At 48.7% G+C, this 57,479-nt stretch carries 54 protein-coding genes, 1 tRNA gene, 1 other RNA gene, 1 pseudogene and 1 riboswitch (1 of these 58 only partly in view); of the genes and pseudogenes, 22 read left to right on the plus strand and 35 right to left on the minus strand.

Annotation, left to right across the window (positions count from 1 at the left end; genetic code table 11):
- Window positions 1–1,304: the 5' portion of a DNA translocase FtsK gene (locus tag QUE64_RS06900; protein ID WP_286225090.1), read on the minus strand. Its footprint begins 1,003 nt before the window's first position; the window shows 1,304 of its 2,307 coding nt (coding positions 1–1,304); the start codon lies at window positions 1,302–1,304; the stop codon falls past the left edge of the window.
- Window positions 1,305–1,354: 50 nt separating this feature from the next.
- Here QUE64_RS06900 and trxB point away from each other — a divergent pair, with 50 nt between their 5' ends.
- Entirely contained in the window at window positions 1,355–2,308 is a 954-nt protein-coding gene (gene trxB / locus QUE64_RS06905; RefSeq protein ID WP_286225091.1) for a thioredoxin-disulfide reductase, read from the plus strand.
- Window positions 2,309–2,383: 75 nt separating this feature from the next.
- Here trxB and QUE64_RS06910 read toward each other — a convergent pair whose 3' ends face one another.
- Window positions 2,384–4,441, minus strand: coding sequence for a sodium-translocating pyrophosphatase (locus QUE64_RS06910; protein WP_286225092.1), 2,058 nt, complete (start codon window positions 4,439–4,441; stop codon window positions 2,384–2,386).
- Window positions 4,442–4,626: 185 nt separating this feature from the next.
- On the opposite strand from QUE64_RS06910, the gene ppa reads away from it, so the two are divergent.
- From ppa to QUE64_RS06925, 3 genes are all read left to right on the plus strand, one after another.
- The gene (ppa, locus tag QUE64_RS06915) at window positions 4,627–5,163 is read left to right on the plus strand and encodes an inorganic diphosphatase (RefSeq protein WP_286223346.1); all 537 of its coding nucleotides are present in this window, start codon (window positions 4,627–4,629) and stop codon (window positions 5,161–5,163) included.
- Between the two features lie 25 nt (window positions 5,164–5,188).
- Window positions 5,189–6,820, plus strand: coding sequence for an NAD+ synthase (locus QUE64_RS06920; RefSeq protein ID WP_286225093.1), 1,632 nt, complete (start codon window positions 5,189–5,191; stop codon window positions 6,818–6,820).
- 66 nt (window positions 6,821–6,886) lie between these two features.
- Window positions 6,887–7,225 carry a P-II family nitrogen regulator gene (locus QUE64_RS06925; RefSeq protein WP_286225094.1) on the plus strand — a complete coding sequence of 113 codons (339 nt, stop codon included), beginning with the start codon at window positions 6,887–6,889 and terminating at the stop codon, window positions 7,223–7,225.
- Here the strand turns inward: QUE64_RS06925 and QUE64_RS06930 are convergent.
- Window positions 7,222–8,184, minus strand: a complete 963-nt coding sequence (locus QUE64_RS06930) for a helix-turn-helix domain-containing protein (protein WP_286225095.1) — start codon at window positions 8,182–8,184, stop codon at window positions 7,222–7,224. The two genes, QUE64_RS06925 and QUE64_RS06930, sit on opposite strands and share 4 nt — an antisense overlap.
- Before the next feature lie 141 nt (window positions 8,185–8,325).
- Window positions 8,326–8,943, minus strand: a complete 618-nt coding sequence (locus QUE64_RS06935) for a response regulator transcription factor (protein ID WP_286225096.1) — start codon at window positions 8,941–8,943, stop codon at window positions 8,326–8,328.
- Window positions 8,944–9,079: 136 nt separating this feature from the next.
- Between QUE64_RS06935 and QUE64_RS06940 the strand changes: the two genes are divergently transcribed.
- Both QUE64_RS06940 and ilvD read left to right on the plus strand, forming a co-directional pair.
- Complete coding sequence (locus QUE64_RS06940; RefSeq protein ID WP_108508877.1) at window positions 9,080–9,244, plus strand: rubredoxin; 165 nt, start codon at window positions 9,080–9,082, stop codon at window positions 9,242–9,244.
- 46 nt (window positions 9,245–9,290) lie between these two features.
- Window positions 9,291–10,970, plus strand: coding sequence for a dihydroxy-acid dehydratase (gene ilvD / locus QUE64_RS06945; RefSeq protein WP_286226192.1), 1,680 nt, complete (start codon window positions 9,291–9,293; stop codon window positions 10,968–10,970).
- 66 nt (window positions 10,971–11,036) lie between these two features.
- Here ilvD and QUE64_RS06950 read toward each other — a convergent pair whose 3' ends face one another.
- The 8 genes from QUE64_RS06950 to QUE64_RS06985 form a co-directional block, all read right to left on the minus strand.
- Window positions 11,037–11,525, minus strand: coding sequence for a copper chaperone PCu(A)C (locus QUE64_RS06950; RefSeq protein WP_286225097.1), 489 nt, complete (start codon window positions 11,523–11,525; stop codon window positions 11,037–11,039).
- A 58-nt stretch (window positions 11,526–11,583) separates the two neighbouring features.
- Window positions 11,584–11,955, minus strand: a complete 372-nt coding sequence (locus QUE64_RS06955; protein ID WP_286225098.1) for a DUF2946 family protein — start codon at window positions 11,953–11,955, stop codon at window positions 11,584–11,586.
- 62 nt (window positions 11,956–12,017) lie between these two features.
- Window positions 12,018–13,514 (minus strand): tripartite tricarboxylate transporter permease, encoded by a 1,497-nt coding sequence (locus QUE64_RS06960; protein ID WP_286223354.1) that lies wholly within the window; start codon window positions 13,512–13,514, stop codon window positions 12,018–12,020.
- A gap of 43 nt (window positions 13,515–13,557) precedes the next feature.
- Window positions 13,558–14,073, minus strand: coding sequence for a tripartite tricarboxylate transporter TctB family protein (locus QUE64_RS06965; protein ID WP_286225099.1), 516 nt, complete (start codon window positions 14,071–14,073; stop codon window positions 13,558–13,560).
- Between the two features lie 82 nt (window positions 14,074–14,155).
- The gene (locus QUE64_RS06970) at window positions 14,156–15,166 is read right to left on the minus strand and encodes a Bug family tripartite tricarboxylate transporter substrate binding protein (protein WP_458574679.1); all 1,011 of its coding nucleotides are present in this window, start codon (window positions 15,164–15,166) and stop codon (window positions 14,156–14,158) included.
- A gap of 185 nt (window positions 15,167–15,351) precedes the next feature.
- Window positions 15,352–15,427 (minus strand) — tRNA-Thr (locus QUE64_RS06975).
- 51 nt (window positions 15,428–15,478) lie between these two features.
- Window positions 15,479–18,154: an aminopeptidase N gene (gene pepN / locus QUE64_RS06980; protein WP_286225100.1), complete on the minus strand. Its 2,676-nt coding sequence runs from the start codon at window positions 18,152–18,154 to the stop codon at window positions 15,479–15,481.
- A gap of 32 nt (window positions 18,155–18,186) precedes the next feature.
- Window positions 18,187–18,774 (minus strand): TMEM165/GDT1 family protein, encoded by a 588-nt coding sequence (locus tag QUE64_RS06985; RefSeq protein ID WP_286225101.1) that lies wholly within the window; start codon window positions 18,772–18,774, stop codon window positions 18,187–18,189.
- A gap of 113 nt (window positions 18,775–18,887) precedes the next feature.
- On the opposite strand from QUE64_RS06985, the gene QUE64_RS06990 reads away from it, so the two are divergent.
- Together QUE64_RS06990 and QUE64_RS06995 are read left to right on the plus strand one after the other, a co-directional pair.
- Window positions 18,888–20,225: a heterodisulfide reductase-related iron-sulfur binding cluster gene (locus QUE64_RS06990; RefSeq protein WP_286225102.1), complete on the plus strand. Its 1,338-nt coding sequence runs from the start codon at window positions 18,888–18,890 to the stop codon at window positions 20,223–20,225.
- Between the two features lie 3 nt (window positions 20,226–20,228).
- Window positions 20,229–20,834: a DUF3501 family protein gene (locus QUE64_RS06995; RefSeq protein WP_286225103.1), complete on the plus strand. Its 606-nt coding sequence runs from the start codon at window positions 20,229–20,231 to the stop codon at window positions 20,832–20,834.
- On the opposite strand, the gene ald is transcribed toward QUE64_RS06995, so the two are convergent.
- The 4 genes from ald to QUE64_RS07015 all read right to left on the minus strand — a co-directional run bounded on the left by ald (window position 20,814) and on the right by QUE64_RS07015 (window position 24,735).
- Complete coding sequence (gene ald, locus QUE64_RS07000) at window positions 20,814–21,956, minus strand: alanine dehydrogenase (RefSeq protein ID WP_286225104.1); 1,143 nt, start codon at window positions 21,954–21,956, stop codon at window positions 20,814–20,816. The genes QUE64_RS06995 and ald overlap by 21 nt on opposite strands.
- Window positions 21,953–23,353 (minus strand): amino acid permease, encoded by a 1,401-nt coding sequence (locus tag QUE64_RS07005; RefSeq protein ID WP_286225105.1) that lies wholly within the window; start codon window positions 23,351–23,353, stop codon window positions 21,953–21,955. Before QUE64_RS07005 ends, ald begins: the two co-directional genes overlap by 4 nt.
- Window positions 23,354–23,620: 267 nt before the next feature.
- Window positions 23,621–23,776 (minus strand): hypothetical protein, encoded by a 156-nt coding sequence (locus QUE64_RS07010; RefSeq protein WP_286223362.1) that lies wholly within the window; start codon window positions 23,774–23,776, stop codon window positions 23,621–23,623.
- Between the two features lie 179 nt (window positions 23,777–23,955).
- Window positions 23,956–24,735: a tRNA threonylcarbamoyladenosine dehydratase gene (locus QUE64_RS07015; protein WP_286225106.1), complete on the minus strand. Its 780-nt coding sequence runs from the start codon at window positions 24,733–24,735 to the stop codon at window positions 23,956–23,958.
- Window positions 24,736–24,757: 22 nt separating this feature from the next.
- Here QUE64_RS07015 and pdxH point away from each other — a divergent pair, with 22 nt between their 5' ends.
- On the plus strand, window positions 24,758–25,405 hold the full coding sequence (gene pdxH, locus QUE64_RS07020) for a pyridoxamine 5'-phosphate oxidase (RefSeq protein WP_286225107.1): 648 nt from the start codon (window positions 24,758–24,760) through the stop codon (window positions 25,403–25,405).
- A gap of 11 nt (window positions 25,406–25,416) precedes the next feature.
- On the opposite strand, the gene msrA is transcribed toward pdxH, so the two are convergent.
- Window positions 25,417–25,959: a peptide-methionine (S)-S-oxide reductase MsrA gene (msrA, locus tag QUE64_RS07025; protein ID WP_286225108.1), complete on the minus strand. Its 543-nt coding sequence runs from the start codon at window positions 25,957–25,959 to the stop codon at window positions 25,417–25,419.
- Between the two features lie 25 nt (window positions 25,960–25,984).
- Entirely contained in the window at window positions 25,985–26,656 is a 672-nt protein-coding gene (leuE, locus tag QUE64_RS07030) for a leucine efflux protein LeuE (RefSeq protein ID WP_286225109.1), read from the minus strand.
- A 192-nt stretch (window positions 26,657–26,848) separates the two neighbouring features.
- Between leuE and QUE64_RS07035 the strand changes: the two genes are divergently transcribed.
- Together QUE64_RS07035 and QUE64_RS07040 are read left to right on the plus strand one after the other, a co-directional pair.
- Window positions 26,849–28,171: a DEAD/DEAH box helicase gene (locus QUE64_RS07035; RefSeq protein ID WP_286225110.1), complete on the plus strand. Its 1,323-nt coding sequence runs from the start codon at window positions 26,849–26,851 to the stop codon at window positions 28,169–28,171.
- A gap of 12 nt (window positions 28,172–28,183) precedes the next feature.
- The gene (locus QUE64_RS07040; protein ID WP_286225111.1) at window positions 28,184–28,774 is read left to right on the plus strand and encodes a chorismate--pyruvate lyase family protein; all 591 of its coding nucleotides are present in this window, start codon (window positions 28,184–28,186) and stop codon (window positions 28,772–28,774) included.
- On the opposite strand, the gene QUE64_RS07045 is transcribed toward QUE64_RS07040, so the two are convergent.
- Both QUE64_RS07045 and hemC read right to left on the minus strand, forming a co-directional pair.
- A complete protein-coding gene (locus tag QUE64_RS07045) occupies window positions 28,722–29,561 on the minus strand; it encodes a uroporphyrinogen-III synthase (RefSeq protein WP_286225112.1) in 840 nt (279 codons plus the stop codon). The genes QUE64_RS07040 and QUE64_RS07045 overlap by 53 nt on opposite strands.
- Window positions 29,562–29,565: 4 nt before the next feature.
- A complete protein-coding gene (hemC, locus tag QUE64_RS07050; protein WP_286225113.1) occupies window positions 29,566–30,495 on the minus strand; it encodes a hydroxymethylbilane synthase in 930 nt (309 codons plus the stop codon).
- Window positions 30,496–30,548: 53 nt separating this feature from the next.
- Here hemC and argH point away from each other — a divergent pair, with 53 nt between their 5' ends.
- Window positions 30,549–31,976, plus strand: a complete 1,428-nt coding sequence (gene argH / locus QUE64_RS07055; protein WP_286225114.1) for an argininosuccinate lyase — start codon at window positions 30,549–30,551, stop codon at window positions 31,974–31,976.
- Between the two features lie 9 nt (window positions 31,977–31,985).
- Here the strand turns inward: argH and QUE64_RS07060 are convergent, their stop codons facing one another.
- The 3 genes from QUE64_RS07060 to QUE64_RS07070 are packed head-to-tail and all read right to left on the minus strand — an operon-like array spanning window position 31,986 to window position 35,708.
- Window positions 31,986–34,238 carry an arginine/lysine/ornithine decarboxylase gene (locus QUE64_RS07060; RefSeq protein ID WP_286225115.1) on the minus strand — a complete coding sequence of 751 codons (2,253 nt, stop codon included), beginning with the start codon at window positions 34,236–34,238 and terminating at the stop codon, window positions 31,986–31,988.
- Between the two features lie 6 nt (window positions 34,239–34,244).
- Entirely contained in the window at window positions 34,245–34,811 is a 567-nt protein-coding gene (gene dcd / locus QUE64_RS07065) for a dCTP deaminase (protein ID WP_286223373.1), read from the minus strand.
- Between the two features lie 48 nt (window positions 34,812–34,859).
- Window positions 34,860–35,708 (minus strand): formate dehydrogenase accessory sulfurtransferase FdhD, encoded by an 849-nt coding sequence (locus QUE64_RS07070; RefSeq protein ID WP_286225116.1) that lies wholly within the window; start codon window positions 35,706–35,708, stop codon window positions 34,860–34,862.
- Window positions 35,709–35,804: 96 nt separating this feature from the next.
- Here QUE64_RS07070 and metG point away from each other — a divergent pair, with 96 nt between their 5' ends.
- The 4 genes from metG (at window position 35,805) to panC (ending at window position 39,432) form a co-directional block, all read left to right on the plus strand.
- On the plus strand, window positions 35,805–37,463 hold the full coding sequence (metG, locus tag QUE64_RS07075; RefSeq protein ID WP_458574680.1) for a methionine--tRNA ligase: 1,659 nt from the start codon (window positions 35,805–35,807) through the stop codon (window positions 37,461–37,463).
- 67 nt (window positions 37,464–37,530) lie between these two features.
- Complete coding sequence (locus QUE64_RS07080) at window positions 37,531–37,719, plus strand: DUF3460 family protein (RefSeq protein ID WP_108508900.1); 189 nt, start codon at window positions 37,531–37,533, stop codon at window positions 37,717–37,719.
- A complete protein-coding gene (locus QUE64_RS07085; protein ID WP_458574702.1) occupies window positions 37,712–38,566 on the plus strand; it encodes a segregation and condensation protein A in 855 nt (284 codons plus the stop codon). The genes QUE64_RS07080 and QUE64_RS07085 overlap by 8 nt, the downstream gene beginning before the upstream one ends.
- Complete coding sequence (panC, locus tag QUE64_RS07090; RefSeq protein ID WP_286225117.1) at window positions 38,563–39,432, plus strand: pantoate--beta-alanine ligase; 870 nt, start codon at window positions 38,563–38,565, stop codon at window positions 39,430–39,432. Before QUE64_RS07085 ends, panC begins: the two co-directional genes overlap by 4 nt.
- A gap of 3 nt (window positions 39,433–39,435) precedes the next feature.
- Here panC and QUE64_RS07095 read toward each other — a convergent pair whose 3' ends face one another.
- From QUE64_RS07095 to QUE64_RS07120, 6 genes are all read right to left on the minus strand, one after another.
- Window positions 39,436–40,371, minus strand: a complete 936-nt coding sequence (locus QUE64_RS07095; protein WP_286223378.1) for a methionyl-tRNA formyltransferase — start codon at window positions 40,369–40,371, stop codon at window positions 39,436–39,438.
- Window positions 40,371–41,618 (minus strand): formyl-CoA transferase, encoded by a 1,248-nt coding sequence (gene frc, locus QUE64_RS07100; RefSeq protein ID WP_286225118.1) that lies wholly within the window; start codon window positions 41,616–41,618, stop codon window positions 40,371–40,373. The genes QUE64_RS07095 and frc (QUE64_RS07100) overlap by 1 nt, the downstream gene beginning before the upstream one ends.
- A 102-nt stretch (window positions 41,619–41,720) precedes the next feature.
- Complete coding sequence (locus QUE64_RS07105) at window positions 41,721–42,152, minus strand: PAS domain-containing protein (RefSeq protein ID WP_286226194.1); 432 nt, start codon at window positions 42,150–42,152, stop codon at window positions 41,721–41,723.
- Between the two features lie 62 nt (window positions 42,153–42,214).
- The gene (gene frc / locus QUE64_RS07110; RefSeq protein WP_286225119.1) at window positions 42,215–43,465 is read right to left on the minus strand and encodes a formyl-CoA transferase; all 1,251 of its coding nucleotides are present in this window, start codon (window positions 43,463–43,465) and stop codon (window positions 42,215–42,217) included.
- Window positions 43,466–43,502: 37 nt separating this feature from the next.
- Window positions 43,503–45,239, minus strand: coding sequence for an oxalyl-CoA decarboxylase (gene oxc, locus QUE64_RS07115; protein WP_286225120.1), 1,737 nt, complete (start codon window positions 45,237–45,239; stop codon window positions 43,503–43,505).
- A gap of 184 nt (window positions 45,240–45,423) precedes the next feature.
- Window positions 45,424–46,041, minus strand: a complete 618-nt coding sequence (locus QUE64_RS07120; protein WP_108508908.1) for a Crp/Fnr family transcriptional regulator — start codon at window positions 46,039–46,041, stop codon at window positions 45,424–45,426.
- A 75-nt stretch (window positions 46,042–46,116) separates the two neighbouring features.
- A riboswitch (cobalamin riboswitch) is annotated at window positions 46,117–46,320 on the plus strand.
- 126 nt (window positions 46,321–46,446) lie between these two features.
- Between QUE64_RS07120 and QUE64_RS07125 the strand changes: the two genes are divergently transcribed.
- The 6 genes and pseudogenes from QUE64_RS07125 to QUE64_RS07145 all read left to right on the plus strand — a co-directional run bounded on the left by QUE64_RS07125 (window position 46,447) and on the right by QUE64_RS07145 (window position 50,604).
- Entirely contained in the window at window positions 46,447–48,423 is a 1,977-nt protein-coding gene (locus QUE64_RS07125; RefSeq protein WP_286225121.1) for a TonB-dependent receptor domain-containing protein, read from the plus strand.
- Window positions 48,424–48,475: 52 nt separating this feature from the next.
- A complete protein-coding gene (locus QUE64_RS07130; RefSeq protein ID WP_286225122.1) occupies window positions 48,476–49,012 on the plus strand; it encodes a hypothetical protein in 537 nt (178 codons plus the stop codon).
- A gap of 19 nt (window positions 49,013–49,031) precedes the next feature.
- Window positions 49,032–49,271 (plus strand): hypothetical protein, encoded by a 240-nt coding sequence (locus tag QUE64_RS07135; protein ID WP_108508911.1) that lies wholly within the window; start codon window positions 49,032–49,034, stop codon window positions 49,269–49,271.
- Window positions 49,252–49,482, plus strand: a pseudogene (locus QUE64_RS09090) (cell division protein ZapA); the annotation flags it as partial. The gene QUE64_RS07135 and the pseudogene QUE64_RS09090, both read left to right, overlap by 20 nt.
- Before the next feature lie 84 nt (window positions 49,483–49,566).
- A non-coding RNA gene (ssrS, locus tag QUE64_RS07140) (6S RNA) lies at window positions 49,567–49,782 on the plus strand.
- Between the two features lie 3 nt (window positions 49,783–49,785).
- A complete protein-coding gene (locus QUE64_RS07145) occupies window positions 49,786–50,604 on the plus strand; it encodes a sulfite exporter TauE/SafE family protein (RefSeq protein ID WP_286223385.1) in 819 nt (272 codons plus the stop codon).
- Here the strand turns inward: QUE64_RS07145 and QUE64_RS07150 are convergent.
- From QUE64_RS07150 to QUE64_RS07175, 6 genes are all read right to left on the minus strand, one after another.
- Window positions 50,601–52,124: a malonate--CoA ligase gene (locus QUE64_RS07150; RefSeq protein ID WP_286223386.1), complete on the minus strand. Its 1,524-nt coding sequence runs from the start codon at window positions 52,122–52,124 to the stop codon at window positions 50,601–50,603. The two genes, QUE64_RS07145 and QUE64_RS07150, sit on opposite strands and share 4 nt — an antisense overlap.
- 27 nt (window positions 52,125–52,151) lie before the next feature.
- Entirely contained in the window at window positions 52,152–53,138 is a 987-nt protein-coding gene (locus tag QUE64_RS07155) for a Bug family tripartite tricarboxylate transporter substrate binding protein (protein ID WP_286225123.1), read from the minus strand.
- 114 nt (window positions 53,139–53,252) lie between these two features.
- On the minus strand, window positions 53,253–54,557 hold the full coding sequence (locus tag QUE64_RS07160; RefSeq protein ID WP_286225124.1) for a malonyl-CoA decarboxylase: 1,305 nt from the start codon (window positions 54,555–54,557) through the stop codon (window positions 53,253–53,255).
- A gap of 56 nt (window positions 54,558–54,613) precedes the next feature.
- Window positions 54,614–55,396, minus strand: coding sequence for a prolipoprotein diacylglyceryl transferase (lgt, locus tag QUE64_RS07165; protein ID WP_286223389.1), 783 nt, complete (start codon window positions 55,394–55,396; stop codon window positions 54,614–54,616).
- Window positions 55,396–55,866: a DNA polymerase III subunit chi gene (locus QUE64_RS07170; RefSeq protein ID WP_286225125.1), complete on the minus strand. Its 471-nt coding sequence runs from the start codon at window positions 55,864–55,866 to the stop codon at window positions 55,396–55,398. Before QUE64_RS07170 ends, lgt begins: the two co-directional genes overlap by 1 nt.
- Window positions 55,867–55,885: 19 nt before the next feature.
- On the minus strand, window positions 55,886–57,433 hold the full coding sequence (locus QUE64_RS07175; RefSeq protein WP_458574703.1) for a leucyl aminopeptidase: 1,548 nt from the start codon (window positions 57,431–57,433) through the stop codon (window positions 55,886–55,888).
- Window positions 57,434–57,479: the final 46 nt, after the last annotated feature.

Genomic DNA, 57,479 nt, shown 5'->3' on the forward strand with positions numbered 1-57,479 from the left:
CCTGTAGTACCTGCCACCAAGCAATGTGGCATCTTCACTAAATCAGCGACCATGGGGCTGCCCGCAATATCCTTACCCAAGGCTAGTGTGAGTAGAGAATGGTTGTCGTTATAGACCTGGGAACTCAAAATCTCCGAGAGGTAGACCGACTGTCGCGTTGGATTGGGTAACTCAAGCGCCATACAGGTCTTGCCGGGGATGGTCTCGACCACGCGCAAGCTCACGACACCCAAAGAACGTGATAGGTCGCGTGAGAGGTTCACAATTTGACTGCCCTTCACACCGACTGCAGGCTCGATCTCATAACGCGTCACAACCGGTCCTGGATAAGCAGCAATCACCTTAGCTTGCACCCCAAAATCATCGAGCTTGCGCTCAATCAAGCGGGAGGTGAACTCCAAGGTCTCAGCAGAAATTGTTTCTTTTGCCTCAGGAACGGGATCTAAGAGTGAGAGCGGCGGCAACTCCGAGTCCGGGATTTCGACAAAGAGTGGTTGCTGCTTCTCGCGCTCAACCCGCTCACTCTTCACAATCTTTAAGGGTTGATTAAAGATTTGTACCTTGGGTGCCACTTCTTCCCGAATCCGCACTTCCTCGACGTGCTCTTCACGCTCAACCGCAGCTTGCTCACCAATCTTTTGATCCTCTTGCTCCTCACGCTTCTCGCGCAAACGACGAATACCAAGTTCAATATATCGTCCCACTTGCTCAGAAAGCGTGAGCCACGAGAAATGCAAAAACAGAGAGAGGCCGGCTGCTAAGCCAAAGATCAGAATCAGAGTGGCGCCCGTAAAGCCAAACGCCATTTGCAGGGGATCCCCGATTACTTCGCCCAAGATACCGCCCGGGGGTCTGGGTAGCTCCCATTGCAAAGAATGCATCCGAATCGACTCTAGTCCCATGCTGCAGGTGAGGGTCAAGGCAAAACCCAACCAACGGGTCCAAAAGGATTCGGGTCTAGCCTCTGGATCAACCGGTAATGGCACACTCCAGAGCTCACGCCAACCTTGATAGACCCGCCGACCAAATAATACGACCCACCAAAATGCCGAAACCCCAAAAATGTAGAGCATCAAATCAGCGGTCCATGCGCCAATGCGACCACCAATATTTTTAGGAACCTCAAAACTAGCGTGCGACCAGGCTGGATCGGATTTAGTGTAGGTAATCAGAACCGCAAATAAGCCAAGGCAGATGGCAAGCATCAGCATCCAGCGTACTTCAGCAATTAAGCGAGACATCTTGCCAGTGCCGCCTTCGGGAGGCAGCGGGGTCTTAATTTGTGGGAGCGAGCTACGAGCCATGTTCACCTGATTGTAAACAAGCATTGGCCTTCAAACTCTATAATTTAGGGATGACGACAACTACTAAACACTCTAAAGTACTGATTCTGGGCTCGGGCCCAGCCGGCTACACCGCTGCGGTCTATGCAGCCCGCGCCAACCTCAAGCCCACCCTGATTACCGGGCTCGCGCAAGGCGGCCAGCTCATGACCACCACCGATGTGGAAAATTGGCCTGCTGACCCCAATGGCGTCCAAGGACCCGAGCTCATGGATCGCTTTCTAAAGCATGCCGAGCACTTTAATACCGAGATCATTTTTGATCACATCCATACGGCAGCCCTCACTGAAAAGCCGATTCGCTTAGTAGGTGACTCTGGCACTTACACCTGTGATGCACTCATCATCTCGACGGGAGCTTCCGCTCAATACCTTGGACTTCCAAGTGAGGAGGCATTCATGGGTCGGGGGGTTTCAGGGTGTGCAACCTGTGATGGCTTCTTTTACAAGGGTCAGGATGTGTGCGTAATTGGGGGTGGCAATACCGCCGTTGAGGAAGCGCTCTATCTGACGGGCATTGCTCGTAAGGTGACGGTGATCCATCGCCGCGATAAGTTCCGTGCAGAGCCGATTCTGAATGATCGCTTAATGGCAAAAGTAGCCGAAGGTAAGGTTGAACTCAAACTCAACGCCACCCTCGATGAAGTCTTGGGTGATGACAAGGGTGTGACGGGAGTTCGTATCAAAAAACAGGATGGCAGCACCGAAGAGATTGCGGTATCGGGTGCCTTCATTGCGATTGGTCACAAACCTAATACCGATTTGTTCGTAGGTCAACTTGACATGAACAATGGCTACATCAAAACGCACTCGGGCTTAGAGGGCAATGCCACTGCAACCAATATCCCTGGTGTCTTTGCAGCAGGTGACGTCCAAGATCACATCTATCGCCAGGCCATTACCAGTGCGGGCACGGGTTGTATGGCAGCATTGGATGCGCAACGTTATCTGGAAGGTCTCGAGTAATTGTTCTTGACTTAAGCCTGCTCCCTAAGCAAAACGCCCAGCAATGCTGGGCGTTTTAATTTGATCCGTTAAGACCTAACGAACCACAGGCAAGAGTGGCACGATTAAGAGTGCCACGATATTAATGATCTTAATGAGTGGGTTTACTGCTGGGCCCGCAGTATCTTTGTAGGGGTCACCTACGGTATCGCCAGTCACGGCAGCTTTGTGCGCTTCTGAACCTTTGCCACCATGGTTACCCTCTTCAATGTATTTCTTGGCATTATCCCAAGCACCGCCACCGGTACACATGGAGATTGCGACAAAGAGTCCCGTAATAATCGTGCCCATCAAGAGTCCGCCCAATGCTGCTGGTCCCAAGAATAGGCCGACTAGAATCGGAACCACTACTGGTAAGAGCGAAGGAATAATCATTTCCTTGATCGCTGCAGAAGTGAGCATGTCGACCGCTTTGCCGTACTCTGGCTTTGCAGTTCCTTCCATGATGCCGGGGATCTCCCTGAACTGACGGCGCACTTCCTCCACCACAGCTCCAGCGCAACGCCCTACTGCCTCCATCGCCATCGCTCCGAAGAGGTAAGGAATCAAGCCACCAATAAAGAGGCCGATGATGACCATATGGTTCGAAAGATCAAAGGTAACTTGCTGACCAATTGCTTCTAAAGCATGGGTGTAGTCGGCAAAGAGTACCAAGGATGCAAGACCGGCTGAGCCAATCGCATAGCCCTTGGTCACTGCCTTAGTAGTGTTGCCAACCGCATCCAATGGGTCGGTAATATCACGGACCGAATCCGGCAAACCTGCCATCTCGGCAATACCACCAGCATTGTCTGTAATTGGGCCATAGGCATCCAGAGCTACCACAATCCCTGCGAGTGAAAGCATGGCCGTTGCGGCTACAGCGATGCCATAAAGACCGGCTAAGTAATAGGCTGCAAAGATGGCGATACAGACGAAGATCACCGGGTAAGCTGTCGAGCGCATCGATACGCCTAAGCCTGCAATGATGTTCGTGCCATGACCTTTGGTGGAGGCTTCGGCAATATGCTTCACTGGTTTGTAATCGGTACCGGTGTAGTACTCGGTGATCCACACTAAACCTGCAGTGAGTAACAGACCCACAATCGATGAGCCAAATAAGCGCCACTGACTACCCGGAATTCCTAAAGCATCGTCTGGAATAATCCAGTTGGTCACAAAGTAAAAACCCACTAATGAAATTAATCCGGAGATGATCAAGCCTTTATACAAAGCGGGCATGACGTTTTTCATGCCGGGGCTTGCTTTAACAAACGAGCAGCCAATAATCGAGGCAATGATCGAAATACCGCCAAGGACTAACGGGTAGACCACTGCCGCAACGGGAGCATTCATCACCATTAGTGCGCCCAAGACCATGGTTGCAATTAAGGTCACCGCATAGGTCTCAAATAAGTCGGCGGCCATTCCTGCGCAATCACCCACGTTATCACCCACGTTATCGGCAATCACCGCCGGATTGCGCGGATCATCTTCTGGAATGCCTGCTTCGACTTTACCCACCAAGTCAGCGCCGACGTCGGCGCCCTTAGTAAAGATACCGCCGCCCAGACGTGCAAAGATTGAAATTAAGGAAGAACCGAATGCTAAACCAATTAGGGGGTGCAACACATCCGAGAGGTCTTGACCGTTATCCATCGATACCAGGAGCATGAAAAATACACCGACGCCCAAGAGTCCTAAACCAACCACGAGCATGCCGGTAATAGCGCCGCCTTTGAAGGCGACGTTCAAAGCTTGGTTCATGCCCTGAGTTGCTGCTTGCGCAGTACGCACATTTGCACGCACGGAGACGTTCATACCGATGAAGCCGCAAGCGCCCGATAACACGGCGCCGATCACAAAACCAATCGCAGTTGCTAAATCGAGAAAGACCGCCATCAGAATGGTTAGCACTACACCCACAATTGCAATCGTTTTATATTGGCGCGCGAGATAAGCAGCCGCACCCTGCTGAATCGCTTCGGCAATCTCAACCATCTTGGCATTGCCAGTGTCTTGTTTGAGAATCCACGTACGCATCACAAAGCCATAAACCACTGCGATGACGCCGCACGCTAAGGCAAAATACAGACCTACAGTCACATCACTCATGCTAAATCACTCCTACTTGGTTGAGGATTCAATTTAATTTTGATACGACAATCTTGCTATTCGCCTAAAGGCTTAAAATAGCAAGCCTGGCTTTCAAAAGTATCCAACAGATTTAGTGATTTGCCACTTTGCTAAGATCAGGGTATCTACTAAGCAGACCGATTTTTATTTAATTTGGAGTATGTATGAGTCTTGATAACGTCAGCCCAGGAAAACGGGTTCCCGAGAACTTTAACGTCATTATTGAAATCCCCATGAACGCCGACCCCATTAAATATGAGGTCGATAAGGAAACCGGGGCGATCTTCGTGGACCGCTTTATGGGCACCGCCATGCACTATCCCTGCAACTATGGTTACATTCCCAAGACCATTGCGGGCGACGGTGATCCAGTCGACGTCTTGGTAATTACACCCTTTCCATTGATTCCTGGCGTGGTGGTTAGCTGCCGTGCCCTAGGCGTCTTACAAATGAACGATGAAGCTGGTGACGATGCCAAGTTACTAGCCGTTCCTGAAGATCGCATTTTATCGATCTATAGCCATTGGGAGAGCTCCGAGGATATCAACCAGATGCGTTTGAATCAGATTCAGCATTTCTTTGAGCATTACAAAGATCTTGAGAAAGGCAAGTGGGTCAAGGTCAAAGGCTGGGGCTCGATTGCCGACGCGCACAAAGAGATTACCGATGGTATGGCCCGCTATCAGAAAGAGAAGGCATAAATATGAATCGTGCATGGCGTAGGTTATGAGTCAGCGCACTCATTCCCCCATGCAGATTGCCATGGCGCAACTCAATCCTCTTTTGGGGGATTGCGTTGGCAACGCGCAAGCGATTTTTCAGGCAGCGCAAGATGCCCATGAACACGGCGCCAGTCTACTTTTAACTCCAGAGCTTTCTTTAACTGGCTACCCTCCAGAAGATCTATTACTGCGCCCCGGATTTATTCAAGAGACACGGACTGTACTTCAGTCTCTATGCGAACAACTTCAAGAGTTGAGTGGATTAACCGTGATTGTGGGCCACCCCTGCGAATCCGATGCGGGTCTGCACAATTCAGCATCAGTCATTCAGAATGGCAAAGTGATTGCCACTTACTTCAAACAGGAATTACCCAACCATGAAGTGTTTGATGAGAAGCGTTATTTCGTGGCGGGTGAGAATGCCTGTGTTTTTGATCATCACGGTTTAAAACTAGGTGTTTTGTTATGCGAAGACATTTGGCATTCAGAGCCAGCGCGTCTAGCCAAGAATGCGGGGGCGCAAATACTGGTAGTCCTCAATGCTTCACCCTACCATTTGCAAAAAGAACAGACTCGCTACGAACTACTCAAAGAGCAGAGTCAAGCCTGTGGCCTACCCATCCTTTATCTCAATATGGTGGGTGGACAAGACGAACTCGTCTTTGATGGCGGATCCTGCGCTGTGAACTCCTATGGCGAGCTGGTGTTTGCCATGCCGCAGTTTCAGGAAGGGGTCGGATTTATTGAGCTTATAGGAGACGAACCACAACGAGGCGAGATTACTCCCGCATTAACTCTCGAGGCGCAAGTCTATGCCGCACTCGTGATGGGGACGCGCGATTATGTCCGTAAGAACTGTTTTCCAGGAGTAATTCTTGGCTTGTCAGGTGGCGTGGACTCCGCCTTAGTCTTAGCGATTGCAGTCGATGCACTGGGCGCAGAGAAAGTGCGCGCAGTCATGATGCCCTCGCCCTATACCGCTGAAATTTCTTGGCTCGATGCCCGTGAGTTGGCATCTAACTTGGGCGTGCAATACGATGAGATTTCGATTCAGGAGCCGGTGAAGGCTTTTGAAGATGCTCTACAAGCACAGTTTGCCAATTTACCTAGCGACACCACCGAAGAAAATATTCAGGCACGGGTGCGTGGCACGATCTTGATGGCCCTCTCCAATAAAACGGGTCGCTTGGTTCTTACCACCGGCAACAAGAGTGAAATGGCTGTTGGGTACTGCACCCTCTACGGCGACATGGCCGGTGGCTTTGCCGTGATTAAAGATATTGCCAAGACCTTGGTCTATCAGTTGTGTCGCTATCGCAATCAGATCAAACCCGTGATCCCTGAGCGAATTCTGACGCGCCCACCGTCGGCAGAACTGCGCCCCAATCAAACCGATCAAGATAGTCTGCCACCGTATGAGGTGCTTGATGCGATCTTGGCGCGTTATATGGAACAGAATCAATCAAGCGCTGAGATCATTGCAGCAGGCTATGATTCTGCGGCAGTGCAAAAAATTACCCGCCTCATTCAAATCAATGAATACAAACGGCGTCAGGCGCCCCCGGGTGTCAGAATTACTGCACGCGCTTTTGGCCGCGATTGGCGCTACCCCATTACTTCTGGAGCAAAACTCTAGGCCTAAAAATAGTGGGGGCATGAATAGGTCATGATCCTTGAGTATGATGGAGGCAAAGGAGACGCTATGAAACTGATTACATCCATTATTAAACCGTTCAAACTTGATGAGGTCCGTGAGGCACTTGCCGAAGTTGGCGTTACTGGTCTGACGGTCACTGAGGTGAAAGGCTTTGGTCGCCAAAAGGGTCACACCGAACTCTATCGGGGCGCCGAGTATGTTGTCGACTTTTTACCCAAGGTGAAAGTGGAAGTGGTTGTGGCCGATAACTTGGTGGAAACCGTCACCGAAGCGATCATTAAAGCGGCGCGAACTGGAAAAATTGGGGATGGCAAAATTTTTGTGAGCCCAGTTGAGCAAGCGATCCGGATTCGTACGGGCGAAGTAGACGACGCCGCTGTCTAGAGGGCCACTTCTTCCAAAATAATGCTCTTGGCATTTGGGTTATCAATTTTCACTTTATAACCCTGAAAAAAGAGATCGGTTTGACCTAAGCTGGAGGTCATCACCACAAAGGGGGCCTTTCCATAGAAGGAATATGAGCCCCCTGCTTCCAAGCTCTTTTTCTCCAGTTTGCCGCTTGCATCTTTTACACAGATCGTTTGGGCACTTCGGCTTTGCACATAGACCATATTGCCAGGCTTTGATGCATTAGCCATACGGTAACTTTTTGGACTGGCATCTTCCGATGGGCAAGTATTTGTCGCCTCTGAAGCAACGAGTGCTGGGGTGTTGGCAGTTGGTGCCGCACTTACTACTTCTTCCTTTTTGGACTCCGCTGCAATCGTTTCCGATGGCAGTTTTGCGACCTCTACTGACTTCACTGGCTGCGGTTGATTCATATTCAGAGTCACTATTCCAATGGCGGCGACGATTGCAGCACTACCAAAGTAAATGAGGGTGCGATTCTTTTTAATAATTGGCTTGGGAGTCTCATCAAACCGCTCGAGCTGCTCTACCTTTTGGTCTGCAGTCTTTTTTGGAGTCGTGCGTTTAGGTTGAGAAGTTTTCTTCTGAGATTCTTCTTTCTTAACAGGCTCAGAAGAGTTCGATTGTGCCTCTAGTGGCGAAGATAGACTTGCTGCTTCCTTTGAACTCTCTTGACGGACTTTTGCAGCTTCGATCAAGTCAGGTCCAAAATCAAATACATCCTCTTGGCTGATGCCCAACTCATCGGCTACCCGTTTTGCTGCATTCGCTTTAATCGCCAGGGAATAGAAATGGCTTTTCTCACCATTTTCAAGCTGCTCAATTTGTTTAGTCGAAAAGCAAACCTTGCTCGCTAATTCGGAGACAGTGAGACCCTTGGCTTCACGAGCCTTTTTAAGAACCTCTCCTCGAACATCTGGAACGCGTTTATTCATCACCAAATGCGTCTCACTTTTATATAGTTTTTATAATTATTTGTAATTGAATCAATGCCTTGTATATCAATCGTATCGGCTTAATTGCTTCAGAATATGACATAAATAACAATATTTGGCTATCGACCCTAGGGCTAATACTTACCTTGTTAAATTGGACTCCAAATAGAATTTCACCAAATCCTGAACCGAGTTCGCTTGCATTTTTTCCATGACCCTGGCCTTGTGGACCTTAATCGTGGCATCGGTCGTGCCTAAGCGCTCAGCAATTTCTTTATTCATGAGGCCCTCCACGAGTAAGGTACACACCTCCTTTTCTCGAGGTGTTAGGGTATTGAAGTTGCGCTTAATTTCCCCATCTTTTAAATTACGTTTGAGTTGTTTTTGGTCGTAATCAAGGGCTTGATCGATAGCTTGCAAGAGCTCATCAATATTGAAGGGCTTAAACAGAAAATCCAGCGCACCTTTTTTAAGACCTTTGACAATCTGCTGGGGATGGCTTTGGCCACTTAAAAATACGATGGGGGTTTTACGACCCAATTTCTCCAGTCGTTCCATTAAATCGAGACCACTGACATCCGGCATTTGCATATCAAGCACGATCACAGCTGGCGCAACTGGTAATGAATTTTGTAAAAACGAAGTGGCACTCTCAAAATCTTGTATCGAGTAACCAACATCGCGCAACATCCGCGCCAATGAATCTCTCATCGAGTTGTCATCATCGATGAGATACACGGTGCCGGTTAATCGCGTCATGGCTTATCATTACCTTGAAATTACTTATAGATCAACAATGTAACCCCCCATAACTGGACTGGCTATTAGCTATAAGGCTAATTTTGCTGGATATCCCTAAAATACCTTTCTACATCAATACGTGAATCACAAACCCATGAGAACTTATCTTTGTATTGTTTGCGGCTTTATTTATGACGAATCAGCAGGCCGCCCCGAGGATGGCATTGCACCAGGCACCAAATGGGACGATGTCCCTGCCGATTGGGCCTGCCCTGATTGCGGGGCAGGAAAAGACAGCTTTGAAATGATGGCAATTTAATCGCGGAGACAATGATATGGCAGACCAAAAACAAGCCCCAAAACGCATGAATGAGCGTTCACGCATGGTGACCGAAGGGGTTGCACGCGCACCCAATCGATCCATGTACTACGCCATGGGCTACAAAGAGGAAGATTTTGTTAAACCGATGGTGGGAGTGGCCAACGGCCACTCCACCATTACCCCATGTAATAGCGGCCTACAAAAACTAGCCGATGCGGCAATCGATGCTCTGGAGAAAGCGGGTGCCAAAGCCCAAGTCTTTGGGACGCCCACAGTCTCCGATGGAATCGGCATGGGTACCGAAGGCATGAAATATTCCCTCGTCTCGCGCGAGGTGATTGCCGACAGTATTGAGGTTTGTGTCAATGGCCTCTGGCAAGACGGCGTGGTGGTCATTGGCGGCTGTGACAAAAACATGCCCGGCGGCATGATTGCGCTAGCGCGCACCAACGTCCCTGGAATCTATGTATACGGCGGCACCATCAAAGCAGGTCATTACAAAGGTAAAGAGCTCAATATCGTTTCTGCCTTTGAGGCCGTTGGCGAATTTACCTCTGGACGCTTAACCGAGGAGGACCTCAAAGGCGTTGAGCAAAACGCTTGTCCAAGCAGTGGTTCTTGTGGTGGCATGTATACCGCCAATACCATGAGCTCCTCGTTTGAAGCGCTAGGGATGAGCCTGCCCTACTCTTCAACCATGTCCAACGTTGACCAAGAAAAGGTCGATAGCGCAGCCGAGTCAGCCCGCGTATTGGTTCAAGCGATCAAAAATAATATTCGGCCACGCGACATCATTACCAAAAAATCCCTTGAGAACGCGGTCAGTGTCATCATGGCCGTAGGTGGTTCGACCAATGCTGTTCTGCACTTTTTGGCAATTGCGAGTGCTGCCGAGATTGAGTGGACCATTGATGACTTTGAGCGGATTCGTAAACGCGTCCCCGTGATCGCCGACATGAAACCATCGGGCACGTATTTGGCACCCGATCTGCATCTAGCAGGCGGCATTCCACAGGTTATGAAGATTTTGTTAGACGGCGGTCTACTCCATGGTGATTGCATGACCATCACCGGCAAAACGATTGCGGAGACCCTCAAAGATGTTCCATCTAAACCAAGAGCCGATCAGAAGGTCATTCGGACTTTAGATAATCCGCTCTATCCCCAAGGGCACTTGGCGATCCTCAAGGGCAATATCTCGCCCGAGGGCTGTGTCGCCAAAATTACTGGCCTCAAGAATCCATCGATTACAGGTCCAGCTCGCGTATTCAACTCCGAAGACGAGGCCATGGAGGCCATCATGGCTCAGAAAATTAAGCACGGTGATGTGGTCGTGATTCGGTACGAGGGTCCCAAAGGCGGTCCCGGTATGCGAGAAATGTTAGCTCCTACTTCCGCTCTCGTTGGCCAGGGGCTTGGTGAGACCGTTGGACTTATTACCGATGGGCGGTTCTCAGGGGGTACCTGGGGAATGGTGGTCGGTCACGTTGCTCCCGAGGCCTTTGTAGGCGGCACCATTGCCCTAATTGAAGAAGGTGACTCGGTCACGATCGATGCGCATAAGTTGTTAATCCAACTCAATGTTCCAGAGGAAGAGATTGCTAAACGGCGCGCCGCCTGGAAACAACCAAAATCCCGGTATACACGTGGTTTATTGGCTAAATATGCCCGTTTAGCAAGCTCTGCCAGCAAAGGAGCTGTTACTGACCGAAATCTGGATTAATTAACTTAACTCGACACAGCCTGAATCGCCCATAGCGAGGCAGGCTGTATGACTGCTGTGGCCTGACTAGTGCTTCATGTGCCCAGAACCTGAGCCCATCTCGCGCACCGGTACCTTGATTTCGACTTCACCGGCTTTCTGAAATTTCAGCTTAACTGGGACAGATTCGCCTGCCTTGAGTGGGCTTTTAATATCGATAAACATTAGGTGCAAACCACCTGGTTTGAGCTCGACGGACCCGTTTGCTGGCACATCAATCACTTTCACCTCGCGCATTTTCATGACGTTGCCATCCATTGTCATGGTATGCAATTGCATCTCGCCAGCGACTGGGGAGCTTGCTGCAATTAATTGATCAGCAGCCCCTTTGTTTTCAATCTTCATAAATCCGCCTGCAGCTTTTTGCCCAGGGGCCGTCGCGCGTGCATAAGGGTGCTCAATCTTGAGTTGCCCAATTCGATACTCTGGGCTCTTCATATCATTGTGCGCCAAAGTGGAGCTTGAAAACGCGATCAGAGCACTTGCTGTCACTGCTTGTAAAAAATTGATGTTCATATAAATCCTTCAAATGAAAACTACATTGCATAAAGGGTTCAAAACCCCTGCCACTAAATTAGACGCAATGATTTGAAGGCGGTCCCTGAGAGGGGAGCTTGACCCACGCAAAGAGAGTTTTGGGAGACTCCAAATAGAGACTGGGAGTCAAAATAGGTATTGCGGGGCTTGCAAATCCAAGATTGGTTAGTAGGTTCAATGGCGCCATTGATTGCGCGACACAGTAGGGACAGTCGCCGGCCATCGTAGTCGGCGCTTCAGTATCTAAATTAACGGTTTGCTTGGAACCATCCACCACACACAGTTCCATGGTCAGAAAATTTGTATTGGCCGAATGGAAAAAGGCTTGGGCTAACGATGGGGTAAAAATACTCCATGAAAAGGCGATCGCACAAAGCCAATGGATCAGTTTTTGGTGGGGGAAAAGCATATCGTTATTTTATCCAGAAAGGCTCTGGATGAAGAAAGGGGGCTTGCGCCCCCTTTTGGTGATTATGCAGCTGCTGCCTTTTGAGGTCTCAATTTTGAGATCAAAGGCCAGAACAACAGAATCAATGCTAGCCCTGTGATCGAACCGACCAAGGGGTTCGAGAAGAAGACTCCAAGATGACCTTGGGACACCAGCATCGCCTGACGGAAAGAATCCTCTGCGCGATCGCCCAATACCAAGGCCAAAACCATCGGCGCCATCGGGTAGTCAAGTTTCTTAAAGAGATAACCCAATACACCGAAGCCTAACATCAGCCATACATCGAACATCGCGTTGTTCACGGTATAAGCACCAACCGAGCAAATCACAATGATTACTGGCGCAATGATCGAGAATGGGATCTTCAAAATCGATGCGAAGATGGGAACGCAGGTCAAGACCACAAACAAGGCCGCAATATTGCCCAGGTACATACTAGCAATCAAGCCCCAAACAAAGTCAGGCTGCTCCACAAACAGTAATGGGCCGGGCTGTAAACCCCAGATTAAGAGACCTCCCAACAACACGGCGGCAGTAGGTGAGCCGGGGATACCCAAAGACAACATTGGCAAAAGCGCAGCGGTACCTGCTGCATTGTTTGCTGTTTCAGGAGCAACCAAGCCCTCTTCAGAACCCTTACCAAATTCTTTAGGATTTTTGGACATTTGCTTGGCAAGGCCATAGCTCATAAATGCAGCTGGTGTTGCGCCACCGGGAGTAATACCCATCCAGCATCCAATTAAACAACTACGGAGTGTAGTTGCCCAGTAACGAGGCAGGCGCGCCCAGGTCTCAAAGACCACCTTCGCACGAATCTTGGCGGTCTTGCCCGAGAAATTCAAGCCCTCTTCCATTGATTGCAAGATCTCACCGATACCAAAGAGGCCGATCACCGCGATCAAGAAATCAAAGCCGCGCATCAGTTCAGTAGAACCAAAGGTCAAACGTAATTGACCGGTCACGCTATCCATACCAACGGCTGCCAGAGCAAAGCCGAGCATCATGGCCGAGAGCACCTTAAATGGCGAACCCTTGTTCATGCCCACAAAGCTACAGAAGGTTAAAAGGTAGACCGCAAAGAACTCTGGTGGACCAAACCGCAGAGCAAACTTGGCCACAATCGGGGCTAAGAAGGTAATCATAATGATGGCAAACAAGGCGCCAACAAATGATGCGGTGAAGGAAATTGTTAAGGCTTCACCTGCTTTACCCTGCTGAGCCATCGGATAGCCATCAAAGGTTGTTGCAACCGACCACGGCTCACCCGGGATATTAAAGAGAATAGAGGTAATCGCACCGCCAAATAACGCCCCCCAATAAATACAAGAGAGCATGATGATGGCCGAGGTTGGCGACATCGTGAAGGTCAATGGCAACAAAATTGCAATGCCGTTGGCTCCACCCAAGCCAGGCAAGACGCCAATAATTACCCCAAGCGTCACGCCGACTAACATTAACATGATGTTAAATGGGGTTAGCGCAACTGCAAAACCGTTAAATAGTGCGTTAAGTTCTTCCACCGTACGTTCCTCTTATCGTTTTAGTTTTTGGGATGAATTTGTTTTATTGAATACCAACCAATGCAAGCGGGTTAATTAACGAACCGCTTGGCAATGGGATCTGGAACCAGAACTCAAACATCATGTAGAGCGCTACGCTAATGGCAACGCCGAGAGCAAATGATTTCCAGGCGGCATACTTGCCAATCCAGATCATAAAAAAGGTAATGTAGATGGCAGCAGAAACATAGATACCAATGAGCTGCATCATCAGAACAAAAACGAAGGCAGGAACTAAGACAGCTAAGACCTGACGAAATGGGCCTTTATCTACAAAAGACTCGTTACTCAATTCTTTTTGGCGAATCGCCTGAATCAAAGTTGCGGCACTGGAAATCAAAATAATCAAACTAATGTAAAAAGGGAAATAGCCTGCTTGAGGGCCATCGCTACCCCAGCTCGATCCCAATTTAATACTGCCTTGCATGATGACGATTGCAAAGACAAGGAAGGCAAGCGCAACCACGATTTCGGCGGTACGCATACTCAATAAAGCGTTTTGATTAGATTGCTCTGACATAACCGTACTTTTCTAGTAGTTTTAAATCATTAGGTAAAAAAATAAGACCCCGCATTGAGGTCTTATTTTTCAAGTCACATAATTACTTCGCAAGAAATCCTGCTTCTTTCATGAGCTGAGCATGGGTAGCATCAGCCTTTTCTAACCAGCTGACAAACTCTTTACCTGACATAAAGGTTTGATTGAATGCGCCGTCGATCATAAATTTCTTCCACTCGGGTGTCTCACGAACTTTTTTGAACAAGTCAACATAGAAGTCAACTTGCGCCTGTGTTACGCCAGGTGGCATGAAAATGCCGCGCAACATGACATAGTCGGTGTTCACACCAACCTCACGGCAAGTTGGAACATCATTCCATGATTGAGTCGCTGTAATTTTCTCTTTGTAAGGCATACGCTGCGTGTCAAACACACACTGGGCAGTTAAAGAGCCAGCACGCCACTGAGCAACGGCTTCGATTGGGTTGTTAACCGTGGAATCCACATGATTACCCACCAACTGAACCGCTACGGCGCCACCACCAGCAAATGGCACATAAGTGAACTTAGTACCAGTTGCTTTCTCAAGCGCTACCGTAATGATTTGGTCCTCTTGTTTGGATCCAGTTCCACCCATCTTGAACTTACCAGGTCCCGCAGCTTTAGCAGCATCGATGTAGTCTTTGGCAGACTTGTAACCTTTGCTGGTATTAGTCCACAACACGAATTGATCAAGTGCCAACATCGCCACTGGGGTCATGTCTTGCCATTTGAAAGGCACTCCGGTTGCGCGTGGGGTGGTGAAAAGATTAGACAAAGTAATAATGATCTTATGGGGATCACCTTTGGCTTCCTTGATTGCCAGATAACCCTCAGCACCTGCGCCAGCACCCTTATTCACAGGGATGACTGACTGCTTCATTAGGTTGTTCTTTGTAATAATTCCCTGAATCATTCGCGCCATTTGGTCAGCGCCACCGCCAGGACCGGCGGAGATAATGAATTCAACTGGTTTTGTTGGCTCCCACTTAGCCTGTGCTTGAGCGGTGGTGGTGGCAGCAAAACCTGCCATTAACGCAACACTCAATAAAGTGGACTTGAATTTCAAACGCATGGCTGCTCCTCCAAAAAGTTTTTTCAAAGTATTAAATTTGTTATGTAGCAACTTTGATGACTAATTCTTCAATAAAAGTTTTAGACAAAAATTGACAGACATCAACAAACAAAAATTTTCACATAAGTAAAACCCGTACTGACTAGTGAAAACCCGTACTTTAAGCACTTATTTGAGGGGCAAACTGGTGCCGGAAATAGGAATCGAACCTACGACCTTCGCATTACGAATGCGCTGCTCTACCAACTGAGCTATTCCGGCATGAACCTTTGGAAAATACTGCGTTCAGACTGAGATTTTATCCCAGCAAAATCAATGCCTTTGCGAGGCGCTAGGATGAGCGTCTCCCAACGCTTTAGAAACAACCTCGCGCACGTCTGGGGAAAGCCGACTGACTGTTGCTAGGGTCTTTAGCGCCGCTTTCATCGGCTTCTGGTAGCGTGATGCAAACTGACGCCAACGGTCTAAGCCACGGGCCAGTCGCGCCGCTACTTGAGGATTAATCTCATCTAATGCAATCACTTGCTCGGCCCAAAAGGCATAGGTCACACCATCGACCCCATGAAATCCACCTGGGTTACTCAAACAAAATGCATGAATGAGGCTGCGCACCCGATTGGGATTATTCATCTGAAATGCGGGGTGTCGCATCAGCTCTTGCACATGACTAAGCACAGACTGACCCTTGGTTTGCGGGGGTCGCATTGCTTGTAAGGCAAACCACTTATCAACCACGAGCGGGTCTTCCGCAAAGCGCTGATAAAAATCAGCTAAGGCATTCTCAGCCTGGGGTGCGTGAGCGAATACAAGGGCCTGTAATGCCGCAAAGCGATCGGTCATGTTGTTCGCTAACTCGTATTGCTCTTCGGCCACCTCATACCAGTGAGTGTCCTTGGTTTCTAAGAGCATCATCAGCGCATCATTTTTGAGAGCGCGCCGACCCATACTCATTGCGTCCGGGCTATAGCTCGCTGAGGTTTGGAGCGAGCGGTAGGTCTTTTCCCAGTCGGATTTAAGCGCTTGCGCTAGAGCATACTTAAAGCCTCTACGCGCCCAATGCAATTGCTGAGGGTCAACCAACTGAACCTGCTCATACAAATAGGTTTCGGCTGGCAGTGTAAAGAGAAGTTGTTTGAACGCCGGATCCAATTGCGGATCGACCAACAATTCACGGTAGGCCTCAAGCAATCGCCGATCGGGCTCTCGACCTACCAAAATCAATTGCTGAGCTAGTTTTTGCACAGCCTCCCACCGATTAAATGAATCCGTCTCATTTGCCATGAGAGCGAGCAACTCTGCTTCGCTTTGCTCGTGCTCAATCACAATGGGTGCCGAGAAATCCCGATTGATCGAAAGCACTGGTTTTGCCGGGATTTGCTTGACTACCCACGTTTGCTCTGACTGGGTTAGCTCTAGCAATACTTCTTGACCAAAATGCTTTGCTTCTTTTGCAGTAATGGATGCGCCCTTTTCAAATAACAAACTCGCCTTCAAGGGAATATGAAATGGTTTTTTGGTCTTCTGCCCAGGTGTTGGGGGGCAATGTTGTTTGAGGGTCAAGCGATATTCTTTCTTCCGAGCATCAAACTGTTCATTGACTTCAACTCGCGGAGTACCCGATTGGCTGTACCAGTTTTTAAACTGGCTGAGATCGCGCTCATTCGCATCAGCCATCGCGGCGATGAACTCATCACAGGTCACCGCCGTCCCATCGTGACGCTTGAAATACAAATCCATGCCGCGACGAAAGCCATCAACCCCAAGTAAGGTTTGGTACATGCGCACTACCTCCGCACCCTTCTCATAGACCGTTACTGTATAGAAGTTATTAATTTCTTGATACTCATCGGGCCGTATCGGATGAGCCATGGGCCCCGCATCCTCGGGGAACTGTAGCTGGCGAAGTAAACGCACATCATCGATGCGCTTAACCGCCCGACCAGACTCTGTACCTATTTGATCGGCTGAAAACTCTTGATCCCGAAAGACGGTTAAACCTTCTTTCAGTGATAGTTGAAACCAATCCCGACAGGTCACGCGGTTGCCTGTCCAATTATGAAAATACTCGTGGGCTACTACGCTCTCAACATTGGCAAAATCCGTATCCGTTGCCGTTTGCGCATCCGCCAGCACAAACTTGGTATTGAAGATATTGAGGCCCTTGTTCTCCATCGCCCCCATATTGAAATCACTCACCGCCACAATCATGAAGCGCTCTAAATCAAGCTCTAAACCAAAGCGCTTCTCATCCCAAACAATCGATCGCTTTAGCGAGTCCATCGCGTGGTGGGTTTTATGCAGATCCCGCGGCTCAACCCAAATTTGCAATAGTTTTTTATCACCACTCCGAGACGTAATGACATCTTCCAAGCAAACTAATTTTCCAGCCACCAAGGCAAACAGATAGGAAGGCTTTGGAAACGGGTCTTCCCAAATGGCGCTGTGCCAACCATCGGCCAAATCCTCTTTGGCAATCAAATTGCCATTCGAGAGCAAGACTGGGTAATCGGCTTTGAGTGCTCGCATGGTCACGCGGTAGCGCGCCATCACATCGGGACGATCCTGGAAATATGTGATTTTGCGAAACCCTTCCGCTTCGCACTGCGTGAAGAAATTACCACGTGAGACATACAAGCCCATCAATGAGGTGTTTTTCTCAGGAATGCATGCGGTTTTGATTTCAATCACAAAACGCTGCTTGCCTCCTTGAGGTAAATCATGAATCACCAGTCTCCCCGGCGTTAGCTCCAAATGGCGATGCGTCTCGCCATTGATACGCAGGCTAATGAACTCGAGCTCTTCACCATCCAAAATAAGGGGGAGCTCGTCTTTCGAGGTTTGCGTGATCTCACTAGGGATCACCTCAATGCGACTATGCACAAGGGTGCGTTGCGGCATTAATTCAAAATCAAGCTCTACTTGGCCAAATTGATAATCGGGAGCTTTGTATTGAGAGCGCAAAAAGCGCTTGGCAGAATCGGTTCGCATGGAACGATTTTAGTTGGATCTTTACTTAGCGCTTACGCAAGATCCCCACCCCAAAGTAAGGTCGCCATTCCAAGCACAATGAATATCATCGCCGCAATACGATGCACCCACGTAATTGGCAAGCGCTTGGTAAATTGTTTACCAAGCCATACCGCAGGAGCATTCGCGAGCATCATGCCAAGAGTTGTCCCAATCGTGACCGACACCACACTGTCATACTTCGCTCCCAGAGCAATCGTGGCGATTTGGGTCTTATCACCCATTTCGGCAATGAAAAATAAGCTAGTGGTTAACACAAATATTGCCCAAGCCCCCTTAGCTGGTTTTGCAGCTTGGTCCTCATCCAATTTGTCGGGGATAAGTAGCCAAGCGCCAAGGGCTAAAAATCCAATTCCCAGAATCCAACGGAGTAAATCAGGGCTTAGTAGCCCGGAAACCCAATGTCCCACATAAGCAGCGAGCGCATGGTTAACAAGCGTTGCCAGCAAGATCCCCCAAATAATCGGCCAGGCATGCTTGGGATAGCGCGCTGCGAGCATGAGTGACAAAAGCTGGGTCTTGTCCCCGATTTCTGCCAGGGCAACCACCCCAGTAGAAATGAATAATCCATAAAAATCCATATAAATCAGATATTTAAATAAAATCTATCAATATTTTTAATTAATACAATTTGGCTATCATAGGAAAAAACCCTAAACTGCGTGCATCTTAATTTTTCTCTAAAGGCAATTCCATGACTTTACGCGAAGGCAATCTCGAAGCCCCAACCAGACACCCCCTAGACTGGACCAATCCAGACTTCTACGACACGAAAAAGCTCGAAGCTGAGATGGAACGGGTGTTTGATCTTTGCCATGGTTGCCGCCGCTGCGTCAATCTTTGCGGCTCATTCCCCACCCTCTTTGACCTCGTCGATGCGACGGAGGAAGGTGAAGTAGAAGGTGTGGCAAAAGCCGATTATCAAAAGGTGGTTGATCAGTGCTATCTGTGCGACGTTTGCTACATGACTAAGTGTCCCTACACCCCACCCCACCCTTGGAATATTGATTTCCCTCACTTAATGTTGCGCGCCAAGGCGGTTGCCTTCAAAGAAGGAAAAACCACCTTCCGCGACAAGCTGCTGTCTTCCACTGACAAGCTTGGTCAGTTTGCCGGCATCCCAATCGTGACCCAAGCGGTCAACGCAGTGAACAATATGGGCGTCACTCGCTTAATGATGGAAGGCGCCTTGGGTGTTGATAAAAAAGCGTGGGTTCCTGAATATGCTTCGAAGACCTTCCCCCAATTGGCGAAGCCATCGGCAGCGTTTCCAGTGAAAGATGGTCAACGCACCCCCGGTAAAGTCGCGATCTATGCTACTTGCTACATCAACTACAACGAGCCTGGTATCGGTCAAGATCTCATTAAGATCCTCAATCACAACCTGATCCCGTATGCGCTGGTTGATAAAGAGGCTTGCTGTGGTATGCCTAAACTCGAATTGGGTGACCTTGAGTCCGTAAAAGAAAACAAGGAAAAGAACATCCCCAAACTTGCGAAGTTGGCACGTGAGGGCTATGCCATCGTGACGCCAATTCCATCGTGCACTTTAATGTTTAAGCAAGAGCTGCCATTGATGTTCCCTGATGACGATGATGTGCAAGCAGTCAAAGACGCGATGTGGGATCCCTTTGAGTACTTTATTGCGCGCAGCAAAGATGGTCTCTTAAACCAAGACTTCAAAGAGGAGTTGGGTCATGTGAGCTATCACGTCGCCTGCCATTCGCGCGTACAAAACGTTGGTCAGAAAACCGCTGAGGCATTGAAACTCATTCCCGGTACTGAAGTGAATGTGGTGGAGCGCTGCTCAGGCCACTCGGGAACCTGGGGTGTCAAGAAAGAGTTTCATGCGATGGCAATGAAGATTGGACGTCCAGTATTTCGCAGCATGGCTGAAGAGTCACCAAACTACATTAGCTCCGATTGCCAACTCGCTGGGCACCACATTGCGCAAGGGATGGATGAACTGGGTCTACCAAAGACCGCCATGGCTCATCCACTCACACTAATGGCTAAGGCCTATGGACTCTAAATCATGACAACAGGATCAATTGAAATGGGAAAAATTACTCGCGATAGTTTATTAAGCCTTGAGGCTTATCACAAAGCACGCCCTGAAATGAGAGCGCGCGCCATTGCGGAACGCAAACTACGTACCGTCCACTTGGGCGAGCATCTCACGCTGATTTTTGAAAACGAGTTCTTAATGCGCTATCAGATTCAGGAGATGTTGCGCGTTGAGAAAACCTTCGAAGACGAAGGCATTCAAGATGAGTTAGATGCCTACAATCCAATGGTACCGAGTGGTTCAGACTTTAAGGTCACTATGATGATTGAGTATCCCAATGAGGCCGATCGTCGCGTAGCACTGGCTAAATTAGTTGGTGTAGAAGATCAGATTTTTATTGAGATTGAAGGTCAGCCACGGGTCTATGCGATTGCCGACGAGGATCTAGAGCGAGCAACGACCGAGAAAACCTCGGCCGTGCACTTCCTGCGCATTCCATTAACACCTGCGATGAAAGAGGCGCTAAAGGCCGGTGCTCAAATGATGGTGGGTTGCGACCACAAGGGATACCCCATGCATGTCGAAACCCTCCCTCATGAAACACTCGCCTCCTTAGTCACAGACCTCGACTAAATCGGGGCGCAGCAAAGCCTCATCTGCTGAGACGTACGACCGCTTCTGTGCCCGGGCGACGGGTGCCGAAGTGAGTTGCCCTTGATAGACGCTTAAGCCATTCCTTAAATGCGTGCTCTGGCGCAATGCTTCTATCACCCCAAGATTAGCAATCTGCTCAATGAAGGGATAGGTTGCATTGGTTAAACCAATCGTGGATGTTCTGGCAACCGCGCCTGGCATATTAGCCACACAATAATGAATCACCCCATGCTCAACATAAGTGGGTTCCGCATGGGTGGTGGGTCGCGAGGTCTCAAAGCAACCACCCTGGTCAATCGCTACATCCACCACCACCGATCCAGCTCGCATCTGCCCGATCATGGCTGCGGTCACCAATTTTGGCGCCGAACCACCTGGTAATAACACTGCGCCAATCACTAAATCACTATCTCTCACTGCATTCTCAATACTCTGCTGATCAGAAAATAGGGTTTGGACTCGATTGCCATAGAGTGCATCAATCTGCCGCAGTCGATCCAAGTCGCGATCCATAATGCTCACGTGAGCGCCCATACCGACGGCAATTTGTAAGGCATGGCGCCCTACAACACCTGCGCCTAAGATCAATACCTTTGCCGCAGTAACCCCAGGAATGCCGCCTAACAATAATCCAGAGCCACCTTTGGATTTCTCCAAATGCGCCGCCCCCGCCTGAATGGACATCCGCCCAGCCACCTCACTCATGGGTGCCAAGAGCGGGAGTGCGCCACTCGATGAGGTCACCGTCTCATAAGCAATACAGATGGCCTTGGACTTGATTAATGCTTCCGTTTGCACTGGATCAGGGGCCAGGTGTAAATAGGTAAAGAGAGTTTGATCCTCGTGAAGCATCGCGCACTCCTGTGGCTGTGGCTCCTTCACCTTCACAATCAACTCAGCATCTGCGAAGACCGCTTTAGCATCTGCCATTAATTTTGCTCCAGCTGCTTCGTATTGCTCGTTAGCAAAACCAATTTGTGCCCCAGCATGTTGCTCCACTAACACTGTGTGACCTTGCTGCATCAGACTACTCACCAAACTAGGGGTGAGGCCAACTCGAAACTCATTGTTCTTAATTTCTTTTGGAATACCAATAATCATTTTTGCTCTCCTAATTGAAGTACGTGTTTTTTATCAATCCCCAATACGAAATACAGGATCAAATAAATGGTTAATAAGATCGGACCCACAATGAGTGCCATGCGCGCATCCTCATGAAAACTCATCAAGACAATGACGAGCGCGATGAAGGCCAAGGCAAACCAACTGGAATAGGGCCACAATGGTGTGCGATACGACAATTGAGCAAGCTGATCTTTGCTAAGGCTTGCCCGAAAGCGATAGTGTGTATACAGAATGGAAATCCAAACCATGAGGCCCACAAATGTAACGGCTGCCATCATGTAGTGGAATGCCTTCTCGGGGACAAAATAGTTCAGGATCACGCCTACCATTGGTACGCAAACCGTTCCAATCACAGCGCGATGCGGCACGCCATTGTTTGACAGCTTGACAAAAGGCTTTGGTGCGTAGCCATTAGCTGAGAGTGCATACAGTAATCTGCCACCACTAAATACACCAGCGTTACAAGCAGATAAGGCAGCGGTAATGACCACAAAATTAACAACACCTGCAGCCTCACGCAAACCAATACGCTCAAACATCGCTACAAATGGACTGCCTTGCTGACCTACTTCATTCCAAGGAAAGATAGCCAAGATCACCATCAATGCGCCCAGATAAAAAATCAGGATGCGCCAGATCAATGAATCAATTGCCATTGGGATCGTCTGTTTTGGATTTTGTGCCTCGCCCGCCGATAGGCCGATCATCTCAATACCAACATAGGCAAACAAGACCATATGCAAGGAGAGCAAAAATCCACTAAAGCCGTTCGGGAAAAATCCGCCATGCTGCCAAAGATTTCCCAATCCCATTGGTACCCAATCGTTGGTAAACCCAAAGAAAATGACCGAGCAGCCCAAAGCGATCATGAGCACAATCGCCATGATCTTGATGAGCGCAAACCAAAACTCAAACTCACCAAATACTTTGACTGCAATCAGATTAATGAGCCCCATCAGGATGATGGACGATAGCGCCCAAATCCACTGCGGTATATCTGGGAACCAAACCCCCATATAGATACCAACCGCGGTGACTTCGGCAATAGCTACCACCACCCAGTAGGTCCAATAGCCCCAACCCACCATGTATCCAGCTAAGGGATTGACATAGGTATTGGCATAGGTGGCAAATGACCCTGTGACTGGCTCGTGAACCGCCATTTCACCTAAGGTTCGCAAAACCACGAATGCAACCAGGCCGGCTAAAAAATAAGCAAGCAAAATTGATGGTCCTGCAATTTGAATTGCGGTGGCAGATCCTAAAAACAAACCGACACCAATGGTCGAACCCAAAGCCATTAAGCGAATGTGTCTGACTTTGAGATGGCGCTTTAAGCCTTCTTCATTCTTCTCCAAGAGAACTCCTTTCATGATGACAGTGGCACAACGCCACCGCATGAGAGTCTATGGAGCGAATACGTTTGAAACTAGTGCTTAAAAACTATAGAAGTATCAAGAACGAAATTAATAATTAAGTAACTTTGAGAATCTACTGAATAATCAATGAATGCTGCCATTAAAAAAATAGTTACTTACAGAAAAATCAGTAAATTCTTACAGGGATAGCCCTAGTGATTCTGAGCAAATTTTGGATGAAAAAAAACCCCAGCAAGCTGGGGTTCTCTTAAACAAGAAGAATTACTTCTTGGCTGGAGCAGCAGGAGCAGCAGCAGGAGCTGGAGCAGCAGCAGCTGGCTTAGCGTCTTTCTTGTCATCTTTCTTAGCTGGAGCAGCTTGAGCGAAAACACCAGCAGAGAACAAACCAGCAACTAACATAGCAACGATCTTTTTCATGTAAAACTCCAAAGTAAAAATTAATAAACGTAGTCTCCTACGGAATTACTACAGCCTAGGAAAAACCAATGTAGCTACGAATGGCTTTTTCGAAGACTATTCCTTTAACGCTTAATGATTGGAAAGGGTTGACACGCCATTGAATTGAAAATAACTGTTCAAAAACAATCAGTTAGTTATTAATTTTTGGTTTGACTTTGGATTGCACTCAAAATTTCTGCAGCAGCCAAAAACCCAAAAGAGGCGGTGACGTTCACTGTAGAGCCATAACCTGAACATGCCAAGCCACTACTTCCGTCTCCACGCATATTCTCTGCGGAGTAAACCGCCCGAATCCCCATCGGCAACTTCAGGTCCTTGGTAAAAGAATGGTTTTTTCTGAGCTCAGCCCTGATTTTTGCTAATAGGGGGTCGTGTGTGGCTTTGGCTAAATCATCCGCATTTAAAAAACGTGGGTTGACCTTTCCGCCTGCGCCTCCGCACATCACCAATGGAATCTTCTGTTTTTTACAAAAACTAGCCAGCACTACCTTCGCCGATACATCGTCACAGGCATCCAGTACAAAAGAGTTATGCGGAATGATCTGCTCCAAATTGGCTGGCTCCGCAAATACATCATGCATGGTAATCGTGATCATTGGATTAATGGCTTGAAGACGCTCAGCCATAGCCAGCACTTTAGCTTTCCCAAAACTACCTTCAATGGCATGCAACTGACGATTCACATTACTGGGGGCAATATGATCAAAATCGATCAAAACCAAATGCCCAACCGCAGAGCGAGCCAAAGCCTCAGCAGCCCATGAGCCAACCCCACCCAAGCCGATCACCGCAACCGTGGCTTGGCCAAATGCTTTAAAGGCATCCTCGCCATAAAGACGAGCCACCCCAGCAAATCGTCGATCTGCCACTTCATTGCTTTCACACGTACTTGGGTCAAGCACTCTTTCGTTTGTCATACGCTCTCTTTATACTCAATCCATGAGTTCAATCAGTAAAAACTTAGCCGATTTACGGAAAAACTATACCGCAGGGCAACTATCGGAACATGAGCTGCCTTTAGATCCCATCATCCTGTTTGAAAGCTGGTTTGAGCAAGCTAGTCAGGCAGAATGTCCCGAGCCCAATGCCATGGTGCTAGCAACGGCGGATGCATCAGGTACGCCCTCAGCCCGGGTGGTTTTATTAAAAGGAATCAGCCAAGGTGATTTTTGTTTCTTTACGAATTACGAAAGTCAAAAGGGGCAAGAGCTTGCAATCCGCCCACAAGCGGCACTACTATTTCATTGGCACGAGCTAGAACGCCAAGTAAGGATTAATGGGATTGTCTCCAAACTAAGTGCAGCTGAGAGCGATGATTACTTTTTTCAACGCCCCCCAGCCTCTCGCATAGGCGCCTGGGCTTCACCCCAAAGCCGAGAAATTGAAAGTCGTGCTTTTTTAGAACAAGAAGAATTACGCTTTAAACAACAATTTGGCGAAAATCCCCCAAGACCAAGCCAGTGGGGAGGATATCGTTTAAGGCCCGAGAAGATTGAGTTTTGGCAAGGTCGCCCCTCACGTTTACATGATCGTATTTTGTACACCAAGGCTCAAGAGACATGGCGCATTAGTCGCTTGGCGCCATAGAAGGTTCTCTCTCAATCTTTCAGTAAAGATGAGAAAGTCTTTTTAAACTTACTAACCTTAGGACCTACAACTGCCATGCAATAACCCTGAAATGGGTGATTGCGATAGTAATTCTGATGGTAGTCTTCCGCAGGATAAAAAACGGGGGCCATGATCACTTCCGTAACAATCGGATCAGAAAACTGTCTTTGCTCCTCAAGCTCTATGACTAGCTCCTTAGCAATTTGTAATTGCTGATCGTTAAGGGCATAAATCACCGAGCGATATTGCGTTCCTACGTCATTACCCTGGTAGTTCAATGTGGTTGGATCATGAATCACAAAGAAGATCTCTAGCAACTGCCGATAGGAAATAATGCTGGGATCAAACTCAATCTCAACAACCTCGGCATGCCCAGTCGACTCCGAGCAGACCGCCTCATAACTGGGATTAACAACATGGCCACCAGCATATCCCGAGATCACATGCGTAACGCCCTGAACGCGCTGATAGACCGCCTCGAGGCACCAGAAACACCCACCGCCCAATATCGCCTTCTCTAAGATCGTTGCCACCAAGATTCTCCAATACTGTTTGTACTTAACCGCCTATCAATAAGCGTAACGCAAAATAGATAAATAGTGCGCCAACCCCAAACCACATCACAGCCGCCCATTGCGGATGGCGCTCCATTCGATGAGCCAGAGTTTCACCAACCCAAATCAGTGCCCCCAAGTAGGTGATGCTAATCATCTGCAAAATGATGGCAAGGTATAAAAAACTCTGGGCTGGATTGGCAAATTGTGGATCGACAAACTGGGTAAAGAAGGAGATGAAGAAAAAAATGGCCTTGGGATTGGTGAGCGATAAAACGAGTGCAGCCACAAATGGATGCATTTGCATGAGTCGCATCGAGTTTGTTTGGTCATTTTTCTGCAAAGATCGGTTTTGAAGGCGATTCCAAGCGGTTTGCATCAGGCCCCAAGCTAGCCACAGCAAGTAAATCGCCCCCAGCCAACGTAATGCCATGAAAAGGCCTGGAGAGTTCTGTAGGAGCGATGCGGCACCCAAAACAATGGCAATCATCAGAATTGAATCGCCCACCACAATGCCCAATGATGCCCACGCCCCGGCCCTCCAGCCCAGCTTGGATGAGGCTGTCAGAACATAAAGGGAGTTTGGGCCCGGCAATAAAACAATCGCGATGGTGCCCAGAATAAAGGTTGGCAACTGTACGACGCCAACATGGGTCAAATTCATCCAATCCAGCATGACTAGATCATAAACAGGAAACGTGTCATAATGGAGGGCTTTTTGAAACATCGTCCCCAGCAATTTACATTTTTCAGCGTTTTGGTTTTTACCCCGCTGCCGCTTGTCTGATGGTCGATGCCCTTGACCATCGCGCCTTTACATAAACTTGGCGCACAACCGGAGACCATCCTGTAAGAGGATGGGTATTGCATGTCACATTCTACTGAAATTACGAACCATTCATTTGCTTCATTGAACTTAGCTGCGCCCTTACTCAAGAACATTGAGGCGCTGGGCTATACACAAGCCACCCCCGTCCAAGCACAGGTTATTCCTGCGGCCCTCGAGGGCGGCGATTTATTGGTGAGCAGCCAAACTGGAAGCGGTAAAACTGCTGCTTTTTTATTGCCACTTCTTCATCAACTTGTTCTTGCCAATCCCAATGGTAGCCCTGTACCTGGTCGCGCTCAGCCCAAGATCTTGGTCTTGTGTCCAACCCGCGAACTAGCGCAACAAGTTGCCACCGATGCGATTAATCTGGCGCGCGGTATCAAGAGCCTACGGATTGCCACCATCATGGGTGGTATGCCCTACGGCAAGCAAATCCAAGCGATTAAGGGGGCAAGCTTAGTGGTAGCGACTCCAGGTCGCTTACTGGACTTATTTAACTCACGCGCCATTCGCTTAGATCAAGTTGAGTGCTTGGTGGTCGATGAGGCTGATCGCATGTTGGATCTTGGCTTTGCTGAAGATCTTGAGGCAATTGATGAGCGTTGCAAAGGTCGTTCTCAAACACTCATGTTCTCAGCAACGTTTGCCCCGCGCATCATGAGCCTAGCGTCAAACCTCACAAAAGACGCCAAACGGATCGAGCTTGCCCATGCTGGTGAAGCGCATGCCAATATCGCCCAGAAACTTCATTGGGCTGACAACATGGCGCACAAGCATCGCCTGTTGGAGCACCTGCTCTCCGACCCCGAGCTCGATCAAGCAGTTGTCTTCGCGAGCACCCAAGTAGAAAGCGAAAAGATTGCTGACACCTTGCGTGCCAATGGCTATCAAGCGAGCGCCTTGCATGGCGCGATGCCACAGGCCGTTCGCAACCGTCGCCTCGATTCATTACGCAAAGGCCAAACCCGGATTTTGGTCGCCACTGATGTAGCTGCGCGTGGAATTGACGTGCCCCGAATCAGTCACGTGATCAATTTTGGTCTGCCCATGAAACCAGAGGACTATACACACCGTATCGGTCGTACTGGTCGTGCTGGACGCAATGGCATTGCCATTACACTAGCTGAGCATCGTGATCGCGTGAAGATTAGAGCGATTGAGCGATTTACTCAGCAACCCATGGCTGCTGCTGAAATTGCAGGTCTTGAGCCTCAACAAAAACCAAGCTCACATAAACCTAATCATCGCCCTGGAGCTGCCAAACGCAGTAAACCCAAGTTTGGGGGTCAGGCGCGTAAAAGTTCAGGGCCGCGCTTTGGTTCACGTACTGGCTCATTTCAAAATAGCACACGTCAGCACTAATTAGCGCCTTGTATGTTGTGGCGGAAGTCTCGCTCCCCATCGACCTGGCATCAACTTGACCATGGAGCACCCTTGGGTGCTCCATTGGCATTACAAGAATGGTTAAGCGATACTGGATCGCTCACACGCAAACTCGAGAAAGCACTTCACTATCCCGAAGATCGCCACCTTGAATTACAAATCCTTGCCGATGGCAAACAAAATTTAGTTGCATCCGAAAAAAAATTCTTTCGACGCCCAATCCATCGCTCGCGGGTTCGTGAGATTTTGCTGTGCGATCAGGGTGACCCAATTGTGATGGCGCGTAGCGTATTGCCCATCACAAGTTCGATTGGCAGTAACCATACGATTCTGAAATTGGGTCATAAACCCTTGGGTGCCGTTTTATTTGCCAAAGTTCTCAAAGGGCGCTTTCGCCCCATTCGGCAAATTGTTCGTTTGGACCATCATCATCCAGAGTGGAAAGCCTGCCAACGACGGTATGCGGATCTCCCCAAACGCGTTTGGGCCAGACGCACACTCTACCAACTCAACGGTCACCCTCTACTGGTTATGGAAATCTTTTTACCTGCTCTACTAACCAAGCTGCCGCAGACTGACTAATTGACTCGTCCCGCGGCTCACAAACCGAGATATTTCTAAAACCGATTTGCTGAGCTGCATATGCGATATTGGCATGACTGCACAAAGCCGAGCTATTCTCAATCGCAAGTCTTGGAATTCGGTTGACCTCTTTACAGCGCTCACCCAAATGCCGCACCGCCTCAGACGAGGTTAAGATCCACAACGTATGCCGTGGATCAAGTTCGGTGCACGACTGCCATAATGGGCTAGCAAGATCTAATGGAGCACGCGAGTAAATTGATACGATCTCAAGCCCAGCGCCGACTGAACGCAATTGCTCGATTAGGGTCTCACGACCCCCCTCTCCCTTAATAATCAAAACGGATTCCTTAGGCCAGTCAGTGATCTTGGATTGAAGGACCCTCCATAGACCCTCAGAGTCCGATTCATCGTGGGCGGGAACCAAGATGGATGCTTTGGTTAGGCCGTGCCGGATCAGCGCCTCTTGACTGCTCTGCCCCACCACCCCAATCTTTACTCCAGGATTCACTAATTGCCCCCAAGACGAGTTCGCATCATCAACGGCTCGCATGGCGCACTCAATCGCATTGGGGCTCACAAAAATGATCAGTGTTGAGCGTTGTAAGGCTGTGCGTAATTGCGTTAGGAGCGCGAAATCATTTTTTGGAATAATCGTCAGCAAGGGAAGACTCACCATCCGCACCGATGGATAAACTGCCTGCGTAGCTGCTTGGATTAATTCAGTTAAGCGGCGTGCTTGACCGGTCGGTCGGGTTACGATGATCGCCGGTTCAAACCCCTTCACAGATTTAGTGCGGCAATAAGGCTGCCGCCCCCTTCGCAATCAGATCATCAGCAATCGCCAGGCCAAATGCTTCCGCTTCTTGATAATTGCTGATCGCACGCGAACCAGAAGCCAAACAAATTTGCCGACCATCAGTACTGGCCACATAGGAGCGCATCGAGAGCTCTTGCGGGTTTTGCCATTGTGCGTGAGCCGCCAGAGGCACCTCGCACGAGCCACCCAATTTACGTGATACCGCCCGCTCGGCGGTCACTGCGAGAGCGGTTGGTAAATCATTTAAAGGCGCTAGCCAGGCTTTCACATCAGGGCGTGCACTTAAGGTTTCAATGCCTAATGCCCCTTGGCCAGCAGCTGGGGTATGGGGATCATAAGGCAACAGTGCTTTAATGCGAGCACCCATCCCTAGGCGCTTTAAGCCAGCGGCAGCCAGAATAATGGCCTGGTATTCACCGCGGTCCAGCTTGGCCATCCGCGTATCTAAATTACCGCGCAATGGCTCAACCCGTAAATGAGGATACTGACTCCGAATAATCGCTTCACGCCGCAAGCTTGAGGTACCGACCACTGCTCCTGCGGGTAACTCAGCCAAGCTGGCATAGTCATTGGATACCAAGGCATCGCGCGCGTCCTCGCGCACCATGATGCATGAAAGATCAAAGCCCTCTGGCATCACCATCGGCACATCTTTTAATGAGTGCACGGCAAGATCAGCGCGACCATCTTCCAGAGCGGTTTCCAGCTCTTTTACAAAGAGTCCTTTGCCCCCCACTTTGGAGAGGGCGCGGTCTAAGATTTGATCGCCTTTGGTGGTCATTCCTAGGATGATGACCTCGCAGCCGGGGTACAACTTTTTAAGGCATGCTTGAACATGTTCGGCTTGCCACATGGCAAGCCTGCTCTCACGAGAGGCAATAACTAAACGCGTTGGGCTCATAGGGCAACTTCAGAATTAAAATAAACTGTTACGACACACAATATACTGTGTTTATGAGCTCATCCAAAAATTCTTTAGCCAATAAATCCAAAGCGTGGTCTGGCCGCTTTGCTGAACCCGTCGATTCCCTAGTTCAGCACTACACTTCCTCACTGGCCTTCGACCAGCGGCTAGCCCTTGTGGATATTGCCGGATCTCTGGCCCACGCCGAGATGCTGGCTGCCCAGAAAATCATTTCGAAGGCTGATTTCATGGCCATTCAAAAGGGCATGGCCCAGATCGAAAAAGAAATTGTGTCTGGACGCTTTGATTGGCAATTAGCCCTTGAAGATGTTCACCTCAATATTGAAGCTAGGCTTACCAAATTGATCGGGGATGCGGGCAAACGTCTGCATACTGGCCGCTCACGCAATGATCAAGTCGCCACCGATATTCGTTTATGGCTAAGAAGTGAAATTGATTTAATTTTGGGTGACCTCACACGTTTACGCGAGGCATTTCTCAACTTGGCGGAGCAACACGCCAATACCATCATGCCGGGTCATACCCATCTGCAAGTAGCTCAACCCGTGACATTTGGACATCATCTGCTCGCTTACTACGAGATGTTTACCCGTGACGCAGAGCGCTTGGCCGATTGCCGTGCGCGAGTGAACCAATTGCCTTTGGGTGCCGCCGCTCTGGCTGGTACCAGCTATCCGATTGATCGGGCCCGTGTTGCCAAAACCCTGGGTTTTGATGGAGTCTGCCAAAACTCGCTCGATGCAGTGTCTGATCGTGATTTCGCAATTGAGTTTTGTGCAAACGCTGCAATCCTCATGATGCATGTCTCCAGATTATCTGAAGAGTTGATTTTGTGGCTCAGCCCACGCTTTGGTTTTATTGATTTGCCAGACCGGTTTTGTACCGGCAGCTCAATCATGCCGCAGAAGAAAAATCCCGACGTCCCTGAGTTAGCCCGTGGCAAGACCGGGCGGGTGAATGGTGATTTGATTGCTCTTCTCACCCTCATGAAAGGACAACCACTTGCCTATAACAAAGATAATCAAGAAGATAAAGAGCCTCTCTTTGACGCCGTCGATACAGTTAGCCAAACGATCCAAATTTTTGCAGATATGGTCCCTCACATCAAGGTTAATCAAGCCGCAATGGAATACGCAGCAGAAGAGGGTTTTGCAACCGCTACGGATCTGGCCGATTACTTGGTTAAGCAAGGATTGCCATTTCGGGATGCGCATGAGGCGGTTGCTCATGCAGTCAAACGCTGCGTTGAGAAAGATTGTGCTTTAAGCGATCTCACTCTGGCGGAGCTCATTAAGGCTTGCGGATTAACCACCAAATCTAAGTTAATTACTCAGGATGTGTTTGCGGTATTAACCCCTAAGGGTTCAGTGGGTGCCCGCAATCATGTGGGAGGTACTGCCCCCAAACAGGTCATTGCAGCTATTAAACGTGCCCGCACCGCCCTGAAAAAGAAGTAATTAAACTCGTTAAGCACGCACGCAGTCGACGTAGTAACCGTTATTGCCATCGGCATTTTTAACTAGGCCATGGATATCGGTTTCAAAGCCCGGGAACCGTTGGTTAAAGTCACGTGCAAAGCGTAAGTAATCCACAATCGCTTTATTAAAGCGCTCACCCGGAATTAGCAGTGGAATGCCCGGGGGATATGGTGTTACCAGCATGGCGGTAATGCGACCCTCAAGCTCATCAATCGGTACTCGGTCAATGTCTTTATGGGCCATCTTGCTCCAGGCGTCGCCTGGAATCATCGCTGGCTCCATATTCGAGAGGTACATTTCAGTGGTCATGCGGGCTACATCGCGGCTCTTATAAAAAGAATGAATTTGCGCAGAAATCTCTTGTAGTCCCACGCGTTCGTAACGGGGGTGCTTAGCAACAAACTCAGGCAGCACCTTCCACAGGGGTTGGTTCTTATCAAAGTGATCCTTGAACTGTTGCAACTCGGTCACCAGAGTATTCCAACGCCCTTTGGTAATACCAATCGTGAACATGATGAAGAATGAATAGAGCCCGGTCTTCTCAACAATCACGCCGTGCTCGGCCAGGTACTTGGTCACGATACTTGCCGGAATACCAATCTCACCAAAATTACCTTCAATATCCAAGCCCGGAGTAACCACCGTTGCCTTGATCGGATCAAGCATGTTGAAGTTCTTGGCCAAAGGACCAAAGTCATGCCAATAGGCGTTGGGCTCCAAAATCCAATCGTCACGCGTTCCAATGCCCTCTTCAGCCAAATGATCTGGGCCCCAAACCTTAAACCACCAGTCAGAGCCAAACTCCTCATCGACCTTACGCATCGCACGCCTAAAATCTAAGGCTTCCGCAATCGACTCTTCAACCAAGGTGGTGCCACCGGGTGACTCCATCATGGCTGCCGATACATCGCATGAAGCAATAATCGCGTACTGAGGACTGGTCGAGGTATGCATCAAGTAGGCCTCGTTAAAGCAATCTCGATCAAGCTTGCGCTCCTGGGCATCCTGCACCAAGACTTGGGAGGCTTGCGATAAGCCAGCGAGTAATTTATGGGTTGATTGGGTTGAGAACAACAAACTCTTTTGTGGAGGTTTACGATTCTGACCAATCGCATGCATGTCCTGATAAAAAGGATGAAAAGCTGCATGCGGTAACCATGCTTCATCGAAATGTAAGCTATCGACCTTACCATCGAGCATGGACTTGATCATCTCAACGTTATAGACAATCCCGTCATAGGTGCTCTGGGTTATGGTTAAGACCCTTGGAACAACATTTTTATCTTTGATAAAGGGGTTAGCCGCAATCTTTTTCTGAATATTGGCCCACTCAAACTCTTCTTTTGGAATAGGCCCAATAATGCCAAGATGATTACGGGTGGGCATCAAAAATACTGGGATCGCACCCATCATCATGATCGAATGAATCACCGATTTATGGCAATTGCGATCGACTAGAACCACATCGCCCGGAGCCACTGTCGAGTGCCAAACAATTTTGTTCGAAGTCGATGTGCCATTAGTGACAAAAAACAAATGGTCTGCATTGAAGATACGTGCGGCATTGCGCTCGCTGGCCACCACGGGTCCGGTGTGATCTAAGAGCTGACCTAACTCTTCCACCGCATTACAGACATCGGCACGCAACATGTTCTCACCAAAAAATTGATGGAACATACGACCAACAGGGCTCTTCAAAAAGGCAACGCCTCCTGAGTGCCCCGGGCAATGCCAGGAATACGAACCCTCGGAGGCATAGTGAGTGAGCGCCCGAAAGAAAGGGGGCGCTAAGGAATCAAGATAGACCTTAGCCTCACGAATGATATGGCGCGCCACGAACTCAGGCGTATCTTCATTCATATGAATGAAGCCATGCAACTCACGCAGAATATCGTTGGGAATATGGCGCGAGGTACGGGTCTCGCCATACAAAAAGATCGGAATATCTTCATTGCGCTTACGCACTTCAACGACAAACGAGCGCAGGTTGGCAATTGCTGGTAAATCGCTATCTTCAGGATCCACCACCGCATCAAACTCTTCATCGTCAATCGACAAAATAAAGCATGATGCTCGCGAGGCTTGCTGCGCGAATGAGGTGAGATCACCGTAACTGGTCAAACCAATTACCTCAATTCCTTCCTTCTCAATCGCAACTGCAAGGTCACGAATACCAGAACCCGAAATGTTCTCGGAGCGAAAGTCTTCATCAATGATGATGATCGGGAAACGAAATTTCATGATGGCTTAGGTTTTGGGTAACGTAACGCCGTGTTGGCCTTGGTACTTACCGCCACGATCTTTGTAAGAGGTACCGCATACTTCATCGCTCTCAAAGAAAAGGACTTGAGCGCAACCCTCGCCCGCATAAATTTTGGCTGGCAATGGAGTGGTATTCGAAAACTCCAGAGTGACATAACCTTCCCACTCGGGCTCAAACGGTGTGACATTGACGATGATTCCGCAACGCGCATAGGTACTCTTGCCTACGCAAATGGTTAACACATTGCGAGGGATCTTGAAATACTCCACCGTTCTTGCCAAGGCAAAGGAATTGGGGGGGATGATGCAGACATCACCCTTGAAATCCACAAATGACTTTTCATCAAATTGCTTCGGATCCACAATCGTGCTGTTGATATTGGTAAAGATCTTGAACTCATTCGCGCACCGAATGTCATAGCCATAACTTGATGTGCCATAACTCACAATTTTTTGCCCTGCGGCGTTCGTCCGAATTTGGCCGGGCTCAAAGGGGCTAATCATGCCCCCCTCGGCCATCCGGCGAATCCAATGGTCAGATTTAATAGTCATGGCGGGATTGTAAGACTTTCGTGCCCAAGTGGACACAAACCCTCGCTTTCAGGTCGAGGGTGTCTGAAAAACCACACGCTCTGGGGCGTTGTAGATCTCAAAGTGCTTACCGGAGCAGCGCGAGAGCAAGGTTAAATGGGTCTTTTTGGCCAGCTCCAAGCCCATCTGCGTAACCCCGGAACGGGTCAGCAAAAAGGGAATACCCATCTGAGCCCCCTTGATCACCATCTCCGAAGTTAGGCGCCCGGTCGTAAAAAAGATGAGGTCCTCACCATGGCGCTTAGCCAACCAAAGTAAGCCCGAAATGGAGTCAACTGCATTGTGCCGGCCCACATCCTCAATCAGATGCAAGAGTCTGACCCGATCGTCCCCAGCACGCTCAAATACCGCACAGGCATGCACAGAGCCCGCTTTCTTGTAGATGGTTTCATGAGCCCGGATTTGCTCTAAGAGATCCACAATCGCCGCCTGATGAAGCTTAGGGCCGTCTGGTAGCCGAATCTGGGCCATATCCTCCATCAGCCCACCAAACATGGTGCCTTGGCCACAGCCCGTGGTCACGACACGCTTACTGGTGATTGCATCAATATCGACTGTGGCTCTGCGGGTCTTCACCGCCGCTGAGTCGGTTTCCCAATCAACCTGAATGCTCTCAATATCCTCAGCCGACTCCACCAATCGTTGGTTGCGTAAATATCCTAGGACCAAGGCCTCGGGCGCCGCACCCAAGGTCATGAGGGTTACCACCTCGCGCTTATCCAAGTAGATGGTCAAGGAGCGCTCGCCTGGAATAAAGGTTGTTTTCTGACGTCCTAACTCATCAATAATCGCCACCTCATGAACCACGGGTACAGAAGCGTTGGTCATTGCAATAGTGGATTGCGAAGTCTTACTCATCGGCGGTCTGATCTTTGTCCATCATCGATACCCCACGGTATCTCACCATACACTTTAACCGCAGTCTAAAATCAATGTTTAATAAGAATGATTGATATGCGTCAACTGCTCGTCACCTCCGCCCTACCCTACGCTAATGGCCAAATCCATATTGGACATCTCGTGGAATACGTACAGACGGATATTTGGGTTCGGTTTCAAAGAATGCGTGGCCATGAGGTGCATTACGTCGGTGCCGACGATACCCACGGCACCCCGATCATGCTGCGGGCTGAAAAAGAGGGGATTACGCCCAAAGAGCTAATCGACAAGGTGTGGCATGAACACAAGCGGGATTTTGATCACTTTTTGATCTCGTTTGATCATTACTACACCACCGATAGTCCCGAGAATGAGCAGTTATCGCGGGAAATTTATCTGAAGTTGCGAGAGGCAGGATTGATTGAAAAGCGGGCCATTGAGCAAGCTTATGATCCCGTCAAAGAGATGTTTTTGCCTGATCGCTTCATTAAGGGTAATTGCCCTAAATGCGGTGCGGCCGACCAATATGGCGACTCATGCGAGAAATGCGGCGCAACCTACGCGCCCACCGATCTCCAGAATCCATACTCCGTGGTAAGTGGTGCTACGCCAATTCGTAAGGTCTCGGATCATTATTTTTTCAAACTATCCGATCCGCGTTGTGAAGCATTTTTACGCGAATGGACCCAAGTAAAAACCCCGCTACAGATTGAAGCCAAGAACAAGATGAAAGAGTGGGTGGGCACCGAGGGGGATAGCAAACTATGTGACTGGGATATTTCGCGTGATGCGCCCTACTTTGGCTTTGAAATCCCCGACGCGCCCGGTAAATATTTTTATGTATGGCTTGATGCTCCCATTGGCTATTACGCGAGCTTCCTAAAGTATTGCAAGGAACGAGGCCTTGATTTTGCAAACTGGGTTAAGCCCGATAGCACTACCGAGCAATACCATTTCATTGGTAAAGACATTTTGTATTTTCATACGCTCTTTTGGCCTGCGACCTTGCACTTTTCAGGCTATCGCACACCCACCAATGTTTTTGCTCACGGATTTTTAACCGTGGATGGCGAGAAGATGAGTAAATCACGTGGCACGCTTATTTCTGCCAACAGTGTGATTGAAGCTGGTCTTAATCCTGAATGGTTTCGCTATTACTTTGCAACAAAGTTGAATGCAACCATGGAGGATCTGGATCTAAACCTCCAAGATTTTGTGGCACGCGTTAACAGCGATCTTTTGGGGAAGTACATCAACATCGCTAGTCGTACCGCTGGATTTTTAGTAAAACGCTTTGAGGGTCGAGTTACGGATGCAGCGATGACGCATCCATTACTAGAATCGATTGCCAATGCAAGTGACTCAATCGCAGATCTTTATGAATCTCGCGAATTTGCAAAAGCAGTACGTCAAATCATGGAGCTCGCGGATCTGGTCAATGCCTACGTCGATGAGAACAAGCCTTGGGAGCTTGCCAAGGATCCCCAAGGGTCAAGCAAACTACATGAAGTGTGTAGCGTCATCCTAGAATCTTTCCGTCGCTTGAGCTTGTATTTAAAGCCTGTCTTGCCAAATCTTGTTACTCAAGTTGAAGAATTTTTATCGATTGAGCCCATGCAATGGCACGACATCCGCAAATCATTAAAGAGCGACATGGCCATTAAACCTTATCGTCATTTAATGACCCGGGTTGAGCCAACCCAGGTCGAGACTCTCCTCCAATTAAATCGCTAAGACTCCCCAAAAATCGTTAATAATGAAGGGTGTTGGAATTTGTTTTATTAGCTAAGTTATTGATTTTATGAAGAAATATAAATCTCAAGCCACCTTGTTTTTAGAAAAACTCAAGTCTCAAAATCCCCATCTGGAACAAGCGCAGCGTGAAGGTCGTGCCCTATTGTGGGATAAGCCTGCACTGAGCCCCGAAGAGATTCGACGCAACCAACTGGCTAAAGTCAAGCAACGCGCCTACGTATATGGCAATGACTGAGGAGCTCGAGCCGCTCCCCAATGGTCCATCAGAAGAAAAAATTGATGGCTTAAGCTCTGCCTTTGCCAAGCTGTATGGCGAACCGCTGTTTCAGTTACCAAATGATTTATATATTCCACCAGATGCTCTGGAGGTTTTTCTAGAAGCCTTCGAAGGTCCACTGGATTTGCTGCTGTATCTAATTCGTAAACAGAATTTCAATGTCCTCGATATTCCAATGGCCGAGGTCACGCAGCAGTACCTCAGTTATATCGACCAAATCCGTCATCACAATCTTGAACTGGCGGCCGAGTATCTCCTGATGGCAGCGATGCTCATTGAGATTAAATCGCGCATGCTCCTGCCCATGAAAAAAGCAGACAGTGATGAAGAGGTCGAAGATCCACGCGCTGAGCTAGTACGGCGCTTACTGGAATACGAGCGCATGAAATTAGCTGCCCAAGAACTTGATCGCATTCCGCAAGTGGGTCGTGACTTTCAGGTGGCTCATGGCTATGTCGATACCAGTGTTGCAGTCACGTGGCCCGAGGTGAACCTTGAAGATTTACAGATGGCCTGGCGTGATGTCTTACACCGTGCCAAACTTAATCAACACCACACCATTACACGCGAGCAGTTATCGGTTCGTGACTTCATGACGCGCATTCTGCGGCGCTTACAGAACACCCGCTTTGTCGAATTCAGCGAGCTATTTGAGGATGCCATTCGTTCTGGTAATGGTGTCCCCGTGATTGTGGTGAACTTCATTGCGATGCTTGAACTCTCCCGTGAATCTCTCATTGAAATCACGCAAGCCGAGCCCTACGCGCCCATCTACGTCCGACTGGCCTATACACCAAGCGCATGAAGATCGTTACCGATATTCAAGAACTGCGCGACCAGTTGCGCGGCCAAAATCGTGCCTCCTTTGTTCCTACCATGGGTAATTTGCATGCAGGGCATCTCTCCTTAATGCGCATTGCAAGGCAGCACGGTGATCCAGTAATTGCCAGTATTTTTGTAAATCGCCTGCAATTTGGTCCTCATGAAGATTTTGATCAATACCCGCGCACTCTAGAGGCGGATGCCGAGAAGCTTGAAAAGGAAGGGGTTTATGTACTCTTTGCCCCCACTGAGAAGGTCTTGTATCCCGAGCCACAGGAATACCGTGTGGATCCACCCAAGCAGTTGGGCGATATTTTGGAAGGCGAGTTCCGTCCAGGATTCTTTAAGGGGGTTTGTACCGTTGTCCTAAAACTATTCTCCTGCGTTCAGCCGCGCGTTGCGGTCTTTGGCAAAAAGGATTACCAGCAATTGATGATTATTCGCCAGATGGCCCATCAATTTGCCTTGCCCGTTGAGATTGTGGCTGGTGAAACTATTCGGGCTGATGATGGCTTGGCACTATCCTCGCGCAATGCCTATCTCAGTGATGCCGAGCGCGCTGAGGCCCCGCATTTGCAAGCCAGTCTGCAACAACTACGGTTAGAGGTTTTAGATGCCATTCATCGGGCTAGTAACCCGAAACCTCTAGATCAATCCCTGCGTGATCTGGAAAAGAAGGCTAGCAGTGCCCTGACACAACGTGGCTGGCAACCTGACTACATCGCGATTCGTAAACGCGCCGATTTGCTAGCACCCAGCCATGATGATTTACTGGCAAAGAAAGAACTTGTTATTTTGGCAGCCGCCAAACTTGGCAAGACCCGCCTGATTGATAATCTCGAGATCTAAGGTTTAAGCGTCAAAGAACTGGCCGACTTGAATACCGGCTGCACTGGCACACTCAGAGCCAGAGACTTTGGAACCTTTTCCAACTTTGGCTTTCAGAACCTCGATCTGGCCGCCATGGCAGGCCACCTTAAACGAGTCTGAGCTAACCTCAACCACTTCGCCAGGCTTACCCTTAACCGATCCGAAGGTCGGGGTGACATGCTTGCGCACATCATAGATCTGAACCTTCTCACCATTAAGCGCAGTCCATGCACCTGGGGCTGGATTGCATGCCCGAATCAAGTTATAGATTTGGCTGACGTGATTTGACCAATGAATCCGAGCGGCGGCTTGGTCAAACCACCCTTCATAATTTGCTTGCGACTCATCTTGCACAATCTCTTGATGCTTGCCGGCCGCTACGAGGTCAGCTGCTTCCAATAATGCCTTTACCCCCAATGGGAAGAGATGATTAAAGTACACCTGACCCAGGGTATCGTCTGGACCAATTGGCACTTCCTTTTGCAAAATGATTTCACCCTCATCTAAACCATCTGAGGGTCGAAAGATCGTTAATCCGGTTTTGGTTTCGCCCAAAGCAATCGACCAACCAATAGCGCTGGGACCACGGTATTTTGGCAACAGTGATGGGTGATACTGAATCGTGCCAAACCGAGGAATCTTCACTAAATCCTGGGGTACAAATTGCAATACATAGGCCATCACACAAATATCAGCCTTGCTATCGCGCATTGCATTGGCAGCCTCAGGCCCCTTGAGACTAGGGAACTGGAGCATATTGAGGCCCCGAGCCAAAGCGGTCTCTTTAAGGATCTCGGGCTTGGTGGCTTTCGGATTATCGGGTGGACAAAACACAGCCACCACCTCATCCCCACGCTCCAGAAAAGCCTCGAGTGCGGCCTTACCAAAATCTTGACTGCCAATCAGTGCAATGCGCATTAGATGACTTTCTTATGTCGTAAATCAATCAGATCATCGATATTAAAGCCAAGTTCTTGCAAGATCTCATCGGTGTGCTCGCCCAATAGAGGGGAACGAGTGACCTCGGTGGGGCTATCCGATAGTTTGATCGGATTACCAACCGTCAAATACTTACCTCGAATGGGGTGATCAACTTCCACCACCGTACCCGTGGCACGTAAAGCAGGCTCTTCAGCAATCTCTTTCATCGAGAGAATTGGGCCACAGGGCACATCATATTGATTGAGAATATCCATCACCTCAAACTTGGTCTTGGTCATGGTCCACTTCTCAATCTCTGCAAAGATTCCCATCAGACGTGGTAAGCGCGCCATTGGCGACGCATAATTAGTATCGGTAATCCAATCCTCACGACCAATCACTTTACAAATGGCTTCCCAGACAGCTGCTTGAACCACGATGTAGATATAGGAATTAGGATCAGCTTCCCAGCCTTTACACTTCAAAATCCAACCGGGCTGGCCGCCACCAGACGCATTGCCCGCGCGAGGCACTGCATCACCAAACTTACCATTGGGAAACTGTGGATACTCTTGCATCGTGCCGTTACGCTCCAAACGCTGTTGGTCACGGAGCTTGACGCGGCAAAGGTTGAGAACCGCATCTTGCATGGCAGCATCGACCTTTTGCCCCTTGCCAGAGTGGGTGCGATGATAAAGTGCGGTCACAATACCAAGCGCCAAGTGCAAACCAGTTCCACTATCACCAATCTGCGCACCCGTTACCATGGGTGGGCCATCATCAAAACCCGTGGTTGATGCAGAACCGCCCGCACATTGCGCAACGTTCTCATACACCTTGCAATCCTCATAAGGCCCTGGTCCAAATCCTTTAATCGACGCCATGATCATGCGAGGGTTGAGTTCTTGAATGCGCTGCCAGGTAAATCCCATGCGATCCAAAGCGCCTGGAGCGAAGTTCTCAACCAAGACATCACACTGCTTAATTAGACGCTCCAGAATATCCTTCCCTTCTGGTGTTTTGGTATTCACGGTAATCGAGCGCTTGTTGTGATTGAGCATCGTGAAATACAAGCTATCGGCATCAGGTATATCTTGGAGTTGATTGCGTGTTGCATCACCCTCACCCGAGCGCTCCACCTTAATGACATCCGCTCCAAACCAAGCGAGCAACTGGGTGCACGTCGGCCCAGATTGAACGTGCGTAAAGTCGAGGATCTTAATCCCCTCAAGTGCTTTAGCCATAAAAAAGTCCTAAAAAGTATGAAAATATGATGAAAGCCATTTTACCAGTGCTGGTATTAGCCAAAAATGGTGTTCGATGACCAATTTGAGTCAACACGCCAATTAAGCCCCCGGCTTGGATTCCAGCTCGATCAGACGCTTTTTGAGTTCTTTTTCCTCCAAGAATCGTGCGGTCTCATCCCGAATCACCGCAACCACACCGTTAACCCGATGATGTTCATCATGAAGCATGGCGACCGTGAATGCGATCGACAGGGTATGCCCATCTTTATGAATAGCTGGCACTCGCAGGGTTTGCTTGCTGTACTTTGTGGTGCCTGTTTCCATCGAGTGGTGATAGCCTTCCCAATGACGCGCCCGAAATCGCTCCGGTGTAATGATGTCTAGATTTTGTCCCAAGGCCTCTGCCGCGGTGTATCCAAACATTTCTTCGGCAGCACGATTCCACAGGGTAATTTTGCCTGCTACATTGGACACCACGACAGCATCGCCAATCGCCTCAATCAGCTGATGAAGATCGACCTCATCCTCCATGATCCGCTCTCCTTGAAAAACAAATGGCGCCCGCAGGCGCCATTGCTTAATCACGAATACGATTAGACTGCTTTTGCTGCATGCAACTGAGCAATTTGGTCTTTGCTGTAGCCAAGATCTGAGAGAACTTCATCGGTGTGCTCACCCAAAACTGGGGATGGCTTCACTTCAACTTTCAGTTCGGAGAACTTAATGGGGCTACCAATTGTCAGGTACTTGCCGCGTACTTTGTGATCCACTTCCACGATGGAACCGCTGGCACGCAAATCAGGTGACTCAGCAATCTCTTTCATCGAGAGTACGGGTGCGCATGGAATATCGTACTTACGCAAGATATCAACCGCTTCGTACTTGGTCTTATCTTTGAGCCAATCTTCAATGGTTGCGAAGATGTCAAAAATCTTATCTTGACGAGCTTCTGCAGTCATATAGGCTGGATCGGTTGCCCACTCCGGCTTACCGAGAGCTTTGGTAATTGGTTCCCAAGCATGACCTTGAATCGTGAAATAGATGTAGGCATTTGGATCAGTTTCCCAGCCTTTGCACTTTAAGACCCAGCCAGGCTGTCCGCCACCACCGGCGTTACCGCCACGGGGCACGACATCAGTAAATTTGCCATGAGGATACTGTGGGTACTCTTCGAGATAACCGACGCGATCCAAACGCTGCTGGTCACGCAACTTCACACGGCAGAGGTTCAATACGGCGTCTTGCATTGAGCAAGCCACTTTTTGACCTTTACCGGTCTTTTGACGATGCATGAGGGCAGTCAAAATACCAATCGCCAAGTGCATACCGGTATTGCTATCGCCCAATGCGGCAGCAGATACGGTGGGGGGGCCGTCCCAGAAACCAGTGGTCGATGCAGCACCGCCAGCACACTGAGCCACGTTCTCATACACTTTTAGATCCTCATAGGAGTGACCGTCGGAGAAGCCTTTTACGGAAGCCAAGATCATCTTGGGGTTCAATTCCATAATGCGATCCCATGAGAAACCCATGCGATCTAAGGCACCAGGACCAAAGTTCTCAACCATCACATCAGAAACTTTAATCAACTTCTCGAGCACTTCTTTACCCTGAGGAGTTTTGGTATCCAAGGTTAAGGAACGCTTGTTACCGTTGAGCATCGTGAAATACAAGGCATCAGCATCCGGAATATCGCGCAACTGACTGCGGGTCACGTCGCCAGAGCCGGGACGCTCTACTTTAATGACGTCGGCACCATAAAAGCCAAGCAATTGGGTGCAAGCAGGACCTGCTTGTACGTGGGTGAAATCGATAATCCGAATTCCGTCTAGTGGTTTACTCATCTTGAATCTCCTTTGGACTCTTTATATCAATTAATGATTACTTCTTAGTTGCAGTAGAAGCTGGGTTGAGGTTGGTTAAACGACCACTCTCAGTACCGGCAGTTTCATCGATCACAGCATTGATGACGGTGGGCTTGCCAGAAGCTAATGACTTGTTCAATGCATCAGTCAACTCCTCAGGGGTGGTGACGTTATATCCGACTCCACCAAACGCCTCCATCATGATGTCGTAACGGGCATTCTTCACAAACACGGTTGGCGCAACATCAGAGCCACCCGTGGGGTTCACATCAGTACCACGGTAAACGCCGTTATTGTTAAATACCACCGTGATGATTGGCAAGTTATAACGGCAGATGGTTTCGAGTTCCATGCCGCTAAATCCAAATGCGCTATCACCCTCGATCGCAATGACCGGTAACTTACTTACCACTGCGGCGCCGATGGCGTAACCCATACCAATACCCATAATGCCCCAAGTTCCGGAGTCAAAACGCTTACGTGGCTTGTACATATTGACGATGCTACGGGCATAGTCAAGCGTATTGGCACCTTCGTTCACGATATTGACTTCGGGATTGGCCTTCACCACTTCGCGAATTGCACGCAATGCGCTGTGGAAGTTCATAGGCGATGGGTTCTTGGAGAGTGTCTCCTCCATCTTGGCAATGTTCTTCTCTTTTTTCTCGTTGATTGCATTAATCCATTCAGCGCTGGGCTTGGGAACGCTTGCAATTTGCTTCAAGATCTCAGTCACACACGAACCAACATCACCAATGACAGGTGCTGCGATCGGAACGTTACTATCGATTTCGGTCGGTGCGATATCAATTTGAATAAATTTCTTCAAATGATTGCCCCAAGTTTTACCTTTACCATGAGCCAATAACCAATTTAAGCGGGCACCAACTAACATCACCGCATCGGCTTCTGCCAACACAAATGAACGCGCTGCGGATGCGCACTGTGGGTGGTTATCGGGTAATAAACCCTTGGCCATGGACATTGGCAAATAAGGAATGCCTGATTTCTCAACCAAATCTTTGATCTCTTGGTCGGCTTGCGCATAAGCAGCGCCTTTACCCAACAAAATCAAGGGGCGCTTAGCATTCTTCAATACATCGATAGCGCGCTTGATCGCGTCTGGAGCAGGAATCTGCTTCGGTGCTGCGTCAATCACGCGGAACAATGATTCTTGTCCCTTTTGAGCCGGAATACTTTGTCCCAATAACTGTGCAGGCAGGTCGAGATAAACGCCGCCTGGACGTCCAGAGACCGCAGCACGAATGGCGCGAGCGACACCAATGGCAATATCTTCTGCCTTATTAATCCGGTAAGAAGCTTTCGCATAAGGCTTAGCAGCATTGAGCTGATCCATCTCTTCGTAATCACCCTGTTGCAAGTCCACAATCTCACGCTCGCTCGATCCAGAAATCAAGATCATGGGGAAGCAGTTGGTAGTTGCATTAGCAAGGGCAGTCAGACCATTTAAGAATCCGGGGGCCGACACCGTTAAGCAGATGCCAGGCTTTTGGGTCATATAACCAGCAATCGCTGCAGCATTACCAGCATGCTGTTCGTGACGGAAGCCAATGAAGCGCATTCCTTCCGCCTGGGCCAAACGTGCTAAATCGGTAATTGGAATACCAACGAGTCCAAAAATGGTATCGATATCGTTGGCCTTTAAGGCATCGATCACTAAATGGAAACCGTCGGTTAATGGGGTATCTTCTGCAGCAGCATTGGCAGAATGCTCTTTCGTCGCTGTCAACATAACGTTGTCTCTCTCCGTGGGATTGGTTGTCTTCAGCATTGCCTCCATAAAAGAGTCTCCGCTGAACTGAAACGAATCTTAGGACTCATAGATAGCTTCAGCATTGACTTTCGTCAATTTCCCCTAAAATCCAATAAAAACCTAGGGTTAGAGCCTACTCAATCCCCTAAAAAACCCTTTTATTTTATATAAATAGCTCTTTGTGTTTACTCTTTAAACGGCTTAGAGTTTCGGGCGAAAGATTGAGATAGGCGGCTAATTCTTTCTTGGGCAAAACATCGAACAAGTTTTCATATTTCCGCAAAAATCGCTCGACTCGGCCCGGGGCATCGAGCATGTGCAGGGTAATGGTGTGCGCCATGATTTCACTCATGAGACGCATTACCTCAAACTCGAAACTTTCTTTCAGTTTTGGATGATTCTCTAGAAACTCAGCCCACTTTTTAAGCGGCATCCTCGCCACCCTTGCCTTGGTAACCGAAGCGATGCTGTATGGAGCGGCGCGCTGTAAGCGCCAAGCGGCGTAGCTGGTTTCAATATCTTTCTCAATGGCAAAACGCAAGATCATTTCTTTTGCATCGGCACTCGACACAATGCGCTTCAAGATTCCATCGAGAACAAAATACTGCTCCATTTGATAGTTACCTTGGCGCAATAAGATCTCGGATTTCTTCAGATCCGAGATCTCAAGAGAGCTCTCTAATTCAGCCATGCTGCCCGGGTCTAGATTACGCAGGACAATGTTTTGGCTTAGCTGCAAGCGAATTAGGTTTTTCTCTGGATGTCTGTCTAGTATGGTCATTGAAATATGTGCTTGAACCTCTCATTGTAAGCCTTTCAACATCACATATTCGGGTTATTCCTAGTCGCAGATAGGGTAATATAGGGCTGTCGTGGTGCCCAAATGCTTGCATTTGGGTTAAACGGGAAACACTACCCAAACGTGTGCTGCCCCCGCAACGGTAAGTGAATGCGCTAGTCATTTAGCGCTATGGTTTGATAAGCCACTGTGTGTCAATACATGGGAAGGCCAAATCTAAAGTTCACCAGCCCGGATACCGGCCAAGACAGGTGGAATTTCGCGGACGGGGATCTTCGCGCGCCAATATAGGGTCCTCGCACACCCTCATTGACGCTCATCCCTATTCCGAATTCTGTATCGCCCGCTAACGGGGAGGTTGGCAGGCATTACAACTTGGGATTCATCATGCAACCTTGCCGTAACTCTTTCGGAGCCAAGAACCGTTGGCGCCTATCTGCACTCACCCTCGCCTCAACCCTTGTTTTCAGTAACCCAACTACATTTGCTCAAAGCAGCAGTGTCTCGGTCAGTACAGCCAATAATCCAATGGATCCGGTAATTGTCACTGCAACTCGTACCCCCACGCGTGCCAATGACGTTCTAGCTGACTACGTCTACATCGGCCCCGAAGAAATTGCTGATGCGGGGCAAACAAGTCTAGTGGAGCTATTACAGCGACAAAGGGGGGTGGAGATTTCTACTATTGGCGGCCCGGGGTCAGCAGCAAGCGTGTTCTTGCGGGGATCAAACTCCAATCAAGCTCTTTTATTAGTCGATGGCGTTCGCAGTCAAGCTGCGGGAACGGGTGGATTTTCTTTACAAGCAATTCCACTTGGCATTATTGATCGAATCGAAATCATTTTTGGGCCGCAGAGTAGCTTGTATGGCTCTGACGCTATTGGTGGCGTCATTCAGATATTCACCAAAAAGGGAACAGGGCCTTTTCAAGCGAACGCTTCAACGGGATATGGCAGTTATGGCACGAGTATTACGGATGCAAGCCTCTACGGTTCCTTTGGGGATACCAAGACAACTAGCTATGCCCTCAGTGGATCCCAAGAGATTTCTACTGGATTTACTTCAGTTGCAGCAAATAACGTTTGCAATCCCAATACTCAATCAAGGGCGACTCTGAACAGGAATTTTTGTGGCAATGGCCTAGATATGAATCGAACCGGCTATACAAAGAGTGGTGGCGCTGGTCGTATTGCCCAGGAATGGGATCGTGGTCAAGAGTTTGGATTTCAGTTTTTGGCTTCGCGACTCGACAATCAATATCCCGTTGCTAATTTTTATGGTGGCGGTATAGGAAGCCAAATTAGTAATTTGGGGATCTTTTCTTTGTTTTCGAATAATCAAATCAACAAAGACTGGAAAAGCATGCTTCAAATCTCCCAATCAAATGATTACTCACAAAACCTCTATAGCTCCGGGAATCCTGTTTATAAAACAAAGCAGATGATTTATTCCTGGCAGAACGATATCAAAATTGGCAGCGATTTGTTGCAACTCGTTGCCGAGCGAAAAACTTTAAACGGGTATTCGAATGATGGTGGAATTGTCAGTCAAAACCAAAATACCAATACCGTGGCAGGTTCTTATCAACTTAAGCGCGGATCTCACTTAGCAAACCTCGCGCTTCGCAATGACAGTATTACCGGATATGGGCCACAAACAACCGGTAGCGCATCGTATGGCTATTTTTTCTCTAAACAAATTCGAGGCAATATTAATTACGGCACCGGCTTTAAGGCGCCCTCGTTTAATGATTTGTATTTTCCAGATTACGGCAATACAAATTTGCAAGCGGAAAAGAGTAAAAATACCGAGATTGGTCTGCACTATGAATCTAGCAAATTAGATCTACATTTAATTGGATTTAATAGCACCATCACCAACCTCATTCAGTACACCACCACGGCTCCCCCGTGTACGATTGCACAACTCAATGGTCCAAACTATGGTTGTGCTGGAAACGCTGGCGTTGCAAAAATCTCTGGTGTATCGGTTGGCGGCATTGCAAAGTTATCAAGTCTTCGCTTAAAGGCGTCCTATGATCAGCAAAATCCAATTGATCAGACTACTGGGTTTTTGCTAGCAAAACGTGCTCGTCAATTCGGAAACCTTGGCGCCGAGTACCGCTATCGGAAAGTGAATATGGGTGCCGAAGGAACTTTCCAAGGTGGTCGCTATAACTCTGGTAACTCCGGTTATATGGGCGGCTATGCGATCTTCAACTTGTATGGCAATTACGAGTTTGCCAAAGATTGGTCGATCTTTGGTCGTTGGAACAATATCTTCAATAAGGATTACCAGCTGTCCTATGGATTTAATACCCCGGGATCGAACCTTTTTGTCGGGGTTCGGTACGCCATGAAATAAAGGATTTTTGCTAATTTAGGTCTAAAATAGGCTCATTACTCAAGGAGGAAACATGTTTAATCTTTCGACCAAACAGACCGTTGGGATTGCAGTCGTTTTTTCCTTGATTCTGTGGGCTACTCGAGGTCAGCATGTGGCCTCCATGATGAGTCTGCCGGATGCCACCTGGGCAATCGCCTTTATGCTTGGCTTTTTATTGAGCCCGATTCTTTTTCTAATCGTTTTAGCTCAGGCTTTTGTGATCGACTACTTGGCGATGGGCAGTTACCTCTTTAACTTTGCCTACGCAGCCCTGATCCCTGCATATTTAGCACTTTGGCTAGCTGGTCGGTGGTTGCGGCAGCACTTCGAACTGCAAGGTTTTAGGATTGGTCAATTTGTTGTGGCCCTAATTGGTGGCGTCGCCATTTGCGAGCTGATCTCGAGTGGGGCTTTTTATTTCCAAAAAAGCAATGCCTCACTATTAGGATTTGCTGAATTGTTTGGCACCTACTTCTTTGGTAATTTGTTCTTCACCCTCTGCTACGTTGCTGTTGCCTCGCTAGCGTTCTATCTGGTGACCGAGACCTCCAAAAAGAAATTAGCCTAGTTCTGATACGATCTTGTTTATGTCGCAAGATTCCATCGAGCAAACGCTCCGACGTCTTTCTGAGAAGTTAAAAATGGTGAATGCCTCCGTTGAGGCATTACGAAACGATCGCGTTGCCCTTGAGTCAAAAATTGAGGATGCCCAAAAGCGTATTGAGCACATCCTAAAGCGCCTACCAGAACAAAGCGATTCTCGCCAAATGAACCTGTTAGGCGATAACGCAATCATCGATAAAGACCATGACCCAACAACGCATTGAAGTGAGCCTTGCTGGCCATAAAATCACGCTAGCTACATCAAGCGATCATGAGCCATTACTTCGCGAGGCCTGCACCTTAGTAGATGAACAGATTAAGTTAGCTCTAGCCAGTGGTAATAAAAGTATTGAACGGGCAGCCATGATGGCGGCCATTAAATTAGCGGGTGACCTGATTCAAGCTCAGCAATCTTTGGCACAAGCAGCCAACGCCCCCAAGGTTGACCCCGAACAACTGACTTTGATTGAGCAGGAAGTCAATGCGCTTGAACAGCAAGTCGATTCCCTGATCAAAACACTTTCCCTGCCTGGTGCGCCAAGGCCAATAGTTCCTTGAACCGATGCGTAAGCATACGGAACGGGTATTGCAGTATGGGCGCGAGCGTCTGATCGATTTACAGTGTGGGCTAGTCCGATACTCCCTGAGTCATTTGATGCACCCGAAGTATTGCTACCGTGCCACCTTGAACTTTAGGGTTCAGGATGACGGTCTAGCGACCAAGGCGGGGATCCTTGCATGTTTCTGACTGATATTGCAATCCTGCTGGTTTGCGGAGCCTGTGCAGGGTTCTTAGCGGGTCTGCTTGGGATTGGCGGGGGAATGATTTTGGTCCCCTTCATGATCATTGTCTTTAATCACCAGGGCTTTAGCCAAGACATCATTGTTCATATGGCCATTGCCACTGGAATGACCACCATTTTGTTTACCTCACTGTCAGCCATTCGGGCGCATCATCGCCATGGCTCAATTGACTGGAAACTGGTTGCGGGCTTCACCCCCGGAATCATTGTGGGGAGTTTTTTAGGAGGTAGCGAACTATTTGAGGCATTCAATACTGGCTGGCTCTCCCTCTTCTTTGCCATCTTTATTGTGTACACCTCGATTCAGATGTTCATCAACAAAAAGCCCAAGCCCGAACGTGAGCTACCTGGTAAGGTCGGCTTATTCTCTTATGGCGCCTTCTCCGGAGGGCTATCGAGCTTACTAGGTGCCGGTGGCGCCTTTGTCACCGTGCCATTCATGATCTGGTGCAATGTGAGTCCCCATGTCGCAATGGCAACCTCCTCGGGGCTCGGATTTCCGATTGCGCTTGCCTCAACCTTGGGTTACGTCTTTGGTAGCTTTGGTCGGCCCGACTTACCGGCAGGATCTTTTGGCTTCATTTATCTACCGGCCGTTGCCTGCATCGTAGCAACGAGTATTTTTACTGCCCCACTTGGAGCAAAATTAGCTCGCAAGCTCAATGTCGTTCAACTCAAGCGAGTCTTTGGGGTAATGCTAATGTTCTTGGCGCTCTTTATGTTCAATGAGGCCCATAAAGCGCTTGGCGCTTAATGGCTGTACTGCTGGCGCAATACGTTCTTTTGGACCTTACCCATGGCGTTTCGGGGTAAGTCGTTGACAATTTCAACCCGCTTGGGAACTTTGAAGTTTGCAATCTTTGACTTGAGAGCATCGATCATCGATTGGCTATTGAGTTTGGCGCCTGGCTTTGGAACCACCACGGCCATGACCGCCTCACCAAAGTCTTTATGCGGAATCCCAATCACCGCGCTTTCCTCAACCCCATCCATGTCATCAATAAAACTCTCAATTTCTTTTGGATAGACGTTGTAGCCACCCGAGATAATTAAATCCTTATTGCGACCCACGATGCACAGATAGTGATCAGGCACTTTACCGGCACTGGTTTCACCGCCCCAACGACCCACATCACCCGTTTTAAACCAACCGTCTTTAGTGAACTCCTCAGCGGTCTTCTCAGGCATGCGCCAGTAGCCCTTAAATATATTCGGACCGCGCACTTCAATGGCACCAATCTCGTTGACATCACAGAGTGATCCGGATTCATTCACGACACGAACCTCAACTCCAGGAAGAGGAACGCCAACGGATCCCCCAACTCTGGCACCCTTATACGGATTAGAGACCAACATCACAGTCTCACTCATACCATAGCGCTCAAGAATAGTATGACCAGACACTTTCTGGAAATTATTAAAGGTCTCAGTTAATAAAGGTGCGGAGCCTGAAACAAAGAGGCGCATGTTTTTACAGACGCTCTGATTAAAGTTCGGATCCAGCAGAAGGCGTACATAGAATGTTGGCACGCCCATCATGACGGTTGAGCGTGGCAAATGCTTAATGAGTTGTGCAGTATCCAAACGAGGCAACCAAATCATTTTGCTGCCGTTTAATAAAGCGCCATGGGCAGCAACAAACAATCCGTGCACATGGAAAATGGGCAGAGCATGCAAAAGGACATCACCTTTTTTCCAGCCCCAAAACTCTTTTAATACCAGGGCATTACTACCCAGGTTACCGTGCGTGAGCATGGCACCTTTACTGCGACCTGTAGTACCGGAGGTGTACAAAATAGCAGCTAGTTCGTCGTCGGCTTTTTTAACGGTCTTAAATTGATCGGAACACTGAGCAGCGCGATCTAAAAGTGATCCGGTCCGATTCTCATCGAGGGTGAATACATTTTGAGTGCCGCTCTTAAATGCAATCTTTGAAATCCAAGAAAAGTTCTTGGAACTGCAAACGACAACGGCTGGTTCTGCATTCTCTAGAAAATACTGAATCTCAGACTCTTGATACGCCGTGTTCAAGGGTAAGTACACATACCCGGCACGTAGAGTGGCCAGATATAAGAAAAGTGCCTCTGGGGATTTTTCAACTTGGACAGCAACTCGTGAGCCTTGGGGTAACTTCAAGCTCTTAAGAAGATTTGCCATCATGGCCGTGGCGCGATCGAGATCGCGCCACGAGTAATACAGTCCGTCTTGGGTTTCTAGTGCACAGTCCTCGCGATTTTTAGGAAAGCCAGACTCTAATAATGCGTATAAGTTCACTCAAAACCCTTGACTACGAATACAAAATTAATCGAGCTTAGCGCCTGATTTCTTAACAACCTCAGCCCAACGGGTTACGTCAGACGCAACTTGCTTACCAAATGCCTCTCCGTAAAGATTTGGATTATCCGCACCGTTTTGAGCCCAAATCGCTTTCAACTTTGGTGAGTTAAGAGCCTTTTGAACCTCAGCTGTCATCTTATCGATGATTGGCTTTGGTGTGCCAGCAGGAGCAAACATACCGTACCAAGTCGAAACGCGATAGTCAGGCAAACCAGCTTCTACAAATGTTGGTACGTTTGGAATTGCTGGATTGCGCTTCTCAGAAGCAACGGCGATCGCAAACAACTTACCAGCATTAATTTGTGGGGCGGATGTTCCCAAGCCATCGAATTCCAAATCAACCTGGCCAGCTAAGAGGTCGCTCATTGCGGGACCTGCACCACGATACGGAATATGAACAATGAAGGTGCCTGTTTGGATCTTAAATAACTCACCAGCTAAGTGATGCACTGTGCCACTACCGGCGCTGGCAAAGTTGTATTTACCAGGGTTCTTCTTCATAAGAGCAATGAAGTCTTTTAAGTTACGAGCACTCACACGATTGGGGTTTACTACCAATACCTGTGGAACGCTGGCTAAAAGAGCAACTGGAATGAAGCTCTTTTGAATGTCATAGTCCAAGTTCTTGTACATGGAAGGAGCAATGGTGTGATGGGATGCGCCAATAAACCAGGTATAGCCATCTGGTGCTGCTTTCGCTGCAACCGATGCACCTACCGTACCACCTGCACCACCACGGTTATCAATAATGAACTGCTTACCCAATTGCTCGGTTAACTGAGCAGCCAAAGGACGGGCGAATGCATCCGTGCCACCACCCGCTGGGAATGGGTTCAAAAATGTGACGGTTTTTACTGGCCACTCTTGCGCATGAGCGGTGCTTGATAAGCCCACTACTGCTAATAAGCTAAGCACGAGGCCCGCTATTTTTTTCTTCTGAATTAATGCCATTATTGTCTCCTCTTCAATTCTTATAAAGGGTAAAACGATTGCGAACATCATTCTAAATCGAACTTCAAAAACTAGGGCAAAACCCCTAAAAGTCTTATATAGGACTTGTTAGGCTTATGTTTTGATCAGCTTACCAACCGAACGGGAATAAATAATATCGCCGTTCACGAAGCGCTCATGATTTTCCTCAACGCTCGACAGATCATACAGATAATTCACCATTAAACCAGCGGATTGCCGCAGGCCATTTTTGGACAAATCACCCGCCCAATTAATTTGATGCAGCTTGGCACCATTACCTAGATGGAATTTAGCGACAGGATTGCCGTCCCGACTTGGGGTAACCACGGTCAGATAAATCGCGGTTAAAGCCATCAGGGCAGCCTTTTCGTCCTCACTGCATTGATCTGGATGCCAGGACTTGCCTAGCTTATCCATCCAATTAGCACCATTGAGTTTCAAAAGTTCAAGCGCCTCGTCACGGGCCTTACGAATCGCCGGCTTCATTTTGTCAGAGCTTGGCAGGTCGCCCAAATGGGCTCCATCGGTAATCCACTCCATGAGGCCCGGAATCGGGGATAGTGTCACAAAGGTTTTTAATCCCGGGAACTCGGCATGGAGTTGCTCAGCAACGCGCTTAATTAAGAAGTTGCCCATCGAAACCCCCCGCAGTCCAGACTCGCAGTTACTAATGGAGTAAAACGCAGCCACTTTGAATTGGTTGGTTTGCTCTACAGGGATAGATTTTTTATCCACTAAAGGCATGATGGCAACTGGAATCTCGGGAAGCAGAGCAACTTCCACGAAGATTAAGGGCTCATCCGGTAGCTGGGGATGGAAAAAGGCAAAACAACGCCGATCGGGTTGCAAACGCCGGCGCAGATCATCCCAGCCATCAATGGCATGGACGGCCTCGTGGGCAATGATCTTCTCCAAAATCTCTGCCGGTGACTTCCAGTCAACACGGTGCATCTTCAAAAACCCAGGATTAAACCAGGACGACAAGAGGTGTCGCATGTCGTAGTCCAAGCCCATTAACTCCGGTTTCTTATTTAGTAAGGTCAAAAGATCGCGACGCATTTCGACGACTGCAGCCGTACCACCCGGAGCTCGATTGAGGCGCCTTAAAAGCTCTTGGCGAGGGGATTCAGAGATCTTCTGCAGGCGAATGTAATTTCTTGCATTTGGATCTGCCGCAAAACTTTGCGCTGCCTTCGTCAGTTGCTCAGCATCAATATTGAATTGTTCAGCGAGCATCATAAAAAATTTAGAACGGTGATCGGCATTGAGCTTGCGGTAGCTTGAGATCACATCTAAGGCCATACTGACAGCGTTTGATTCACCCCGCTCAGAAATAAGCTGGCGAACCGCACTGTTGGCTCGAGATAGGTAACGGGTTTGGGCAATTTTCTCTAGCATGCTGACAGCATAACCAGATTTTGTAACAGGGGCTTAAATCACTCAGTCAAAAGGGTTTATTGGCGCGGCGTTCGCAGCAATAAGTAGATTCCCAAACCAATCATCGGCATCGATAGCCACTGACCCATAGATAGTCCCAAGCCGAGCAAGCCCAAGAACGCATCCGGCTCCCTAGCAAACTCCGCCAGAAAACGAAGTAGCCCATATCCAAGTAAGAAAAGTCCGGATACCTGCCCCACGCGTTTTGGTTTACTTGCATAGAGCCACAATACCAAAGCTAATAGAAGGCCTTCACCTGCAAATTGATACAACTGTGATGGATGGCGGGCCACTTGGTCCACCATCGGAAACACCATCGCCCACGGCCAATCGCTCGGACGTCCCCATAACTCACCATTAATAAAGTTTCCAAGGCGTCCAAAAGCAAGTCCCAGTGGCACGAGTGGCGCCACAAAATCCGTAATCACAAAGTATGAGAGTTGGCGCCGCTTCGCAAACCATGCCAAAGCGATTAGGACTCCTAATAACCCACCGTGGAAGGACATTCCGCCTTCCCAGAGCTTAAAAATACTGAGGGGGTTTTGCAGATAAAAACCGGGCATGTAAAAGAGCACATAACCCAAGCGACCCCCAACAATCACCCCCACCACTCCCCAAAACAGAATGTCCTCAACATCTTTAAAGGTCCAACGCATCGCTTGATATGGTTCTTGGCGAACACGCAGTCGTCCCAGTAATAAAAATTGGGCAAATGCACATAAGTACATCAGGCCATACCAATGAATCGCCAACGGGCCTATTTGCAGTGCGACTGGATCGATTTGGGGATGCACCAACATTAGGCCGCCGCTTTGCTTTGATCAAAATGATGAAGCTCATGGCCTAAGGCACGATAACCCTTAAAGCGCTCGCGCCCTGCCTTCAGTTCATTCTCTTGTGTGGTCACCACTTCAATCCAACGAGGGAAGCGTTCCAGCAAGGCATCAAGACCTTGTGGAGCTTGTGCATGAAGGTAAATCAAGACATCCCGATGCGCTGGCGCTTGGTGGTCTAGCTCGGATAACTGATCCACCAGGAGAATCGGGGTCTCGTGGGCACCCTCGTGATGCAACCAAGCATGAGGTAAAAAGTCAGTTTTACTGAAGGTCCACAATAAATCATCAAGATTGTTGAGGTCGTTTTTACTTCCGGTAATCACGATCGTGCGTGGCAACCCCTGGGGATGAGAGCTGGCCAGAATTTTGCGGCTTAAACGACAGCAGTACTGTAATTTGTCCGAAACATGACTATGAAAATCAATTCTGGCCATTCGCGCTATTAATGGGTGCTTATTGATCGAGCAAGAAATTGAGCAATAGGGGAACTGGTCTCCCTGTTGCCCCTTTGGCCGCCCCGCTCTTCCATGCAGTTCCAGCGATATCCAGATGTGCCCATCGGAATTTTTCAGCAAAGCGCGAGAGGAAACAAGCTGCGGTCACACTTCCAGCAGGTCGTCCGCCAATATTTGCGACGTCCGCAAAGTTTGACTTCAATTGCTCGTGATATGCTGCATCGAGCGGCAGACGCCAGACGGTATCTAAGGATTGATGACCAGCTTTATTCAAGGCTTTTACGAGGGCTTCGTCATCGGAGAACAGACCGCTATGCACATGGCCTAATGCAATGATGCAAGCACCTGTCAAAGTAGCGACATCAATGACAGCTTTAGGCTTAAAGCGCTCTACATAGGTAAGCGCATCGCAGAGAATAAGTCGGCCTTCGGCATCGGTGTTTAAAACCTCGATGGTCTGCCCTGACATACTCTTCACAATATCGCCCGGACGGGTTGCGCGACCCGATGGCATATTCTCACAAGTTGGCACCACACCAATCACATTCTTCTTTAATCCCAACAACGATACGGCATACATGGTGCCAAATACCGATGCTGCACCACACATGTCGTACTTCATTTCGTCCATTGCTTCGCCAGGCTTCAATGAGATGCCGCCCGTATCAAAGGTGATGCCTTTGCCAACCAAAACGATCGGATCCTCATTTGTTTTCCCACCCTCATGACGCATGATGATGAACTGTGGAAGAGTCTCTGAACCCTTAGCAACTGCTAAGAATGAACCCATACCCAAGGCTTCAATTTGTTGCTGATTGAGAACCTGGACTTTTAACTTGGTCTTCTTAGGAAGATTCAGTGCGGTTTGTGCCAAAAACGTTGGAGTGCAAACATTGGGTGGCAAGTTACCCAAATCTTTCGTGAGGTTCATTCCCTCAATCAAAGCCGATCCCTCCTGAACTGCAGTCTTCAGAAGCCCAGCTTGCTTGGTATTGGTCAGCAGGGTGAAGTGCGCTAAGGTATCTGCTTTTTCTTGCGGCTTGGTCTTATATTGTTCTTGTCGAGCTCCAAATCGATAAACCTGATCTCCCACAATTTGCGCTAGTAAACGAATCCGCTCGGCAATTGCATTAGGACTTTGATTGGCCTTTTGCTTGCCAGTAAAGCTAGGCGCATGCCAAAGCACTGACTGAATAGAGCCGCCACTCAATACCTTAAGGGTCGAGCGCGCAATCTTGGCAAAATCCCCCAAGGACTCTTTATCACCAAGACCCACTAATAAAACACGTTTGAGCTTCACCTTACTCAAGGCCCATGTCCGGGTTGAGCGTAATAAAGTGCATACTCCGGCTTTTCCATCCAAATCACCTACAGAGCGTGCCTCTGAAATTGCTCCTCCGAGGAGATCATCAAGGGCCTGAAGCTGGGAGAGCTCCGCGGCGCGATAGGCTAAAACCAAACAATCGCTGCTTAAGCCACAAACGGCAGCAGCGCCCTTGGGGCTTTTAAAATCGATATCGGCAAGAACTTTCGTGCTAAATTGAATCGTCATCATCTTTCACCATTTGGGGTTTTTTTACATTATCCACCGA

It is taken from the genome of Polynucleobacter sp. HIN7, from assembly GCF_030297595.1.
In the GTDB taxonomy this organism is placed as follows: domain Bacteria; phylum Pseudomonadota; class Gammaproteobacteria; order Burkholderiales; family Burkholderiaceae; genus Polynucleobacter.

Excerpts from the sequence above, each read along its gene's own strand:
- QUE64_RS07095 (WP_286223378.1), bottom strand. The coding sequence starts at position 40,371 with ATGCGCATTGCACTGATTGGCAGTCAAGATTTTGGTAAGGCCGCACTC.
- QUE64_RS06970 (WP_458574679.1), bottom strand. The coding sequence starts at position 15,166 with ATGCGTTTGAAATTCAAGTCCACTTTATTGAGTGTTGCGTTAATGGCA.
- QUE64_RS07155 (WP_286225123.1), bottom strand. The coding sequence starts at position 53,138 with ATGGCATTAATTCAGAAGAAAAAAATAGCGGGCCTCGTGCTTAGCTTA.
- QUE64_RS06985 (WP_286225101.1), bottom strand. The coding sequence starts at position 18,774 with ATGGATTTTTATGGATTATTCATTTCTACTGGGGTGGTTGCCCTGGCA.
- QUE64_RS07105 (WP_286226194.1), bottom strand. The coding sequence starts at position 42,152 with ATGGAGGATGAGGTCGATCTTCATCAGCTGATTGAGGCGATTGGCGAT.
- QUE64_RS07135 (WP_108508911.1), top strand. The coding sequence starts at position 49,032 with ATGTCGCAAGATTCCATCGAGCAAACGCTCCGACGTCTTTCTGAGAAG.
- QUE64_RS06995 (WP_286225103.1), top strand. The coding sequence starts at position 20,229 with ATGACAACAGGATCAATTGAAATGGGAAAAATTACTCGCGATAGTTTA.
- QUE64_RS07040 (WP_286225111.1), top strand. The coding sequence starts at position 28,184 with ATGTTGTGGCGGAAGTCTCGCTCCCCATCGACCTGGCATCAACTTGAC.
- ald (WP_286225104.1), bottom strand. The coding sequence starts at position 21,956 with ATGATTATTGGTATTCCAAAAGAAATTAAGAACAATGAGTTTCGAGTT.
- QUE64_RS07010 (WP_286223362.1), bottom strand. The coding sequence starts at position 23,776 with ATGAAAAAGATCGTTGCTATGTTAGTTGCTGGTTTGTTCTCTGCTGGT.
- QUE64_RS07015 (WP_286225106.1), bottom strand. The coding sequence starts at position 24,735 with ATGACAAACGAAAGAGTGCTTGACCCAAGTACGTGTGAAAGCAATGAA.
- argH (WP_286225114.1), top strand. The coding sequence starts at position 30,549 with ATGAGCTCATCCAAAAATTCTTTAGCCAATAAATCCAAAGCGTGGTCT.
- QUE64_RS07170 (WP_286225125.1), bottom strand. The coding sequence starts at position 55,866 with ATGGCCAGAATTGATTTTCATAGTCATGTTTCGGACAAATTACAGTAC.
- QUE64_RS07080 (WP_108508900.1), top strand. The coding sequence starts at position 37,531 with ATGAAGAAATATAAATCTCAAGCCACCTTGTTTTTAGAAAAACTCAAG.
- metG (WP_458574680.1), top strand. The coding sequence starts at position 35,805 with ATGCGTCAACTGCTCGTCACCTCCGCCCTACCCTACGCTAATGGCCAA.
- QUE64_RS06950 (WP_286225097.1), bottom strand. The coding sequence starts at position 11,525 with ATGAACATCAATTTTTTACAAGCAGTGACAGCAAGTGCTCTGATCGCG.
- leuE (WP_286225109.1), bottom strand. The coding sequence starts at position 26,656 with ATGCTGGATTGGATGAATTTGACCCATGTTGGCGTCGTACAGTTGCCA.
- QUE64_RS06930 (WP_286225095.1), bottom strand. The coding sequence starts at position 8,184 with ATGAATAAACGCGTTCCAGATGTTCGAGGAGAGGTTCTTAAAAAGGCT.
- QUE64_RS06965 (WP_286225099.1), bottom strand. The coding sequence starts at position 14,073 with ATGTCAGAGCAATCTAATCAAAACGCTTTATTGAGTATGCGTACCGCC.
- pepN (WP_286225100.1), bottom strand. The coding sequence starts at position 18,154 with ATGCGAACCGATTCTGCCAAGCGCTTTTTGCGCTCTCAATACAAAGCT.
- QUE64_RS06925 (WP_286225094.1), top strand. The coding sequence starts at position 6,887 with ATGAAACTGATTACATCCATTATTAAACCGTTCAAACTTGATGAGGTC.
- QUE64_RS06940 (WP_108508877.1), top strand. The coding sequence starts at position 9,080 with ATGAGAACTTATCTTTGTATTGTTTGCGGCTTTATTTATGACGAATCA.
- QUE64_RS06935 (WP_286225096.1), bottom strand. The coding sequence starts at position 8,943 with ATGACGCGATTAACCGGCACCGTGTATCTCATCGATGATGACAACTCG.
- QUE64_RS07130 (WP_286225122.1), top strand. The coding sequence starts at position 48,476 with ATGTTTAATCTTTCGACCAAACAGACCGTTGGGATTGCAGTCGTTTTT.
- QUE64_RS07005 (WP_286225105.1), bottom strand. The coding sequence starts at position 23,353 with ATGAAAGGAGTTCTCTTGGAGAAGAATGAAGAAGGCTTAAAGCGCCAT.
- QUE64_RS06955 (WP_286225098.1), bottom strand. The coding sequence starts at position 11,955 with ATGCTTTTCCCCCACCAAAAACTGATCCATTGGCTTTGTGCGATCGCC.
- QUE64_RS06920 (WP_286225093.1), top strand. The coding sequence starts at position 5,189 with ATGAGTCAGCGCACTCATTCCCCCATGCAGATTGCCATGGCGCAACTC.
- QUE64_RS07145 (WP_286223385.1), top strand. The coding sequence starts at position 49,786 with ATGTTTCTGACTGATATTGCAATCCTGCTGGTTTGCGGAGCCTGTGCA.
- QUE64_RS07160 (WP_286225124.1), bottom strand. The coding sequence starts at position 54,557 with ATGCTAGAGAAAATTGCCCAAACCCGTTACCTATCTCGAGCCAACAGT.
- trxB (WP_286225091.1), top strand. The coding sequence starts at position 1,355 with ATGACGACAACTACTAAACACTCTAAAGTACTGATTCTGGGCTCGGGC.
- QUE64_RS07060 (WP_286225115.1), bottom strand. The coding sequence starts at position 34,238 with ATGAAATTTCGTTTCCCGATCATCATCATTGATGAAGACTTTCGCTCC.
- QUE64_RS07120 (WP_108508908.1), bottom strand. The coding sequence starts at position 46,041 with ATGACCATACTAGACAGACATCCAGAGAAAAACCTAATTCGCTTGCAG.
- QUE64_RS07125 (WP_286225121.1), top strand. The coding sequence starts at position 46,447 with ATGCAACCTTGCCGTAACTCTTTCGGAGCCAAGAACCGTTGGCGCCTA.
- frc (WP_286225119.1), bottom strand. The coding sequence starts at position 43,465 with ATGAGTAAACCACTAGACGGAATTCGGATTATCGATTTCACCCACGTA.
- pdxH (WP_286225107.1), top strand. The coding sequence starts at position 24,758 with ATGAGTTCAATCAGTAAAAACTTAGCCGATTTACGGAAAAACTATACC.
- QUE64_RS07035 (WP_286225110.1), top strand. The coding sequence starts at position 26,849 with ATGTCACATTCTACTGAAATTACGAACCATTCATTTGCTTCATTGAAC.
- panC (WP_286225117.1), top strand. The coding sequence starts at position 38,563 with ATGAAGATCGTTACCGATATTCAAGAACTGCGCGACCAGTTGCGCGGC.
- QUE64_RS06990 (WP_286225102.1), top strand. The coding sequence starts at position 18,888 with ATGACTTTACGCGAAGGCAATCTCGAAGCCCCAACCAGACACCCCCTA.
- ilvD (WP_286226192.1), top strand. The coding sequence starts at position 9,291 with ATGAATGAGCGTTCACGCATGGTGACCGAAGGGGTTGCACGCGCACCC.
- QUE64_RS07085 (WP_458574702.1), top strand. The coding sequence starts at position 37,712 with ATGACTGAGGAGCTCGAGCCGCTCCCCAATGGTCCATCAGAAGAAAAA.
- QUE64_RS06910 (WP_286225092.1), bottom strand. The coding sequence starts at position 4,441 with ATGAGTGATGTGACTGTAGGTCTGTATTTTGCCTTAGCGTGCGGCGTC.
- ppa (WP_286223346.1), top strand. The coding sequence starts at position 4,627 with ATGAGTCTTGATAACGTCAGCCCAGGAAAACGGGTTCCCGAGAACTTT.
- frc (WP_286225118.1), bottom strand. The coding sequence starts at position 41,618 with ATGGCTAAAGCACTTGAGGGGATTAAGATCCTCGACTTTACGCACGTT.
- lgt (WP_286223389.1), bottom strand. The coding sequence starts at position 55,396 with ATGTTGGTGCATCCCCAAATCGATCCAGTCGCACTGCAAATAGGCCCG.
- dcd (WP_286223373.1), bottom strand. The coding sequence starts at position 34,811 with ATGACTATTAAATCTGACCATTGGATTCGCCGGATGGCCGAGGGGGGC.
- QUE64_RS07070 (WP_286225116.1), bottom strand. The coding sequence starts at position 35,708 with ATGAGTAAGACTTCGCAATCCACTATTGCAATGACCAACGCTTCTGTA.
- hemC (WP_286225113.1), bottom strand. The coding sequence starts at position 30,495 with ATGAGCCCAACGCGTTTAGTTATTGCCTCTCGTGAGAGCAGGCTTGCC.
- oxc (WP_286225120.1), bottom strand. The coding sequence starts at position 45,239 with ATGTTGACAGCGACGAAAGAGCATTCTGCCAATGCTGCTGCAGAAGAT.